The sequence below is a fragment of the Marinobacter sp. BSs20148 genome, from assembly GCF_000283275.1.
GTDB classification, from domain to species: domain Bacteria; phylum Pseudomonadota; class Gammaproteobacteria; order Pseudomonadales; family Oleiphilaceae; genus Marinobacter; species Marinobacter psychrophilus.
Map to the genome: position 1 here is coordinate 1 of NC_018268.1, position 57,671 is coordinate 57,671.

The following is a 57,671-nucleotide window of genomic DNA, read 5'->3' on the forward strand; positions in this document are numbered from 1 at the left end:
TATGAATTGCTTCGAGTACTTTTACTGATGGCCTCGGCAAGGTAGAATCGCGAGTTCTCTTCAAAGGCCAGTGGTGTAAGAATCGCAAGGCCTCAGAAAAATGCAGCGTTTTGTTATCAGGTGGTGCCGATACGGTATGTGGCAGCAATGTCTTGAAGTACTCCGGGACGAGTTTCCGGCACAGCAGTTCAATACCTGGTTGCGACCTCTGCAGCCAGATTTGCGTGATGGTCAGTTGGTTCTTTTTGCTCCGAACCGATTTGTAATGGACTGGGTAAATGAAAAATACCTTCGCCGTATCGAAGAAATACTGAAAGAGCTGAACGGCGGCCACGCCCCCAGAGTGGGTATGAAGGTGGGCTCTGCGCCTAAAGCTGGCGATTCAGAGCGCCGCGAACCAACGGCAATCAATACCAACCCGCTGGCAAAAGACGATCGTGGTGAATTGGCAAACCAGCAGAGCAGGCCGGCGGCGCCGGTAACGGCGCCAGCAGCTTCGCGTCCAAGAACATCCGGCACCCGGCCCGGCGCTCAAATTGAAGGGGATATAAAGCATCAGAGCTTTTTGAACGAGACATTTACATTTCAGACCTTCGTCGAGGGTAAGTCCAACCAATTGGCCCGCGCCGCGTCTATGCAAGTCGCAGAAAACCCTGGCGGTGCTTATAATCCGCTATTTTTATACGGCGGTGTTGGCTTGGGTAAAACCCACTTGATGCACGCGGTGGGCAATGAAATTGTGCGTCGCAATCCAAATGCTAAAGTCGCGTATCTTCGTTCAGAACGTTTTGTGGCGGACATGGTAAAAGCACTGCAGTTGAACGCCATCAATGAATTTAAACGCTATTATCGTTCGGTAGACGCTCTGCTGATTGACGATATTCAGTTTTTCGCCCGGAAAGAGCGTTCCCAGGAAGAATTTTTCCACACTTTTAACGCGTTGCTCGAGGGTGGTCAGCAGGTCATTGTGACCAGTGACCGATTCCCGAAAGAAATTGTGGATCTGGAAGAACGATTGAAGTCCCGCTTTGGCTGGGGTCTGACGGTAATGGTCGAGCCGCCGGAGTTGGAAACCCGGGTGGCTATCCTGATGAAAAAAGCTGAGCAGGTAAACGTTAAGCTCAGCAGTGAAGCGGCTTTTTTTATTGCCCAGAAAATTCGCTCAAACGTGCGAGAACTGGAAGGCGCCTTACGCCTGGTAATTGCCAACGCTCACTTTACGGGCTCGGAAATTACGCCGCCGTTTATTCGTGAGAGCTTGAAAGATTTGCTGGCACTGCATGAAAAACAGGTCAGTATTGATAACATTCAGCGCACGGTAGCGGAATATTACAAAATCAAAGTTGCGGACCTTCATTCCAAACGCCGTACACGTAATGTGACTCGTCCGCGTCAAGTGGCCATGTCACTGTCGAAAGAGCTGACGAACCACAGTTTGCCGGAAATTGGTGGTGCTTTTGGTGGCCGAGACCACACCACAGTGCTTCACGCTTGCAAAAAAATCGTAGAATTGCAGGAAAGTGATCCGAGTATACGAGAAGACTACCAGAATTTTATGCGACTATTGACCAGCTGACAGCTGCGCTACCGCGCTCTGTCTGCGGGTCTTGAACCCTGAGAAACTTCACCAAAAGAATATTGAGTGCCATGAAACTGACGATCAGCCGTGAATCCCTGCTAACCCCGCTGCAAAGCATTGCCGGCGTGGTTGAAAAGAAACAGACCATGCCCGTGCTCTCCAACGTTTTGCTGGTTGCCGAGGACAACACTCTGACACTTACCGGCACTAATATGGAAGTGGAGCTGGTAGCGCGCATCAGCCCGGTTCATATCGATCAGCCTGGGCGTATAACCGTGCCGGCACGCAAGCTTGCGGACATTTGCCGTGCGCTGGGAGAGGAATCGCCCATTGAATTGAATCAGCAGGGCGACCGCTTGCATCTTCGTTGTGGCAAAAGCCACTTTACCCTGGCGACCTTGCCGGCCGAGCATTTCCCCAATGTGGAAGACGAAGTTGAGAGCTTCCGTCTGGAGCTGCCGCAAAAAGAGCTACGGCGTATGTTCGACAGCACCGCGTTTGCCATGGCTCAGCAGGATGTTCGTTATTACTTGAACGGTTTGCTGTTGGAAGTTGCGGCAGATCACGTTCGTACTGTAGCCACCGATGGTCACCGTTTGGCGATGGCCCATCAAGATGTTGAAACTGGTTGTCTAGAGGCGCGTCAGGTTATTGTGCCCCGTAAAGGCGTGCTAGAGCTTTCGCGCTTGCTGGATGACGTGGATACACCGGTTACCCTGGTGATTGGTGATAATCACTTACGCGCTACCGTGGGCAGTTATACGTTCACGTCTAAACTGATTGAGGGAAAATTCCCCGATTACAATCGGGTTATTCCACGCGGTGGCGATAAAGTCGTGTTGGCGGATAGGATTACCCTGAAGAATACTCTGCAGCGGGCAGGTATTCTGTCTCACGAAAACATTCGTGGTGTGCGTTTGAATCTGGCGTCCAATGAACTCCAGGTGTTTGCTAACAACCCAGACCAGGAACAGGCGGAAGATGCGTTGTCGGTAGATTATCAGGGTGAAACCTTGCAAATCGGTTTCAACGTTGGCTATCTGATAGATGTCATGAACGCGTTGGATGATGATCAGGTAAAGGTGACTTTGTCGAACCCTAACAGTAGCGCGCTGATTGAATCGCAAACGGATGCTCGCTGCCTCTATGTGGTCATGCCAATGCGTTTGTAGGTTGCCACAGGTTCATCACAAACAGCGGGCGTGAGTACTCCGCGTATAGTCGGTGTATGCAATTCATGGATAAAGAGTTCTAAAAGGTTTTAATAACAGGAGTTCCGGGGCATGGTGACACGTTTAAAAGACGGTATAAAAGGTGCATTTCGTATTGGTCAGACTATGAGTGTGCTTGGGCGCACCGGGTTTAACTGGATGCGCGGTGACCGCCCTCCTGCTCCGCGTTTGTTGCGACAGACCTTCGAGTCCCTTGGTGCTACCTACATAAAGCTGGGGCAATTCATTGCCAGCTCACCGACTTTTTTTCCGAAAGAGTATGTCGAAGAGTTTCAGGGTTGCCTGGATAGCACCCCAAATCTGCCATATCGGGTGATTCGCAAAATCATTGAGGAAGAATTAGGCCGGCCGGTGGAAGAGGTGTTTACAGACATCGACCCAGTAGCCTTGGCCTCGGCATCCATCGCCCAAGTGCACGTAGCGCGGTTGATCAGCGGCGAAGAAGTGGTTATCAAGGTGCAAAAGCCCGGCGTACGCAATATTCTGCTCACGGACCTGAACTTTTTGTACGTATCTGCCCGAATTCTTGAAACTTTGGCGCCAAAGCTGTCGTGGACATCATTATCCGACATTGTTGATGAAATTCAGCGCACGATGATGGAAGAGTGTGATTTTATTAAGGAAGCCAATAACCTTGAGGTTTTCAGGCAGTTTCTTCACGACACTCATAACACCGACGCCACCGTGCCGAAGGTCTATGAGCAGTGTAGTTCCCGCCGTATTTTAGTAATGGAACGTTTTCACGGTGTTCCTTTGACCGATCTGGACAGTATTCGCGGATACACAAATAATCCGGAAGGAACCCTGATTACTGCGATGAACACCTGGTTTTCCAGCCTTACGCAATGCGAGTTTTTTCACGCCGATGTACACGCCGGTAACCTGATGGTGTTGCGCGACGGTCGGGTTGGGTTTATCGATTTTGGGATAGTTGGGCGGATTGCGCCTGACACCTGGCAGGCGGTGAACGATTTTATTCAGACTGTGATGGTGGGCAATTTCGACGGTATGGCTGATGCAATGATCCGCATTGGGGTGACTCGACACACGGTTGAAGCCAGCCTGCTCGCTAACGATTTACGCACGCTTTACTCCAAAATGGATCAAATGGTGCCAGATACCGTTGCTTATACTGCGGACCGGGCCGAAGACGACGTAAATCATCTGCTGATGGATATGGTCAAAGTAGGTGAAAGCCATGGTCTGCACTTTCCGCGGGAATTTGCATTGCTGTTGAAGCAATTTTTGTATTTTGATCGCTACGTACACATATTGGCGCCGGAAATGGATATGTTCATGGACGACCGCCTAAAGATGCTGCACTAGTAGGGGTCTAGGCCCCTGGTTTTTTTATGGCACTGATTACACTTCAAACCGAGCACTTCCGTAACTTGGCGGCAAAGCCCGTCACCTTCTCCCCCGCTTTTAATCTAATATACGGCGCTAACGGCAGTGGTAAAACCAGTCTGCTAGAGGCTATTGGCTACTTGGGCATAGGCCGATCGTTCCGCGTCAGTCGCCACCAAGCCGTGGTTCAACATCTACAGCAGAGATTTACGGTTTTCGGTGGTCTGGATGCGGGCACTCTTGATGGTGGTGGTTCTAATACTGGCGCGACCTGTTCTGGTGTTTCAAATCCTTATGCGGGTAACTCTGATACTCTCAACTTTGGTATTCCGAATTCCGAATCAAAGACAGCACCTGAAGCGAGCGCCTCAAGTTATGCGCATCGCTTGGGCATTTCTAGAGATGTCGGCCTTAAGGAGACAGTTCTAAGAGTAGATGGTGAACCGGTACGCAATCTGTCGGCATTAGCGCGACATCTCCCGGTATCGGTGATCGACCCGGGCGTGTTTGATATTGTGGCTGGCGGCCCGGGTAAGCGACGGCAGTTCCTGGATTGGTCAGTGTTCCACGTGGAACCTTCTTTTGGTGGCGCCTGGCAGCAATGTCAGCGAGTAATATCACAGCGGAACCAAACGCTGAGAAATGGTAGAATAGATGAAACGCTGATGCGGGCCTGGGATGCCCAGTACGACCTGTTAAGCAATCGAGTGACGGATGCCCGTCTTGCGGCGTTTGCCCTGTTTAAAGAGGCTTTCTGGTTGCTTCTCGGAGAAACCGATGCAGCCTGGGCGAATGAGCTAAAGCTGGAGTTTTACCCCGGCTGGGATCATGCCCAACCTTTATCGGAAGTTCTGGTGAGTCATCGGGATCAGGAACGTCGAATGGGGCACACTTTGTATGGACCCAACCGAGCCGACATTCGGTTAAAAATACAAGGCCGGCCGGTTGCGGAAATATTGTCGCGCGGTCAGCAAAAGACATTGGTCATTTTGATGAAGATTGCCCAAGGCATGGTTTTACGGCCGTTGGGTAAGCAGGTCACATTTTTGTTGGACGACATAAACGCCGAACTGGATAGACAACATCGGCAAATGTTGGCCGAAAAATTACGATTGCTGCAGTGTCAGGTGTTCATCACCTCTATCGAACAGCAGACGCCCGACACCTTATGGCCGGGTACAACAACGCCCGATTTCAAAATGTTCCACGTGGAACATGGTCAGGTAACGGAAGAACATTAGCTGGCCGCATTTTTTTAATCACGCTGCGGCCATCAGCCTTCAGGAGTTTTTTAATGAGTGAATCAGCCTACAATTCCTCCAGTATCAAAGTACTGAAAGGCCTGGACGCCGTGCGCAAGCGGCCTGGTATGTACATCGGCGATACGGACGACGGCACCGGCCTCCACCACATGGTGTTCGAACTGGTAGACAACTCCATTGACGAAGCGCTAGCCGGGCACTGTACAGAAATCGGAATCCGTATCCACCCCGACGAATCCGTCAGCGTGCACGACAATGGTCGCGGTATTCCAGTTGATCTGCACGAAGGCGAAGGCGTTTCTGCTGCCGAAGTTATCATGACCGTACTTCACGCCGGCGGTAAGTTTGACGACAACACCTATAAAGTGTCGGGCGGTCTTCACGGTGTGGGTGTGTCTGTTGTTAATGCGCTCTCGTCGGTGTTGACGTTAACCATTCGCCGCAGCGGCAAAGTCTACGAGCAGACTTATAACCACGGTGTTCCTGCGGCGCCTTTGCACGAGGTCGGCACTACTGACGCTAGCGGCACCAAGGTGCACTTCATTCCTTCAGAAGCTACGTTCACCAACATCAAGTTTCACTACGAGATTCTGGCAAAACGGGTACGGGAACTGGCGTTTTTGAACAGCGGTGTCCGCATTCGCCTGACTGATGAGCGCAGTGGAAAAGAAGAACTCTTTGAATATGAGGGTGGTTTGCGGGCGTTTGTCGAACACCTGAACACCAACAAAACCCCTATCAACAAGGTGTTTTATTTTACTCAACAGCGTGAAGACGGCATTGAAGTAGAAGTGGCTATGCAGTGGAATGATGCGTTCCAGGAAAATATCTACTGTTTTACCAATAATATTCCACAGCGAGACGGCGGTACGCACCTCGTTGGTTTTCGCACGGCACTAACTCGTTCCTTGAACAGTTACATTGAGCACGAAGGCTTGGGTAAGAAAGCCAAAGTGAGCACTTCCGGCGACGACGCTCGCGAAGGCCTGACTGCGATCATCAGTGTGAAAGTACCAGACCCAAAGTTTTCTTCCCAGACCAAAGACAAGTTGGTTTCCTCCGAGGTGAAAACGGCTGTAGAACAGGAGCTCTATCAGAGCTTTGCAGCATATCTTCAGGAGCAGCCCAGTGAGGCGCGGCTAATCGTCAATAAGATGATTGAAGCCGCCCGTGCCCGCGAAGCAGCGCGTAAAGCCCGTGATATGACTCGCCGCAAAGGCGCTTTAGATATTGCCGGTCTACCCGGAAAACTGGCCGACTGTCAGGAAAAAGATCCTGCTCTTTCCGAACTATTTATAGTGGAGGGTGACTCCGCGGGCGGTAGTGCAAAGCAAGGTCGGGAACGGCGAAACCAGGCAATTCTGCCGCTGAAAGGTAAAATCCTGAATGTCGAAAAAGCCCGCTTTGACAAGATGCTGTCATCCGCAGAAGTTGGTAACTTGATTACGGCTCTGGGCTGTGGCATTGGGCGCGAAGAGTTTAACGTTGAAAAACTGCGCTATCATTCTATTATCATCATGACTGACGCCGACGTAGATGGTTCGCACATCCGCACTCTGCTGCTGACCTTCCTGTTCCGTCAAATGCGTGAAGTAATCGAGCGTGGCCACGTGTTCATCGCCATGCCCCCGCTTTACAAAGTAAAGCGGGGCAAGCAAGAGCAGTATCTGAAGGATGAAAATGCCCGCGAGAGCTATTTAACCCAGACCGCATTGGAAGGCGCGCAGCTGTTCGTTAACGCCGATGCGCCTGCCATCAAGGATTCTGCTCTGGAAACCATGGTGAAGGACTATCAGGCCGTGATGGCCATGATTGACCGCCTGTCACGCGCTTACCCGTCTAAGGTGCTGGCGCAGATGCTGCACAACAACACCCTCACCCCAGAACAGCTGAAAGACGAAAACACGGTTGCCAGCTGGGTAGGTCGCTTGGGTGAACATCTGGAATTGGATACGCGCACTGGCACCAAATACGTGTTCTCGGTACATCACGACACCGAGCGCGATCTGTATTTGCCAATGGTCACGGTTCATTTGCACGGTATGGCCCACGAACACGTGTTCAGCCATACGTTCTTTGAAGCGCCATCTTACAAGGCCATCGCCCGTCTGGGTGAAACCCTGGACGCTCTGGTTGAAGAAGGAGCCTACGTTCAGCGTGGTGAGCGTAAGCAAGTTGTTTTGTCGTTTGAAGGCGCTCTTGCTTGGTTGATGAAAGAAGCTCAGCGCGGCCTGACCCTTCAGCGTTATAAGGGTCTGGGCGAGATGAATCCGGAACAGCTGTGGGACACCACCATGGACCCAGAATCCCGCCGTATGATGAAAGTGACCATTGCAGACGCTTTCGCCGCTGACCAGATGTTCACCACATTGATGGGTGATGATGTTGAGCCGCGCCGTAACTTCATTCAGACGCATGCCCTGGAAGTGACTAACCTGGATATCTGATCTTTCTAAAATTCGGAATCAAAAAAAACGGCGAAGATGCAAATCTTCGCCGTTTTTTTACTTAAATTAACTTTATTTATCAGCTAGATGCGGAGCCATTACCTGTTCTAATTTATAACCCGTCAAGCGGCTGATGGTGCGCCATAAGTACCAAAAAATAAGCATCATCATCACCATAGAAGGAATGGCAATCATTGGATAGCTGACAAGCGTCATTCGCCCCAGTTCCTCGTTGAACGCTTGGGTGCCAGCGTCACTGGTCACAATCCAGCGTGCAAGTACGTAGTTCATGATCGATGAGAATAGAAAAGTAGCGGCAAAAAAGTAGCTGGCGTTCAGCAACCGAGCTTCGAATTCGGCGACTTTGCCGTTCTCTACCAACGTTTTTTGAATCTTATCCACGTCTAGCACGTTGGGGTTGTACAGTAACGTGCGCACCAGTGGGTAACGGGTACGTGTAGATACCAGCACTGCCAGACCAATCACTGCAGGCACCGCGGCTTCTTTGATGGCGAGCCAGCCAGCGTCCAGTTCTAGCAAGCCAATGCCGCCAGTGAGGGTCACACTGATTATCCCCAACAGAGCGATGAAGTTCTTCTTTCCATAGCGAATTAATTCAAACAGACCCCATCCCAGGGGGAACGCAAGACCAACAATCAGCGCATTTACGCTGCCTAGGTACTCATCGCCGCTGAACTTCATCAGAATAACGGAAGGGATAATAATACTGACCAGTAGGTCTATCCAAGGCCTGGGTTTGTGATCGGATACAGATGAAGTATTCGGTGACGTCATGATTCTGCCTGATTGATGAAACGGCGACGAGGCTGGCAAAGTTACGCGAGCCTCACTGAGCACTGAGCGCAGTATACGAGAAATAAAGGCACCTGAGTAAATACGCCGAGCCTAGCATGGTCGATTCAATTTTTAGTAACGAGCAGACACAAAAAAGCCGGGCACTTGGCCCGACTTATCAGCGTAAGTAAGCGCGGATCAGGCGCCAGCTTCTGCCAAACATTGCTCTAAAATGGCTAAACCTTCTTCCAGTACCTCGTCTTCGATGGTAACCGGCATCAGAAAACGCAGCGTGTTGCCGTACAAACCACAACCCAGCACAATCAACCCTTTGGCTTTGGCGAGTTTGGTAATGGCTCCAGCCAGCTCTGGCATGGGTTTGTGAGTATCTTTACTGTCTACCAACTCAAACGCGGCCATGGCACCCAAGGTACGCACGTTGTCGACGTGGGCAAACTGCTCCTGCCACTGACTGAAACGTTGGTTCAGCTTCTCGCCCAGGCGCTGGCTTTTGCCCAGAATATCCTCGGTCTCGAATACTTCAAACACCGCTAGCGCAGCTGCACAGGCAGTGGGGCTACCGGCGTAAGTGCCACCCAAAGAATTGGGACCACACGAGTCCATGATTTTGTCAGTGCCCACAATGGCAGAAATCGGCATACCGTCGGCCATGCTCTTGGCCATAGTCATCATGTCTGGTTCAACGCCTGTGTGCTCGATTGCAAACATCTTACCGGTACGTCCAAACCCGCTTTGCACTTCATCAACAATCAATACAATACCGTTGTCATCGCAGATTTTGCGCAGGGCTTTCATAAAGCTGGTAGGTGCCGGGTAGAAGCCGCCCTCGCCCAATACGGGTTCGATAACAATGGCGGCGGTATTGCGAGCCGGTGAATCTGCTTTCATGGTCATGGCCAGGCCACGAAGAGCTTCGTCTTCGCTGACGCCGTGATAGGGCACTGGATAGGGAGCCCGGTAGACCATTCCAGGCATTGGGCCGAAGTCGGTCTGGTAAGGAGCCGCTTTGCCGTTCATTGCCATGGTCATGAAGGTACGGCCGTGATAACCGCCATCGAAACAAATCACGTTGGTACGACCGGTCGCTGCGCGGGCAATTTTCACGGCGTTTTCGAGGGCTTCGGCCCCGGAATTGGCCAGCATAACTTTGGCGTGGCCGCGGACAGGTGTCACGTCGCTGAGTTTCTGCGCCAGCCGCACATAACCCTCGTAAGGCATAACCGTTTGGCACGTGTGCATTAGTTTGTCTAGCTGAGCTTTTATCGCTTCCACAACTTTTGGATGGCGGTGGCCGATGTTCAGTACGCCAATACCGCCGGCGAAATCGATCATGCGTTTGCCGTCGGCATCCCACAGTTCAGCGTTAGTGGCATGATCTGCAAACTGCTCGTTGGGGCTTGCGGCTCCGGCTGCAACGTAGCGTTCTTTAAGTGCTTGAAGTTCTTTGTTACTCACGCGGTTGTACTCCCTGAGTGGGTATATTTGTTCGAACCTGAATTAAATTTGGTTCGATTCATTGCAAAATTATGAGAACTACGGTAGCACGAAACAACGCTATTCTCCAGTTTGGCTGCGGAACTGTAGCTGCGCCAGGCGCTGGTAGAGGCTATTTTCCTGCATTAATTGCTGATGGCTGCCCACCGCCAGCAAACGGCCTTGGTCAAACACCGCAATGCGATCTGCATCCCGCACCGTGGCAAGGCGGTGGGCAATGACCAGCGTGGTACGGCCGGTTGTGAGTGCTGGCATGGCCTGCTGAATCAGGTTCTCGCTATGGGCATCCAGCGCACTGGTGGCTTCGTCTAGCAGCAGAATGGGAGCGTCCGCCAATAGCGCACGGGCAATGGCCAGGCGTTGTTTCTGGCCACCGGACAGACCCAACCCGCCATCACCCAGTCGGGTTTGGTAGCCTTCGGGTAGAGCCACGATGAATTCATGGGCGTGGGCAATGCCGGCGGCCTCTTCGACCTCTGCCTGAGTCGCTTGCGGACGTGCGTAGCGAATGTTGTCGGCAACCGTACCGTAGAACAACGCGGGATTCTGTGGCACCAAGGCAAAGCAGCTGCGAAGGGCTTGCAGTGATACATCCCGAGTATCCGTGCCATCGATGCGCACGCAGCCGCCGCTGGGTTGATAAAAGTGTAGTAGCAGATCAAATAAGGTGGATTTGCCCGCCCCTGATGGCCCCACGATCGCTAACGTCTCCCCCGCCCGCACCTCAAGGCACACGTCTTGCAGGGCGGGCTGAGCACTGCGGCCAGGATAGCTGAATGTCAGGTGTTCAAGACGTATTTCACCTTTTACCGGCTGAGGAAACTGTTCGGGTAAATCGACTGGACGCTGAAACTCAGACTTGGTCTGCAACAGCTCGAATAGTCGCGCGGCTGACCCTGCCGCCCGTTGTAGTTCCCCAATGACTTCACTGATGGCGCCAGCGGCAATACCCACCAATAAGCTGTAAAACAAAAAGGCGGCCAGCTCGCCCGGCGTAATGCGGCCGTAAATCACATCCAGACCACCAATCCATATGACCACGCCCACAGCTCCCATCACCAGAGTAATGGCCATGGTGGTTAGCCAGGCGCGTTGGCGAATGCGGGCATGGGCGATATCAAAGGCATTTTCAGAAACTTCAGAAAAATGCTGGCGGTCGTGGGGCTGATGGTTGAACGCTTGCACGGTTTTTATCTGCGTTAAATTTTCACCCACGTAACTGCCCACATCGGCTATCCGGTCTTGGCTCAAGCGCGATAGCTGCCGCACGCGGCGGCCAAAAATAACGATGGGCACAATAACCAGCGGAAAACCCAGCACTATGACTGACGCCAGCTTGGCGTTGGTGATAAACAACAGCAGCAAACCGCCAACTAGCATCAGCGCGTTTCGCAGCGCAATCGACACTGTGGAGCCAATCACGGATTGCAGTACCGTGGTATCCGCCGTAAATCGCGACTGTATTTCCAGCGCCCGGTTGCTCTCGAAAAATCCTGGGTTCAGATCAATCAAGTGGTTGAATACCCGTTTACGGATATCGGCGACCACCCGCTCGCCAATCCACGACACCAGATAAAATCGAGCAAAAGAACCCGCCGCCAGGCCAAGAACCAAGACAAAAAACAGTCCCACAGCTCGCGCCAGATTGGCCGGTGACTCGGTGGCCAATCCTTGGTCTACTAGAATACGCAGTCCCTGACCTAATCCAAGGGTGATTCCCGCCGTAATAACTAGGGCAACTATCGCACCAGCAACGGCTTTGCGATAAGGATGAATAAACCCGACAACCAGTCTCAAAGCTTCGCGATGAACGGTGTTGATAGTGTGCCTCCTAATGAGTGGGTACTGTAAACTCTCGCAAACTTACGATCTGTATTGCCTAAGGGTTTATCATACGCCCCTCTGCTCTGTGACCATTAAGGAATCTCTGTGCGCCCCTACGCCGATAACGACTACCCCACCAACCACAAACCGGACTGGAAAATCATCGCTGGCCTGTGGCCCTACCTGGCGGAATACCGTGGCCGGGTGATACTGGCGGTCAGCATGCTGGTCATGGCGAAAGTGGCCATAGTCACCACGCCGATTGCATTGAAATACATCGTCGATTATCTGGACCAAAATCGTGGCGCTGACATGGTGCTGTGGATCCCTCTGATGTTAGTGCTGGCCTATGGCGCGCTGCGCTTTGGTAGCACTCTGTTCAGCGAGCTGCGTGACGCCATCTTCGCCCGTGTAGCTGAACGTGCAATGCGGCGAGTATCATTGCGGGTGTTTAACCACCTTCACGCTCGCGAATTAGCGTTTCATCTGGATCGCAAAACCGGCGGCTTGGCGCGGGACATAGAGCGTGGCACCAACGGCATCAGTTTTTTGCTGCGTTTTACCCTGTTCAATATTGTGCCCACCCTGCTGGAAATCGCGATGGTGGCGGGCATTCTGCTGGTGGCCTTCAACGTCAGTTACGTTATAGCGATACTGGTGTCGGTGGTGGTATTCGTGATTTTTTCTATCCGCGTTACCGAGTGGCGCACGGCTTTTGTACGCGAAGCCAACAACCGCGACAATCAGTCTAACTCCCGCGCCATCGACAGCCTGCTTAACTACGAAACCGTCAAATACTTTAATAACGAGCGCTTTGAAGCCGAGCAATACGACGAAGATCTGGATTTATGGGAGCAGGCGCGGCTTAAAAACCGCACGTCTATGGCGGTGCTGAACATTGGCCAGGCGTTTATTATTGGGGCCTCTATGGTGGCCATTATGGCCATGGCCGTGCGCGAAATGGCCAGTGGGCAGATGACGCTGGGCGACTTCACCATGGTGAATGCCTACCTGATCCAGTTGTTCATTCCGCTGAATGCTTTGGGGTTTGTGTACCGGGAAATTCGCCAGTCACTGGTGAATGTAGAGCGCCTGTTCGGTTTATTGGGCGACAAGCCGGCGATTGAAGACGCCGCCGATGCCAAAGCCCTGGCGATTGCAAAGGGTGAAGTGCAATTCCACGACGTGCGCTTCAGCTACCATCAGGAACGGGCCATTTTGAAAGGCATAAACATCACCATACCCGCAGGCCACACCATTGCGGTTGTTGGCGCCAGCGGTGCGGGTAAATCCACCTTGGCACGGCTGCTGTTCCGCTTTTTTGATGTAAACAGCGGCAGCATCACCATTGATGGGCAAGACATTCGCAACATTACCCAAGACAGTCTGCGCTCGGCCATTGGCGTGGTGCCGCAAGACACCGTGCTGTTCAACGACACCCTTTACAGCAACCTGGCCTACGGCCGCCCCGGCGCCAGTGAAGCCGAGATACACCACGCGGCCCGTCAGGCCAACCTGGACGTGTTCATCCGCAGCCTGCCGGATGGCTATAACACCAGAGTCGGTGAGCGTGGACTGAAGCTTTCCGGTGGCGAAAAACAACGCGTTGCCATTGCTCGTGTATTACTGAAAAACCCGCCGTTGCTGATTCTGGACGAAGCCACGTCGTCGTTGGACTCGATCTCTGAACAGGCCATTCTGGATGCCCTTAACGAGGTTACCCAACAGCGCACAACGTTGGTAATCGCGCACCGCCTATCCACCGTGCGCGACGCTGACACCATTCTGGTGATGGACCAGGGCCAAATTGTGGAGAGCGGTGGCCACAATGAGTTGTTGGCAAAAGATGGCTATTACGCCCGGCTGTGGTTGCAGCAACAGCACAGTGATAAAGAGAATCAAGAATAGGCCTCGTTATTTTGACGAAAATCAAGTTTCAGAACGCTTAAGTCCTGCGCCCGTGTTTTGTTTGTTACGTTGGGTTGTCTGAGATTTAACGTCTCAGACAGACCGCACAAACGACGCGATGGACTTAACGCTGCTGATTGAGCACGTTAAAACAGTCCGAGCTTTTCAGCGAAATTCTCCTCGCGTTGTTGGCGATATCATCGCAACAGTTACGGGAGCTCCCCATGCTAAGCAAACGCAAGAAAATTTCCATTGCAATCGCGGGGGCTGCAGTCCTTGGTGTTGCCGGCTTCCTGGTTCTAACGTCCCCATGGACTTGGTCAGCGGTTCACAGCCTACCGGCGGCGGCCAGCGCTGACAGTCCCGCCGATATCGACAATGGCAGGCTCATATTTATGGCATCGGACTGCGCCACCTGCCATGCCACGACCGGCCAAGACAGCGATGAACATTTAGGCGGCGGCAAGGTGCTTGACACTGCCTTCGGCAAGTTCCACATGCCTAATATTTCGCCGGATATGGAGCACGGCATTGGTAGCTGGACTCTGGCAGAGTTTGATCGCGCGGTGCGTGAAGGTGTGGGTCCGAGCAGCCTCTGGCCTGACGGCAATAATTTATATCCGGCTTTCCCCTACACGTCTTACCAGCGTTTGATACCGGAAGACGTGCGTGATCTTTACGCTTATATGATGGCGCTGCCAGAAAGCGACAAGGTAGTGCCCGACCATGAGCTTAACTTCCCATACAATCTACGCCGCGGCATTGGTGTGTGGCGTCTGGCCTTTCTGGACGGCAAAAGCACCGCTGAAATTGGTATTGATACCGCTGATTTACCCGCAGGAATTGATCACGCCAAATTCGAGCGCGGGCGTTATTTGGTAGAAAGCGCTGGCCACTGCGTTGAATGCCACTCGCCGCGAACCTTTATGGGTAACGTACCCAACGAAAAGCGTTACGCGGGCGGCCCGAATCCAGAAGGTAGCGGCCACTTTCCCAACATTACCCCCGATGAAACTGGGACAGGCTTCTGGTCCGCCGCCTCTCTCGCAAACTACCTGCATACCGGCGTCAGCCCTATCGGCCGCCAAGCGGGTGGCGATATGGCTGAAGTTATCGAAAACACCTCGCAGCTGCCATGGCAAGACTTACAGGCAATGGCCGTCTATTTGAAACACATTTCGCCGATAGACAAACCTGCGCCTGGAATGCCTGAGCCTAATTTCACCGAGGAAGTGGTAATGCTTGATACCGCTTTTGATCGTAGCGCTCCTCTACCGACCAGTGACCCGCAAGAAATCAGCAAGGGAGACGATGTCTTCGTAGCCGGCACCAAGTCGCTTTACACAACGTCCGAGATGGAACAGGCCAAGACCGAAGACGGCAAATTCCTCAGCGGGGCGAAGGCCAGGGTACTCGCCAGGCAGGGAGACAAGTTGCAACTCGAGATTTCAGGTTGGCAGCCCGAAAACGCACCCTCGGTTATTTACCAGGAGAAAGGTCAACGGGTCATTATGGCGGCGCTTGGTGACAAGGCTGTAGCGGCAGCTCAGCGCGGCGAGACCGAAATCGAGCCGAAAACCGATCAGGTCTGGCGCCCTGTCACATTGCAAGTCTGGTCTGATGCCAACCAACTCAATCTGAGTCAAGAAGAGCTTTGGAGCTTCAGTCAGAATGCCTATCAAACCGCCTGTTCGGCCTGTCACTCTCTGGCTGAAAAGGATCACTTCACTGCAAATCAATGGATTGGAACTCTCAAGTCAATGAAGCGATTCACCAGCTTTAACGACGATGAATACCGTTTAATACTGGCGTACTTGCAGAATCATTCCCATGATCTTAGCCCCGATATCCCGGCACTGGTCGTTAAGAAAGCCAGTGAAGGAGTGCCTCAATGAGCTGCGATCGTGCGTCTGTTGATCACAGCACCAACACAGATACCTACGGGCTTTTAGTGGCCGCTGAATGGCTGAGCGGGCTGTTTATTGCGCCGCTTTCTCAACAGCAGGTGATGGACATCAACGCAGTGCCTGGCAAAAACGCGCTGCAGTGGATAGGCGCACAACTGGGCGCGCCCGCTGTGGCACAACAGCTTTGTTACATTCTGGAGCAAGACACTCCAGAAAATCTGACGGTGCGATTGCAGCGCCGTTATACGGCTTTGTTCGAGGGCATTTTTAGAAACCGTGCGGTCATGCCCTATGAAGGTGCTTGGTGTGGTCAAAGTCCATCGCTTGGCGAGCAGTCTGTGGCAGAAATGAAGGCTATATTGCGCGACCTGGATTTACACGTCAGCAGCGATTGCTGCGAACCGGCTGACCATCTTGCTATTGAACTTGCGGCCTTGGTGGCAGCTCTTGGCAGCAACCGCTATTCGATCGCTGCAGATTTGGTGCGTCGACTTCAACGCTGGTCGCCTGCGTTCGCTGAAGCGCTAGAGCGTCAAGACCTTGAAGGATTTTACGCAGGTGCTGGCAAATTATTACTAGCTTTGCTTCGCACAGCTCAGCCTGTGCTGTTGATGACGAATCACGCCGCGACGTCTGTTAACGAACAATGTGAAGGAGAATTGGCATGAGTAATAAAACTGACGGATTGTACGTTGCTGCGACAGCAGACGTCGCTTCGCCCACGCGTCGCCGTTTTTTGCAGGGTTCCGCGGCAACAGCAGCGATAAGCGCCATGCCCTTTTCGCTATCGCTATTGAGCAGCGGTGCAATGGCTCAGAGCACCACAAAAGAAATCCTTTCTGGCTGTCATTGGGGCGTATTTAAAGGTGTGGTTGAAGACGGTCGCGCAGTTAAATTCATACCTTGGGAGGGCGATCCGCACGCCTCGCACATGCTTGATGGTGTGCGTGATTCTATCTACTCGCAATCGCGCATTCGCTATCCGATGGTTCGCCGTGCCTGGCTTGAGCAGGGGCCTGGTGCCGATCCCGATGGCCGCGGTGAAGGCGACTTTGTGCGTGTGTCCTGGGAAAAAGCCATTGAGCTGGTGGCGGGTGAAATCACCCGGGTTCGCGGGGAATACGGGCAACAGGCGATCTTCGGTGGATCATACGGCTGGAAAAGCCCGGGCAGACTGCACAACTGCCAAACCTTGCTAGCAAGAACGCTCAACCTGACCGGCAGCTACACCTCAAGTTCGGGCGATTATTCTACCGGTGCGGCGCAAGTTATATTGCCCTACGTATCAGGTTCTATCGAAGTGTACGAACAATGCACCACTTATCCAGTGCTTGCGGAGCACACTGATCTTATGGTGTTTTGGGGCTGCGACCCCCGCAACAACTCTCATATTTCCTGGCAAGTCGCTGATCACGGTGCTTTCCCGGGCGTCGAAATGCTCAAGGCAGCCGGCGTAAAAACAATCAGCATCGATCCAGTCAGAACAAAGACCGCCGATTACCTCGACTCTGAGTGGATTACTCCGAAACCGCAGACCGACGTGGCCATGATGATGGGCATCGCCCACACGCTGTTGAGCGAAGGCCTGCACGATCAAGAATTTCTTGATCGCTATGTAAGCGGCTTCGAAGAATTTAAGCCGTATCTAACCGGCGAATCCGACGGCCAGCCGAAGGATGCAGACTGGGCTGCGGAAATTTGTGGTGTAGAGGCAGACACCCTTCGTGATTTGGCGCGACGCTTTGCCAGCAACCGTACGATGCTGGCTCTGGGTTACGCCACGCAACGTCAGCACCATGGCGAGCAGTCCACCTGGATGCTGATAACCCTGGCGTGCATGCTCGGGCAGATTGGCCTGCCCGGTGGCGGTTATGGGTTGAGCTACCATTACTCTTCTGGCGGTGCACCGACCCATGAAAGTCCCATTCTGAAGAGTATCGATAATGGCTCAGGTGCTAAAGCCGCCGAAGGAGCCGCGTGGTTGGCTGGTGGTGGAGGCGTATCCATTCCGGTCGCGCGCTTTGTCGAAACGCTGTTGAACCCCGGTAAGACGATGCAGTATAACGGTAGGGAAATCGAACTGCCGCTGATCAAAATGGCTTATTGGGCCGGCGGTAACCCGTTCGCACACCATCAGGATCGCAACGAAATGCTCAAAGCCTGGCGCGAGCTGGATACTTTCATTGTGCACGACTTCCAATGGACGGCGACCGCTCGCCACGCTGACATCGTTCTTCCGAGCACCACGTCTTACGAACGCAACGATATCGAACAGGTTGGTGATTATGCTCTGAGCCATATTGTGGCCATGAAAAAGCTGGTTGAGCCGCAATTTGAAGCTCGTAACGACTTCGACATTTTTGCGGCGGTCGCGGACAAACTGGGCAAAGGTTATGAATTCACCCAAGGCCGTTCGGAAATGGACTGGATTCGCGGGTTTTACGAAGGAGCGAAAATCGAGGCACGGGCAAAGGGTATGGAAATGCCGGTATTTGACGTGTTCTGGGACTCCAACAAGCCTCTTGCGTTTCCGCTCAAGGATGAAAATAAGTACTTTGTGCGTCACGAGTCGTTCCGCAATGATCCGATTCTTAGCGCACTGGGTACCGCTACCGGCAAATTCGAGATTTATTCGAGGGCGATCGCCGGGTACGAATACGATGACTGTCCGCCTCACCCTACCTGGATGGAGCCAATTGAGCGATTGGATGGACCAACCACCCGGTACCCGCTCGGCATCTCCAGTAACCACCCGCGTAGTCGCCTGCACTCGCAGCTGTGTGGCACCTCGCTTCGCGAAACTTACGCGGTGCAGAATCGCGAACCTTGCTGGATAAACCCGAAGGATGCCGAGCCCCGGGGCATCAAGGATGGCGATGTGGTACGTGTGTTTAACGACCGTGGACAGATTCTTGCCGGTGCGATGGTGACAGATGACGTCATGCCGGGGGTTCTTATAGTTTCCGAGGGTGGGTGGTTTGATCCGATTAACCCCCGTGAGATTGGTAGCCTGTGTCGTTACGGCGATGTTAATAATCTTACCCCGGGTATAGCGACCTCGAAGCTGGCGCAAGGCAACTGTGGGCAAACTGGAGCCGGCGACGTTGAGAAGTTCACTGGTGACCTGCCTGAAGTGACCGTGTTCTCGCAGCCCAAATCCATGTCTGATTCAGAGACGTCCGCTTAAACACGTCTGAGCTTTACGCCGCAGGTTCTGCAACAGAGCCTGCGGCCCAACTTACTCTTCAAGCACCGCACCCAGTCCGGATGTCCGCACCACACGCTGCCCCACGCTGTCGCTGAAAACGCTGGCGTCGCCGGTTATCAAACTAAACCAGTTTTTTGCCCGGGTAATGCCGGTGTAAATCAGCTCTCGTGTCAAAACCGGGCTTAAACGGTCTGGTAGTATCAAACAGGTGTGATTGAACTCCGAACCCTGGGATTTGTGTACTGTCATGGCGTACACGGTTTCCAGCTGTTGCAGCCGGCTGGGTGAAATCCAGCGAATGTCGCCGCTGCCATCACTGGCGGGAAAGGCCACGCGTAACACTGTCTGTGTTTTCTCGTCATCGCTTTGCCGGTCCGTGACCGCGTCCATGCCCGAGGTAACGCTGAAGGTAATGCCGACGTCGCCGTTCATCAGCCCCAGATTGTAATCGTTACCGGTAACCAGCACCGGCCGCCCGGTGTACCAGCCCTCGGCGCGCGGAATCAGCCGTTGCGCCAGCAGGTGATGGGCGATCAGGTCGTTCAGCCCTTCCACGCCCCAGGGCCCGCGGCGTAGGGCGCAGAGTATTTGAAAATCACTGAAAGCTTGCAACACCGATTTGGCCAGTTGGTCCCACTGCCCGGTTGTGCTGTTGCTGTCCAGATTGTGATCCTGCATCAGCGTTAAGTAGTGGCGGTAACCCACCGGTGGCGGAAGGGGTTGGCCGTTAACATCCCTTCGCCCTTCCGCGTTATTGCTGAACGCTTGCCGGCTACCACTGGCCGAATGGCCACAGATCAGCGCCTGAGTGCTCTCCAGAGAGGGCTTCTTGCTGCGGCCATTGAGCCACACCACATCCTCAAAAGTTGCATTGCGGGCCTGCTGCAGGGTGTCGGCGTCCAGTGTGTTGGTGTTGACCGCTTCGGCCAGATGGCGAATGCCGCTGCCTTCGGCAAAGCGGTAACTCTTACGCAGCATGGCCACCGCCTGGTCCAGGGGCTGGCCGTTTGAATCCTGCAAGACCGCTGGAATGTCGGTGCCAGTGATGGCTTTCAGCCACTGCACTGTCGCTGGCAGATAATGCCCGTCTGGCGCGCGCTGGCACAGTTCGCCCAGCACCGCACCGGCGTCTACCGAGGCTAGCTGATCTTTGTCACCTAACAGAATCAGTTGAGCGTTAGCCGGCAGTGCATCGAATACCGACGCCATCATATCCAGATCCACCATGGAGGCTTCGTCAATCACCAGAATATCCACCAACAGGGGGTTATCGCGGTTGTGGCGGAATTTGCGAGTGTTTGGACGGCTGCCAAGCAGCCGGTGCAGGGTGGTTACTTTGGTGGGTATATCCGCCAATGCGACCTGCCCTGGCAATTGTGCCAAGGGCAGCCGGCTGACAGCGCCGCCGATGGATTGGTTCAGTCGCGCCGCGGCTTTGCCTGTCGGCGCGGCCAGGCGAATGCGGTACTTTCTACCTTTCTTCCCGCCCCCTCCTTCCCGCTCTGGTGACTCGCCTGCGACGGACTGCAAGGCCGCAAGCAGGTTGACCACCGTGGTAGTTTTGCCGGTGCCGGGGCCGCCGGTAATCACCGCAAAGCGGTTGCGAGCGGCCAAGGCACAGGCCAGCTTTTGGTAATCGACAGAGCTTTGGGGATTTTGCGAGTTTAAAGCGCTTTGAGAATTTAAAGAGCCCTGGGGTTTAAACAGCACGTCCAGCGCCTGGCTTAAAGTAACTGCTGCGGGCGATAGCGGGTCAGTCAGAGGGGATGGCTGCGCCAGTCGCTGCTGAATGCCGGCAGCAATGTACTGTTCGTAGCGCCAGAAGCGGCGCAGATACAGCCGGGTTCCACTCAGCACCAGCGGCGTGGTGTGCGAGCCATCACTGACCGCTAACGCATCGTTTAGTGCGCTTAAGCACTCCTGCACGGACACCTGTGCCAACAGATCACTTGGCCGGGTTTGGCCCAGGTTGGTATTTGTCGAATTTGCGATAGGCGCTTTAGCGGAGCTGGACGGGTTTGCCTTGTTCTGGCTGCTAACTGCCGTTGGCTCTTCCGGCGGCAGTGACAATGTTGTTGTGGCATCAGCCATCAGAGTTGCAAGGTCCACGCACACGTGGCCGCGGCCCACTTGATGGGATACCAGTGCGGCAAGCAGTAAAACCAGGGGTGCCGGTGTGTTCCCTTGTTCGTCTGATAAATCCCGGATCAGCTGCGCAAAGCGCACGTCCAGCGGGCGAATCCAGCCGGCTTGCTGCCATGCGTCCAGTTGTTCTAGCAGAGCATCGGTGTGCTGAAGGGCAAGCCTGTTGTCACGGGAGCTGGCGGTAACGGGTGCCGTCTCGTCCAAATCAAAGGCAAACTGGTTGTCGACGTTCCGAGTTTTGCTCATGCTGCCACCTCCGCGGCGGCGTTGCCATCAAACATGGCATCCAGTTGCTCCATCAGTGCTTTCGGTGGCTTGTCGCAAAACGCCCCCGCTCCTGGCGCATGGATGCCGCGCAAAAATAGATAGACCGCACCGCCCACGTGTTGATCGTAATCGTAATCTGGCAAACGTGCTTTCAGTAGCCGATGCAGGGCCAGCAAATAGAGTACATATTGCAGGTCATAGCGTTTGTCCAAAATCGCCTCGCCCATGGCTTGGTTGGTATAGGCGCTGTCGTTGTCGCCCAACACATTGGATTTGTAATCCAGCACGTAATACCTACCGTTGTGTTCAAACACCAGATCAATAAAGCCTTTGAGCATGCCGTTGAAGCGCCCGCCATCCACTCGAGGGCGATCAGCGCCATTAAGGGTGTTTTGGGTAACCAGCTTATCCAGTGCCCGGGTGCTGACGTTGCAGCTTTCAAACCAGAACTCCAGTTCCGGGCGCAGCGTTTTTAGGCTGGCAAGGCTGGTGCTGTCGCCGCTATTACTGCTGTCACTGCTATGGCTCAGCGGCAGCGGCAGGCGGATCAGCGCGAGTATCCAATGTTCGAGAGTGTCTACCCAATCGCTCCAGCCTCGGGTACTGCAGCGGCGGGTGAGCTGTTCTCGGAGCAGCGCTGGGTTGTCGACAAGGTGTTGCAGGCCCTGTTGTACACACCATTCCAGAATATCGTGCAGAAAGGTGCCGGGGCCTGCGCCTTTGGGGAAATAATGCAGACTGTGGCTGAGCAGAATGGCAGCGTCTTCTTCATCGTTGGTGTGCGCGCCTTCTTCGAGCAGGTTCTGGCTTTCAGCGTCTTCGAACTCACTTGCAAACACAATGCCGGTGCCGGACAGGCCGCTGTATTCCAGGGATGAGTAACTGGCAATCCACCAGTCTTCGCGGGCCTCGCGGGTAGACACCCGTGCGAGCCCCAGGGCTCCAGGTGCCGGTTCTGCGTAGTGCTGGCCGGTGGCTTCCGGTAACGATTCAACGAAGAGTTCGCTGTGGCCAACGGCCAGCTGCTGCAGGGCGCCACTCAGCGAGTGTTTGGCAGCAGGATTACCGCTTAGCAGATACCCTAGGCCGCTAAGCTGCCAGTTTTCAATTTCAGTTACGCCTACCCAGGTGGCAAATCGGGCGCGGGTCAGGGCGACGTAGAGTTTGCGGATGTCTTCGCCCAGGCGCTCTTTGTCCGCCTGTTCGACGTCGTTTGGTGTGGGGTCGAACACGGTGATCAGTTGGTCGTTATTGTCGTGATAACGAACAAACGCCTGTTTCTCGTTTTCTGCGCGGTAGGCGGTGCCAAAGGGTAAAAACACCAGCGGGTATTCCAGGCCCTTGGATTTGTGAACGGTGATCACTTTTACTAGCCCGGCATCGCTTTCCAGGCGCAGGGTGCGGTGTTCGTCTTCTTCGTCGGCGGCCCGCAGAATAGCGGTGAAGTGGTGCACCAGTGCGTGTTCGCCGTCTAGCTGCAGGCTGTCTTGCTGCAGCAGCTCGGCAATGTGCAGAATGTCGGTTAGCCGGCGTTCGCCGCCGCCGGCGCGCTGCAGCAGCCGGCCGGGTACGTTAAAATCCATCAGGAAACTGCGCAGCATGGGTAGCACGCCCTGGCTTTGCCACTGCTGTTGGTAGCCCATGAAGCGCTCTATTTCACGCTCCAGCGCCATCTCGTTGGTGAGTAGCTGATCAAGATAGACCCAGGGCAAGCCCAAGGTTGGTGTGGCCAGGGCCGCACGAGCATAGGCCAGCTGGCGGGGTTCGGCAAAGGCTTTTAGCCAACACAGCACTTCTTTTGACTCTGGAGACGCCAGTACCGAATCCCGGTCAGACAGGTACACGCTTTTTATTCCCCGTTGCCCTAGTGCCTCTCGCACCGCCGCAGCTTCTTTACGGTTGTTTACCAGAATGGCAATGTCTTTGGGTTCTACCGGCGCTATGTCATCCAGGTCGGTTTCCAGCGCAAAACCGGCCAAACTCTGCTGGCCTAACGTCAGCAGGCGCGCAATTTCACTGGCGCAGGTGCTGGCCACATCAAGGGTGGCGTTGCCTTTGGCCAGACCTTTGCGATTTCCGCTTTTGTCGGTGTTTTCGCTTTCACTGGCCCATAGCGTCAAGCTGGGTTGCAGCTTGCCGTTGACGGCCCAAAGGCGCTTGGTGCCGTTGGCCTCTACCGCCTGAAATGGCAGCGCTGAAGCCTCGCCTTTGCCGAACAGAAAAGCGCCTTCGGAGCTGTATTGGTCGCCATACTCGAACACCCGGTTCACTGCTGCCACCATAGGCCGTGACGAGCGAAAGTTGCGGCCTAGTGTCCAGGTGCGTTCGTGGGCGCCGGTGCGGGCGTCCAGATAGGTGTAAATGTCGGCGCCGCGGAAGCCGTAGATGGCCTGTTTTGGATCGCCGATCATGAGCAGGCAGGTATCCGGATGATTCTCTGCTACCCGGTAAATGCGGTCGAAGATGCGGTATTGAACCGGATCGGTGTCCTGAAACTCATCGATTAACGCTGCCGGAAACTGGCGACGGATGGTGGCCGCCAGTTGGTCACCACGGGGGCCGTGTAAAGCGTCGTCCAGCCGGGTGAGCAGGTCATCAAAACCCATTTCCGAGCGCTTCTGTTTTTCCGATTCCAACCGCGCTGCAATCCAATGGGTCGCGTGGCGAAGAATATCGGCCTCGGCACTGGGCAGGTTCTCGCGAAAGGCGATCAGTTCTGCAATAACGTCAAAAGCCTGGTGGTGTGGCACATCGCCATCACCTTTAAGTTTTGTTGCAAGCACTTTTGGTGTCTGGTTTTGAAAGCCGGCTTTTTCCAGCCCGGCCGGGTAGAGTTCATCTGAGTTCAACCACTCTAGTAACGTGTCCCAGGCCGTAATCATCGGTTTCATACTGCCGCCGTGCAGGCGTTTGCTTTTGTTCAGTGCCAGCAGCATGTCGGTCACTTTGGGCTTCCAATCTGCCCAGGGGTGGGCTTTCAGTGTTTGTGACTGCTTTTTGCGCTGCTCTGCGGTGGCCTCAATCAGCTGTTCTACATTGCTGCTTGTTGCGTCGAGAGAATCAACAGCCAAGAGCAGATTGCGCACCGCCTGTTGCAGTTGGTCCGGGGTTTTCCAGTGGTCGATAACCTCGTCCATCAGCTCTGGAGATAACGGATAAATAAACGTGCGCCAGTAATCCCGCACGACTTCGTCCATCAGGCTGCTTTGGTCGGTTTCCAGGGTGAGCCGGAACAAGCTGCCGCTGTCGAAGGCGTGTTCGCTGAGCATTCGGTTGCACCAGGCGTGAATGGTAGACACCGCGGCTTCGTCCATCCACTCCGCTGCCAATAGCAGTTTTTTGCGGCAGTCCGGCCAGGCGGCAGGGTCTGGATAGCTGTCATCCCGCAGCTGGTGAATCAGCGCGGTTTCTGCCGTAGGCGGTGTGCTGTTGGCGATATTGGAAAACACCTCGGCGGCTTGGGTCAGCCGAACGCGAATGCGGTCCCGCAGCTCTTTGGTGGCAGCGTCGGTAAAAGTGACCACCAGCAGGTTTGGCGGTACCAGGCCCGCGGCCAGGGCGCCGCCTTCAGGTTGACCGTGGCCCAGTACCAGGCGCACGTACAAAATGGCAATGGTGAAGGTTTTGCCGGTGCCGGCGCTCGCTTCAATCAGGGTGCTGCCGTTCAGGGGTAGCGCCAATGGGTCAAGATTGGGGTTTGGCTTTGCCATTAAGGGCGCAATAAAAGGTGTAGTAGCCTTCATACCTTGTCCTCAAACTGACCGGCGGCGGATTTGTTTTGTTCTGCTTCCCATAGGGGCACATAGAGTTGGTGCAGCAGGGCTTCAAATTCGCCGCTTTCCAGCAATAATTCAGCGCTTTCAAAGGCGCCGCGTAGGTAGCCGGTGTCGCGCTCTAGCGCCACTGTGTAAGCTTGCTCGGCGTCGCTGATGGCGCGCTCGTGTTCACCAAGAAATTTTTTGCTTTGATAAAAACTGTAAATCCAGGCGAAACCGGCTTCACAGTGCACCGGTAATGCGCGCGTATTGGCGTCCATCCAGCGTGCCAATATGGCGTCCAGATGCTTACGTGCCGTTTCCTTTGGCAGAGGTAAAAAGTGCACATTGCGCTTTTCTTCTTTGCCCAGAATCAGGGTTTCAAAGGGCTGCGCTGTGATTTGCCCGGCCAGGTGAATCACCCAGTCGCGCATCAGATTGGCGTAGCGGATTTTTTTGGTATTACCGCTGCCAGTAAGCAGGCTGGAGCCCGCGATGGCCAGTCGGCAGATATTGCCTTCGTGGTTGCGGCGCAGGTGATCAATCAGGTCCAGCACCTCCACCGAGCCGGTGCTGTTGGCCAGACGATATTCAAACGGCAGCGGTTCGCCGACTTCCTCGGGCCATTCGGCCAGCGCGCTTTGATAGCGTTCGAACAAATTTGGAAGGCGACCAGACAGCTCGTTACGCAGACGGCGCTCGGTGGTGCCCATTCCCAGGTCACCGCGCCGGGCCATGCAATCCAGAGTGGTTTTCAGGCGTTGTTCCAAGTCTTCCTCGCTACTGGCTTTTAGCAAACCCTGCTCAATCAGTTCGGTGTCCAGGCGCCATCGGTCAAGGCCGTTCAAATCAAAATTTTCGGTGTCGGTATCGTCGTCTTCCACGTCTTCAAAGCGCACCTGAAGGCGGCGCTGGTAAAACGTATCTATCGGTTTTTTCAAAAAACCGGACAGATCATTCAGGGTGATGGGTTCTTCTGGCTGCTGGTACGCCAGAGCCTGCTGCTGCGCGTCTGTCGAGACAGTGCCGTGGGCACTTCGCCATTCGTGTTCGTAAGTGAACAGGCTGCGGGCGTGTCGGCTTTGGGGAAAATAGTCGCGGCTGAACGGTTGTAGCGGATGGCAGGTCGTCAGTGCATCCGTTACCGCGACATCGGGTTGCCCTGGCAGTTGCCACAAGCCGTTCAAGTGATCCTGCAATTGGCCCACCAGCACCGATGGCGGCCTTGGTGAGTCGTCGCGGATGCTGCGCCCTACCCAGCTGATGTAAAGCTGTTCGCGGGCAGACAGCATGGCTTCCAGAAACAGATAGCGATCGTCTTCCCGGCGGGAACGGTCACCGGGCCGATAGTCCTGCGCCATCAGGTCGAAATCTACCGGCGGCCGCGAGCGTGGATAATCACCGTCGTTCATGCCCAGCAGGCACACAGTGCGGAACGGTATGGCGCGCATGGGCATCAGTGTGGCGAAGTTCACTTTGCCGGCCAGAAAACGCTGGTTCAGGCCGCCTTCATCCAGGCCGTCCAATAGCACGTCTTTGACAATGTTTAATGGCAGTAGCTGGTGCTCCAGCCCAGCGGCCAAGGTGTCTTCCAGCCATTGTTCCAGCTGGCGGCGAAAGCGGTTCAGCAGCAAAAGGTCATGACCTTCTACTTTGTGGAAAAACTGTTCAAGCATGGCTGCAAACAGAGCTTCCCATTGTTGCGGTGTGCGGCTTGCCTGTAGGTCTTGCCACACTTTTTCCAGGCGGTAAACAAAGTCGCCAAGGCGCCCGGCCAGGCTGGCCTGCAAACCGCCAATCTCCCCATAGGGCTGAACGCCGGCCCAGGGTTCGTCGTCGCCCATGCCGTAACCCAGCAGCATGGAACGCAGGCCAGATTGCCAGGTGTTGCGATCCAGATCGGCTGGCAGTTCCAGGCTTTCGCGGTGGGCACCGTGCAGGCCCCAGCGAATATTGGCACCTTCTACCCAACGCCGCGCCAAGGGGATTTCCTCTTCGGTAATCTCAAAACGATCGCGAATGCCGGGCACTTCTAACAGGCTGATGATTTCGCTCGCGCCAAAGCGGTGTCGCGGTAGCGACATCAGGGTTTCCAGGGCTATTAATACCGGTTCGTGGTTGCGCTGGCCCTGATCGGAAATGGTAAACGGAATATGACGTTTGCGGCCGGCCGTGTAGCGGCCAAACACCGCCTGAATGTGGGGTGCATAGACATTAATGTCAGGCACCATGACCATGATGTCGCGGGGGCGCAGGGTGTCGTCGGCGTTAAACGCGGCCAGCAGCTGGTCGTGCAGTATTTCCACTTCACGCTGCGGGCTGTGGGCATTGTGGAAGGCAACGGAGTCATCAGCCGATAAAGAGCCCTCAGCACCTAAAGGCTGCTCTTGGCTCAGATCAAGCTTGCGCTGCTCATCGCGAATTTCCTGTAGCGGCGTCAGGTTGTAAATATCGTTCTGCAATTGGTGAAGCAGGCAGGTTGTCTGACCTGCTCCGTGCTCGGAAAAGATGTCGATCTTCTGATCCGGCGTCTGGAAGCTGCTGCGGTACTCGTCAGGGTTGTCGAATTCGTCCAGCAGGCGAATGTAATCCCGACCCTGTTTACCCCAGGCCGCCAAAAGTGGGTTGGCGTGTTGGTGCAGCTGGTCGGCATCGTCAATCTGCGACAGCGTGGGGTGGCTGGCACCGCGCTTGCGCTCGGCTTTGAGCAGTTCGCGATCGCTGACAATGTCGGCCCAGTAGAACTGCGAAGGGTTATGAACGCAAAGCACTACCTGGCTAAAACGGCTAAGCACGTATAGAGCTTCAAGCGCCTGGCGTGGCAAAGACGATACACCAAACACCACAATGCGTTTGGGTAAACGGCTCGGATGGGAAGGCGCGGCAAGCTGTTGGCCCTGTTTCATAAAACGGGTGTGAATCTGCGAACGGCTGGTGTGTGCTTCGGCGCCGGTGTCTTCCACCAGCTTGCGCCACAGCATTGGCTGCCAGCGGGTATCTTGTTCAATCGGTTTTTCGCCGTTACGGGTGCTGATCACCACATCCCGGCCCTGCTCCCAGGCAGCTAGCCAATCGGCGCGGAACACCTGGTACTGGTCAAACAGATCCGCCACTTTTTCTGCCAGCTGGAAGGCCCGCAAATCGGTGTCGCTGCCGTCCAGAAAGCGTGCCAGCGGGTTGAACGCCTCATCTGTAACAACAAGTTCCGGTAGCAGCCGGTAAAGCCGCCACACCAGTCTGCGTTTATCAAAGGGGGATTGCTCTGGCACGTCGCCGTCCGGCAGCACGGCGCGGTAGGCCTGCCAGATGAATCGCGCCGGAAACAGAAAATCCATACCGGCGGCAATGCCCAAGCCACCTTCGCGGCCATTCTCTGAGCGCTTTTCCGCCAGCGCCAGCTTTAACCACTGGGCAATACCGTTGCTTTGCACCAGAAACGTCTCGCTTTGCAGCGGCGGCAGCGGGCTTTGTTGGCAGATAAACACCACCGCCCGGCGCAGATCTTCTAAATGATTTGCGTGAACGGCGTGAAAACCGGGGGTAATATCGGAGTTTTCACAGGTGGCACTTGTTAAGGGAGCGGCCATGGTCTTCCTTGTCTGGTATTGGGTTCAATCCCGATGCGTCAGCTTAGCGTATGTGACCACAGAAGCGGACAGTCTGAAGCCTAACGCGATGGAAAATTGTCGCAAGGTAGACACCTTACTGAACGGGTGATTATGAGCAGAATAGAATTGGTTAAAGGCGCCGTGAATGAACAGCTGAACGACAGTTACGATCTGCTGGCCATGCGACTGCTGTTCGCGCCAGAGTATGTTGTTGTAAACATACAAAAGGAAATCAAGGATTTGTACGTTTACCCGGAGAGGCTTGAAAGCAGTTATTGCGACGAGTGGCGCGCTATTGCGACACGCGCCCTGTTTCGTAACGCCTTTGGCGAGCACTGGCGGTCGGATGAAGAAAATCTGCAGCGTTACCTGAACTATCTACGCAGTCAGGCCATTCCGAAATGTGTGCACCAGAACGTTGAGTTGTTCCGCATGCTGGGTGAGGCGCTTGCCATTGCTTGCTCAGACAACACCATCGCCTTTCCCGATCGGCAGCGGCAGGCGCTGATCAACATCATTTGGCCAGAAAAGGCCGGCGGTAAGTAAAGCCGGGCTTACATTTGGGGAGTCCGCAGCGCCGTTTTAGCCGTATTGGTTAAAATATGGTCAACAAGAGGGTTTAGTCATGGGCCAGCAACTTACCCGCACCACAAAGAGCGTTATTCTATTTCTGATAATAAGTTTGGGTTTTGCACTTGTCTGGGCATCTCAGTCTTTTGCCAGCGATACGGATGAAGAAGCCGGAATTCAGGACACGATCCAGATTCAAGACACTCTTGAGATTCAGGACTCTATTCTGCGCCAGATCGAAGCGTTTGCTAACAACGACGGTGAGCAAGCTTGGTCCTATGCGTCCGAGGGTATCAAGCGCCGCTTCGGATCGTCACAGGTGTTTCTGGAAATGGTGCGCGAAGCCTATCCAGCCGTACACAATGCCACCCAGATCGAGTTCACTGAGAGCGTGCCCCACGGTACTTTTCACATTCAGGTCGTGAAGCTCAAAGGCCCCGAGGGCAAATCTTGGGACGCCTACTATCGAATGGTACAGGTAGAAGATGTCTGGAAAATCGCTGGCGTAAGTTTGCAACCGGCTGACATAGGCATTTAAAAGTTGGGCAGTTGAACTACAGGTGCTGGAAATATTGTAAAGTCTGTGCGTATGTCGACAAGCAATCATTACCTGAATGACAGGCCCACTGCGGCGAATCTTGAAAACCCTTTGTACTACCTGGAAAACATGGAAACCGTGGTGGCTTGGGTGGCTAACCACCACGCCGACCTGCTATCGGCGTCAGAGAATGCCCGGCTGAGTGCATTCTTTGAGTTGCCTCGTCCTGCTCGCGCTTTGTTAACTCGGATGGTGATGCGCAGCGGTGATCTATTTCGAGCTGATAAACTGAATTATCCGGAGCTTGGCAGCCCTGAATGCGATGCATTGAAAAAACTGGTTGTTGAGGTCTGGCTCGATGCGGCTCCGCTGTTGACGTTGGACGACCTGTTTCGTCTGTTTACTCTGGCCGAACTCCGCCCGGCATTTGCGCCGATTCTAGTGCAGGCCGGTTTTTCCAAAAATCTGGCAAAAGCCCAGATGCGTCAGGTGTTACAGGACACCTTTGCCGATGCGCGTTTGGTGATTGACTGGCTGGGTGGCTGTGGTGCGCCTGTGGTGCGGGTGAACTCTATGGCACTGTTTGACCGGCTTCGCTTGATGTTCTTCGGCAACCTGCGCCAGAGCTGGTCGGATTTTGTGCTGGTGGAGCTGGGCCACCACCGCTACGAGCAGGTGCAATTCACCTCTGAAGCCCGGGCTTTCTCAGAACGCAGCCAAGTGGACACCTATCTGGCCATGCACCACTGCCGCGAATGTCTGGACGCAGGAATGTTGGCCGCTGAGGTGTGGGCCCAGGTGCCGCAACCGTCCGACAATCCATGGCTGACCAGTCGCCGTGACCGCCTGTTACTGGAGCTGGGGCGGCATGCTGAACGTCAGGGAGAGAGGGAATTGGCTTTGGAAGCACTGGCCGCCAGCGGCCATCGGGAAGCCCGATTGAAACAATTACGGCTGTTGGAGCGGATGAAACGCTTTGATGAAGCCTGGGCTATTGCCGCCAATTGGGTGCACGCTGAACTCAGTGACGCCGAAAATCAGGGCCTGGCGCGAATTCTGAAGCGGCTGGCGACGAAGGTAAAACAGCCCGCTCCTTTGGCCCCACAACGGCCGCCGCTTCGCGAGTTCACGTTGACGCTGCCGCAAACGGGTCGCTCTGTCGAGCGGGTGGTACGTGACCACCTGTCGAGTCCCGATGCACCGGTGTTCTATATGGAAAACACCCTGATTAACAGCCTGTTTGGCCTGCTGTGCTGGAACACCATCTTCAAGCCAATACCCGGCGCTTTTTTTCATCCGTTTCACAGTGGCCCAGCGGACTTGCTGAGGGAAGATTTTGTCAGCCGGCGCCAGGCCTCGTTCGATCAGTGCTTTGCGACGCTACACGATGGCGGCTATCGCCGGCAGATACTGGATAGCTACGCCACCAAGCAGGGCATTACCAACCCCTTTGTAACCTGGCCGGCGTTGAACGAAGCGCTGCTAACGCTGGCGTTGAACTGCATTCCCGCGCTTGATTTACACATTCTGTTTAAGCGACTTTTATTGAATATTCGCGAACATCGTAGCGGTTTCCCCGATCTTGTTCGCTTTTACCCCGAAAAATCGCCTCCTGAGCTGTGCTACGAGATGATTGAAGTAAAAGGCCCCGGTGACCGCCTGCAGGATCACCAGGTTCGCTGGCTGCAGTTTTTTGCCAGCCAGGGCATCGCCGCCAGCGTGTGTTATCTGCGTTGGCAAACTTGCGAGGCCACGCCATGAAGGTAGCGGTGCGCACACTCTGCGAGTTTGCTGCCCGTACAGGTGATCTGGATTTTCGTTACACCCCGGCGCCCAGCGCCGAGGAGGGCATTGCCGGCCACCAGGCGATTCAGGCCAAGCGCGGATACGGCTACAAAAGCGAGTACCCGGTCAGCGGCGAATGCCTGGGCTTGGCGCTGTCTGGCCGCGCCGATGTGTATAACTCGCATTCCGGACTGCTGGAAGAAATCAAAACCCACCGTGGCGATCTGTCGCGCATCCGCGGCCATCAGCGCGCGCTGCACCGGGCTCAGCTGCGAGCCTATGGTGCTCTGCTTTGCCATCAGGAAAATCTCAAAACAGTAAAGCTGGCACTGGTGTACTTCGACATCGGTAACAACCGTGAAACGTCGATCAGCGAAACCGCGTGCGCCGATGAGCTTTGGCTCGAGCTGGAAGTGCTGTGTGACCGCTACCGGCTGTGGGCAGAACGCGAAGCCCATCACCGGGAGCAGAGGAATATTCGCCTGTCTGGACTGCGTTTCCCGTTTGCACAGTTTCGCCCACGCCAGCGTCAGCTTGCAGAAACCGTTTACAAAAACACTTTAAAAGGCGGCACCCTGCTATTGGAAGCGCCTACTGGCCTGGGCAAAACACTGGGCACTTTGTTCCCCGCACTCATGGCTATGCCGGCGGCGAATCAGGACGTGCTGTGTTATCTCACCTGCCGCAACACCGCCCGTCAGCTGGCAATAGATGCGGTAGACCGTCTAAGAGCTGCGCAGGAAGCACCGCAAATCTGGCCTTTAAGAACGTTGGAACTGGTGTCTAAAGCCGATGCTTGCGAGCACCCGGACAAAGCTTGCCACGGCGATGCTTGCCCGCTGGCCAAAGGTTTTTTTGACCGCCTGCCAGACGCCCGCGCTGAAGCCGCCCAAACCAATTCCACATTGACCCAGGAGGCGCTGGCAAAAATCGCCGCTGGTCATAATATTTGTCCCTACTTTCTGGCCCAGGAAATGGCGCGCTGGTGTGACCTGGTGATTGGTGACGTAAACCGGATGTTTGATCAGTCTGCCCTGCTCCACGGCTTGACCCGGCAGAATCAGTGGAAAACGGCCGTGCTGCTGGATGAAGCCCACAACCTGGTGGATCGGGGCCGCGGTATGTATTCGGTGCAGCTGGATCAACAGCGGCTTTTGAAGCTGCGTAAAACCGCGCCCAACGTCTTGAAATCCCACTTGGACCGCACCGCCCGGGCGTGGCAAGGAGTGATTCGTGATCAAGCCGAAGCGGGCACAGCCCCGGTGTTTCTAAATGCTTTGCCTGTGTCGCTGACTGGCAGCCTGCAGGGCTTGGTGTCTGGGCTTACGGATTATCTGGCGGATAACCCGCCGGACCTGGCATTGCAGGAAGTACTGTTCGAGTCCGTGGCTTTCATGAAGCTGGCGGATTCGTTCGCCGATCATTCCCTGTGTGAATTTCGCCGCGAAGGTCGCGGTCGCGCCAGCCTGACTATTCAGAATCTGGTGCCGGCGGATTTTCTGCGCGACCGGTTTCAGGCCGCAGCCTCGGTGTTGCTGTTTTCCGCGACGTTAAGCCCCGGCGTGTATTACCGAGATTTGCTGGGGTTGCCGGAAAACAGTTGTTTTACCTCCCTGCGCAGCCCGTTCGGCGCTGACCAGCTACAGCTGAATTTCACGCCCAAGATCAGCACCCGCCATGCTCACCGTGAAACGTCGGTAATGCCTATTGCCGAGCTGATCGCGCAGCAATATCGCCAGCGGCCGGGTCATTATCTGGCGTTTTTCAGCAGTTTTAAATATCTGAATGAGGTCAATGTGGCGTTGAGCCGCAGCGCCGCAGATGTGCCCCAACGTTCACAGCAGCCAGGCATGAGTCCACAGCAGCGCAAAGCTTTTCTGGCAGGGTTCCGCGAAGAATCCGGCAGTGTGGCCTTTGCGGTTCTGGGGGGCGTGTTCAGTGAAGGTATTGATTTACCGGGGGACCAGTTGATTGGCGCGTTTGTGGCCACCTTGGGCCTGCCGCCCTTTGATGCCTGGCACGAAATTTTGAAACAGCGCCTGCAACAGCGTTTTGGCGCAGGTTACGAATACACCTACCTGATTCCTGGCCTGCAGAAAGTGGCCCAAGCCGCTGGTCGGGTGATTCGAACGCCAGAAGACGAAGGGGTGATATGGCTGATTGACGACCGATTTTTACAGCCGCAAATTCAGAAGTTGTTGCCGCGATGGTGGTTTGGAACCGAGACCGCCGATTAAAGCGGCCTCAGTTTATGGCAGGGCTGAATCAGCCGAAGTGGTAAAAAGCCACCTTATTGCCGTCTGGGTCGCGTGCGTAGGCACCGTAGAACTGGTCGGGAATACGCTGACCGGGTTCGCCGCCACAAGTTGCACCCAATTCGATGGCTTTCTGATAATAGGTATCAACCGCTTCTTTTGAGCCTGGCTGAAACGCAAGCATATTCCCGTTACCGGGGTGGTTCGGTGAGCCGTCATGCGGGGTACAAACCGCCATCATGGGGGATTTCATGTCTTTACCAATAAAGGCAATGCGGCCCAAATCCAGCAGGACTTTTGCGCCCATGTCGCCCAGAAGATCCGTGTAGTATTTTTTGGCTTTTTCCATATCGCTGACACCAATCGTGACGTATCCGATCATGCGCTATTCTCCTATTCTGGCTTAGCCAGGTGTGTTTTTGGTTGTGATCTGAACAAGCAGTACGAACGAGCGGTCTTTTTTGATCTGTCAGACCGAGCGGCGCGCCGGCCTGGTCGTCCATTCGTGGACTTTTAGCATAGCATGCCAGTACAGACCCGGCAGCTGCTTGGCTTTCAGAAACCAGGCTGCTGTCATGGGCTGTTCCACTCACGTCTCCCAGGCCAAAGAGTTTGCTGTTTCGTTTGTGCAGACTGACAGCAACGGCAATGCCCGTGGTCCCGCCCCCAACAATGACTATGGCGTGCTGTTTGCCCTGCAGGATTTTTTACCGGGCTGATCAACCGTGTCGTAACCGGTAACTATCGGTTTTATATGGCTGAATAGAGTGTGATCCAGAGTTGTCATGTACACATGGCCGATGATGAACACCATCATGGCGAACGCGGTGATTGTGTGTACGTTGGCCACGGCCTGAAGCGATAGAACATTCGATAGCGCTTCGGGCCATTGGCTGTAAAACAGGTATAGCAGCCCAGACACCCAGATAACCGGTGAGATCATCAATTTGAAAAACAGATAGGCCAGCCGTTTCAGCGGGTTGTGCTTGGCTTTTCTGGTTTTGCGATAGGGGTGGCTGGAACCGGTAAAGGTACCAAATTGGGTATGTACTGGCGCCATTCACAGGTGGTTATGTGCCAGAAAATGGCGAACAGCCAAAGTACAATTAAGACCCAGGCGGCGGTGACCTCCGGCGCTGAATTAAACGGGGCCTTCAGCGCCTCGAATTTGGTGTGGTCGGCGGTAGCTGGCGCACGATCTGCGGACGCCAGCGTTTGAGTCTTCAGCCCCAGCAGAAGCCCGAATAGGAGGGTTGCCATTATTCGATATCTGGACAAACCTCGCATCGTCGACTTCCTTGCGGTTCTGACCGCTCATGACTCGTTGTTACTGACCGGAACGATAAATTTTTCCCGGATTGATCTTCATAGACCAAGGCAGACCGTCGTTTTGCCAGCCGTTAAAAATGCGCATACCGACTTTTTCGCCCTCTTTGGCGCTGCTTCCCTGAAAGCCGTGATCAATGTATTTCACATTGGTAAAGCCGATAAACATGATTTCGATGGGGTCGCGCACATCCACAAACAGCATTTGATCAGGCTGGGTTTGTACCAGATCAAAGGTTTGCTGGGGGGTAATGGCCAGAGCTTCATCATTTGCGAAGGCATGAACGCTGAGCCCGAAAATCATAAAAAATGCGATTAATAGTTGCTTCATTTCACGCTTACTCCGGTAATGAAACGAGTGTGTATCCACCTTTCACTAATAGCCCAGATCGCACTGATTTTCCTTTTAAGAATAACCTTATAACCATAATTTTGACCGAGATCAATCGCAACTGAAGCGTTTAATCCAGCATGTCCTGCGCTTTTGACGCGTGTCATTCGCGTCATTAAAAGCCCCGCTATACTGACGCCAGCATCACTATATTTGAACCAATTCAATTTTTACCGGGGACGATCTATGTCTGGCTCAAGCTCTAGAGTCCGCTCGAGACTGATAATAACTCTCGCCGTTATTGCTGTGCTCGCGCTTGTTGCCTGGTATTTTGTGCCAAAGGAAAACACCCTTGCTGAGCACATTGCGTCGGGAAATGGCCGCATAGAAGCCACTCAGGTTGATATTGCCACCCGCATTCCCGGCCGCCTGCTGACCTTCTTTGTGGCCGAAGGCGATTTGATTGATGCCGGTAGCCCGGTGGCAGAGATGGATACAGCGGAACTCCAGGCAACCTTGGCGGCCGGACAGGCCAATTTAAGCCAGGCGGTTCAAGCCGAGCGCCTGGCCGATGCCATTGTGGCCCAGCGGGAAAGTGAACGGCGCCTGGCCCGGGCCGAGTTGGGGCGTTTTGAATCTCTGGTTGCCAAGGGCCATGTGTCTCGCGAACAGCTGGACCGCGCCCGCACCGCCGCAGAAACCGCAGACGCCGCATTGCAGGCGTCAAAGGTTCAGGTGTTGTCAGCTCAAGCCGGCATCAACGCAGCTAAAGCTAACATCCACAAAATTGAAACCACCATTGATGACAGCCACCTGAATAGCCCCGTAGGCGGCCGTGTGCTTTACCGGCTAGCCGAGCCGGGTGAAGTGCTGCCGGCTGGCGGCAAAGTGGCCACGGTGCTGGACGTAACCGACGTTTACCTCACCATTTTTCTGCCCACTGCCCAGGCGGGTAAAGTGCGGGTGGGTTCCGAAGCCCGCATTGTTCTGGACGCCCTGCCCGACTTTGTGGTGCCGGCGGAGGTGAGTTTTGTGGCTGCAGAAGCCCAGTTCACGCCCAAGGCGGTGGAAACCCGCACAGAGCGCGAGAAATTGATGTTCCGCGTGCGCATTCGCATCGACCCCGAATTGCTAGAGGCCTATCGCGATCGGGTGAAAACCGGCGTGCCGGGCGTCGCCTATGTGCGTCTCGATGAAAGTCTGTCTTGGCCAGAACAGCTGCAAGTCATCCTTCCTAATGGATAACTTGGCCAATGGATAACCTGTTTAGCGACCGTTCTTCAGTTGCCAAAAACGTCGCCCAGATAGACGCCAACTTGGGCGAAAAAGCGGTTGTGGCCCGGCTGACATCGGTCAGCCACCAATACGGTGCCCGTTACGCCTTGCGGAATATGAGCCTGGACTTGCCTGCCGGCTGTATGGTCGGGCTGATTGGCCCAGACGGTGTTGGCAAGTCTACGCTACTGGGTTTGGTGGCGGGCGCTCGCCAGTTGCAGCAAGGCCAGCTTGAGGTGCTGGGCGGCGATATGGCCGATTCACACTTTCGCAGCCAGGTAGCCCCGTGCATTGCTTACATGCCCCAAGGGCTGGGCGGCAACCTCTACCACACCCTGACGGTCGACGAGAACATCGACTTTTTTGCCGACCTGTTTGGCCTGCGCGGCAAGGCCCGTGGTGAGCAGATCGACCGCTTGCTAGACGCCACTGGCCTGCTTGATTTCCGCAGCCGGCCCGCCGGCAAACTGTCTGGCGGCATGAAGCAGAAGCTGGGCCTGTGCTGCGCTTTGATCCACAACCCGGACCTGTTGATTCTGGACGAACCCACCACCGGCGTAGACCCGTTATCCCGCAAGCGGTTTTGGGATTTGATTGACACCATTCGCAGCCAGCAAGTGGGTATGAGCGTGTTGGTGGCCACCGCCTATATGGAAGAAGCCGAGCGCTACGACTGGCTGGTGGCCATGGATGATGGCGCCATACTAGCCACCGGTTCGCCCCAGGAATTAAAGCAACAAACCAAAACAGACAATCTGGACGACGCCTTTATCGCGCTGCTGCCAAAAGAGCGCCAGGAAACTGGTGGCGATGCTGCGACTACGGCTTCGGCGAGCGCGGCAACCGATAACGCCGACGTGCCTGCCATTGAAGCCCATAATCTCACCCTGCGCTTTGGCGACTTCACCGCGGTAAAAGACGTTAGCTTCACCATCCCGAAAGGCGAAATATTTGGTTTTTTAGGCTCTAACGGCTGTGGCAAAACCACCACCATGAAAATGCTCACCGGGCTGCTAACGCCGTCCGAAGGCGAGGTGTTGCTGTTTGGCGCCACTCTGGATTCCAGAGACCTGAAAACCCGCCAGCGTGTGGGCTACATGTCGCAGTCGTTCTCGCTGTACAACGAGCTGACCGTGCGCCAGAACCTGGAGCTGCACGCCAAGCTATTTCACCTGCCAGCCGAACGCATTCAGCCCAGAATGGATGAATTGACCCAAGAATTTAGTTTAGAAGACGCGATGGACCGGTTTGCTGGTGACTTGCCCCTGGGCGTGCGCCAGCGGCTGTCGCTGGCAGTAGCCGTGGTGCATTCGCCGGAACTGCTAATCTTAGACGAGCCCACCTCCGGGGTGGACCCCGGCGCCCGCAATCGCTTTTGGCAATTGCTGCTGCGCTTGTCCCGTGAAGACGGTGTGACTATTTTTATTTCCACCCACTTTATGAACGAGGGTGAGCGCTGCGACCGAATTTCACTGATGCATGCTGGCGAAGTGCTGGCCTGTGACACCCCGGCCGCCTTGGTAGAGCAAGCCGGGGTAGAAAATTTGGAAGCCGCGTTCATGCAAACTCTTGAAGCGGTGGACAAGGAACCCGTAACCAGCAACAGCGGAAACGTACTGGGCGAAGACGCCAGCGACCGGCCGCGCTATCGCCGTTTCAGCTTCCAGCGCCTGATGGCCTATGGCCGCCGCGAAACCCGTGAACTGCTGCGCGACCCTATCCGTATGTCGTTTGCGTTCATTGGTTCGGCCTTGCTGATGCTGATTTTGGGCTACGGCATCACCCTAGACGTGGAAGACCTGACCTTCGCGGTGCTGGACCAAGACCAGACTCCGCAAAGCCGCGATTACATCACCGCCGTATCTGGTTCCCGCTACTTTTTAGAGCAACCACCGGTGGCCACCATGGCCGAACTGGAACAGCGGATGAAATCCGGCGAATTGAGCCTGGTTCTGGCGATACCGCCGGGCTTTGGCAAAAACCTGAAACGCGGCAGGCCTACCGAAATCGCCGTGTGGGTAGACGGCGCCATGCCTTTTCGCGGTGAGACCATACTGGGGTATATTCAAGGCCTTCATTTCAGCTATCTGAAAGATCTGGCCCAGCGCACTTACGGCAGTGTGCCGGCTTTGAGTCTGGTGACCGTTGAAGCCCGCTACCGCTATAACCAGGACTTCCGCAGCCTGGACGCCATGGTGCCGGCAGTGATTCCTATACTGCTGATTTTCATCCCGGCTATTCTGATGGCGCTGGGCATAGTGCGGGAAAAAGAACTGGGTTCTATTACCAACCTGTATGTAACCCCGGTGAATCGGCTCGAATTTCTGCTCGGCAAACAACTGCCCTATATCGGCTTTAGCATGGTCAGCTACGCCAGCCTGGTGCTGCTGGCGATCTTTCTTTTTGACGTGCCCATCAAAGGCGGCGTGCTTACCCTGACCTTTGGCGCGCTGCTGTTCGTGACTGCCACCACGGGCCTGGGCCAAGTCATTTCGGCGTTTGCGTCTACCCAGATTGCCGCGCTTGCGGCCACTGCGATCATCACCATACTGCCCACGGTGCAGTTCTCTGGCATGACGGAACCGGTGTCTTCTCTAGACGGCGCCGCTGCAGTCATTGGCCAGTTCTGGCCTGCCACCTGGTTCCTGCAGATCAGCCGCGGCGTGTTTACTAAGGGCCTGACCATAGGTGATATGCAACACGCTTTCCTGGTGCTGGCGGCGTTTATACCGGTGCTTACCCTGATCTCAGTGCTGTTACTTCGTAAACAGGGGCGCTGATGATGGAAACTCTCGGCAATATCTGGAATCTGGGTGTAAAAGAGCTGCGCAGTATCTGGCACGACAAAGTGCTGCTGGCGTTTGTATTAATGGCGTTTACCTTGATGGTTTACACCGCGGGCTCTGCCGGTTCGATGGAACTGCATAACGCGCCGGTTGCGGTGGTAGATGAAGACCAGAGTGCATTGGCTGGCCACATGATCGATTCCCTGCAACCGCCCTGGTTTATGCCACCGGACCAGATTCAGTATGGCCAGATTGACGAGGTTCTGGACAAAGGTAGCCACACGTTTGTTCTGGTGATTCCCGACGGTTTCGAGCGCGACATCCGCCAGGGCCGGGTGACCAGCGTACAGTTGAATATCGACGCTACCCGCATGACCCAGGCGTTCATCGGTTCGCGCTACATCGAACAGTTGCTGACCACCGAAGTGGCGGAATTTATGCGAACCGGCAGCGCCGGTGGTGCCCTGCCCATCAATCTGGTAACCAGGGTGAGCTTTAACCCCAATCTGGATGGCACCTGGTTTGGCGGCGTGATGGAGCTGACCAACATGATCACCATGATCAGCATTATACTGACCGGCGCCGCGCTGATTCGCGAACGTGAACACGGTACCGTAGAACACCTAATGGTGATGCCGATAAAACCGTTCGAAATCATGGCTGCAAAAGTGTGGGCTAACGGCCTGGTTGTGATGCTGGCGGCCACTCTCTCGGTAACCCTGGTGATTCAGCAGATACTGGATGTGCCGGTGCAGGGTTCAATATTGCTGTTTATGTTCGGCACCCTGATTCATCTGTTTTCCACCACCGCCATCGGCATTTTGATTGGCACCGTCGCGCGCACCATGCCCCAGTTCGGCCTGCTGCTGATACTCACCATACTGCCTCTGCAAATGCTTTCTGGCGGCATAACTCCGCGGGAAAGCATGCCCGAACTGGTGCAGAACATCATGTTGGTGGCGCCCACCACCCACTTCGTCAGCCTGGCGCAAGCCATTCTCTACCGCGGTGCAGGTCTGGACGTGGTGTGGCCGCAAATGCTGGCGCTGGTGGCCATAGGTGTGGTGTTTTTCAGTGTGGCGCTGGCGCTGTTTCGGCGGCACTTGGCAGTTTAAAAGAGTCGGCGACGAAAGAAAGGCTGGACTGCCTTCTGCTTGGGTCAGGCCGTGAATCGAAATGTGTTATCGACGGGCGATCACATCTATCTCAACAAGTGCGTCCACCGCGAGTGCCGTAACACCGATACAGGTCCGGGAAGGTAATTTATCTTTTGGAAAATACGATGTGTAAACATCGTTCATCGGATAAAAATCGCGTTTAAATTCGGTCAGAAAAATCCGGACAGAAGCTACGTCCCCAAGGCCCAGACTCATGCCCTCAAGCACCAGTATGAGGTTATCCATGACGCGGCGTGTTTGCGCCTCGATACCTGCAGGAAGCGCAGCATCCGCATTATTAGGGTCTGTTGGCATCTGCCCGGTCAAAAATACCCATCCGTCTACTTCGGTGGCGTGAGAAAACGGTCCGACGGGCGTTGGCGCCGCTTCAATCATATGAAATACTGGTGCAGTCATCTTATTTTCAGCTCGCGATAGTAGGTCTTTGTTCCCAGCCAGAAACGGGAAAGAGTTCACCCGAAAATACGCTTTGACTCTTTGAATGTCGGCTGGTTTGGCAGAATTAAAACCTGCGCCATTTTTGGCCTTGATGCATTAGTGTTGCATTTTGGTTCGTTCAAGGTGGTTTCGTTTCCGCTTTAGCTTACTACACATATGTTTTTAATGGATATGTTACAGAAGATTTATGCGTTGATTGAGTTCAGTTTGTTGCAGTGGGCGTCATGGGTACCCAACATGTACCGGAATCATCATCTGTCCCCGGCTCAGTACTCCGTGTTACCCCTGAGGGACGGCACCGGCTGCACCAGAATAAAGGATATAATACCCATGTCTTTTGATACCACTGAACATAATCGTCAGCGCAACTGCTTTGATGGGGTAGAGTCGGTTTGGTTGTTTGGTTATGGCTCGCTCATCTACAAAGTTGATTTTCCCTTTCTGGATCAGCGCCCGGCGACTATTGAAGGTTGGGCTCGTCGATTCTGGCAGGGGTCCCATGATCACCGTGGCACACCTGATGCGCCTGGCCGCGTGGTCACCCTGATCGAAGCGCCTAATGTTTGCTGCAAAGGTATGGCTTACCGGGTCTCGCCTGACGTTTTTGCGCACCTGGATGTGCGGGAGAAGAATGGCTATCTGCGATTTGTCACTCCGATGATTTTTGCTGATGGCACTCGCGAGGATGGCCTCGTGTATATCGCCACTGAAGATAACGCCGCTTTCCTCGGTCCTGCTGACGATGCGGACATCGCCAGGCAGATCGCTGCGTCTGAAGGCCCCAGCGGTCGTAATCTCGACTATCTTCTAAGCCTAGCCACCGCATTGCGAGCACTGGGTGATGATGATCCACATGTGTTCGCGCTTGAGGGCTATCTGCGCTGAATCGCTCCCGTTTCCCAACAGCCATAGATTTTAAGGTGAATTCAGCGGTGTCAGTCATCGCCCCACAGGAGTCATGATGAATAGCACACCCATACCCCGTTTCGGTCTCATCCTGATTGGTGACGAGCTGTTGAACGGTCGCAAGCAGGACGCCCATCTGGCCGCCATGATTCCGCGGTTTGAGGCGCGCGGATTGGAGTTGTCGTGGGTGCGCACGATTGCGGATGAGGATGAGTTGATTACCCAGACGCTGACGCAAACCTTTGCCAGCCCGGACGTGGTGTTCAGCTTCGGCGGTATTGGTGCGACTCCGGACGATCTGACCCGCCAGTGCGCGGCCGCGGCCCTGGGGCTAGACCTTGCCCTGCATCGCGAAGCCGAGGCGGAAATACGGTCACGGCTGGGTTCACGACTGAATCCGCTGCACCTGCGTATGGGGGAGTTTCCGGTTGGTAGCCGAATCATTCCTAATCCGATCAATGGCATTCCCGGTTTCGCCATTCATCGCCATCATTTTGTGCCCGGTTTTCCCAAAATGGCTTGGCCGATGGTGGAGTGGGTGCTGGATCATGATTACGTCGACTACCAAGCGGCCAATCGCACCGTTAGCCAGACCCTGGTGCTGACCGGTACGTCGGAGGGGTCGTTGATTCCATTGATGGAGTTGCTGCTGGCGGAGCATCCGGATTTGCGCCTGGCCTGTTTGCCCAATGCGGACGGTCGACGCGAGGTGGAGTTGAGCCTGAAAGGCGATCCTGCACACGTGGTTGCCGGGATGAGCCGTCTGCGAGTGTTATTGCAGGAGCTGGCGGGCTGATACCGGTGCCGGAGGGGCGCTAGCTATTCCCCATTTGGGCGCTCTCAGGCCAGCGAACGTGGTGCTAGACAGCCAGAAACGAAAAAGGGCCCTCCCGAAGATGTGCCCTAAGTCGTTGAATTCTGGTCGGCGTGGCAGGATTCGAACCTGCGACCCCTTCGTCCCGAACGAAGTGCGCTACCAAGCTGCGCCACACGCCGATTCACGGCAAGTATTATACGGATACATGCTTACTTTACCAGTCTCTGCCGGATAAAAACGCGTCGGTAAAGCTGCGCAGGTTGTTATAGACGAGCACTTGGGCAGATTCCGCCAGTGGCCGGGTTTGCAACTCCTGTTCGGTGTCCAGGCCGTTGCCGGTGCGCACCAAAATCGGCTGGCAGCCTTTTTTGGCGGCAGCTTCTAGGTCTTTTCGGCTATCGCCGACCATCACGCTACCTGCCAGTGTTTTCAAATTGAAATGTCGTTGGATTTGCTGCAGCAGGCCAGGTTCCGGCTTGCGACACGCACAGTGTTCGTCCGGGTGGTGGGGGCAGTAGGCAATGAAGTCGATGTGGCCACCGGCAATCCTTAACAGGCGGCCGAGTTTGCGGTGCATGGCGTCTAACGTATCGCGGTCGTAGTAGCCGCGGGCAATACCGGACTGGTTGGTGGCTATGGCAATCTGATGCCCCGCGCTGCAAAGGCGGGCAATGGCTTTGATGCTGCCGGGAATGGGGTGCCAGTCGTCCGGCGAGCAGATATACCCGCCTGCGTACTGGTTGATCACCCCGTCCCGATCCAGAATGATGAGCACAGCGCTATTTCACCCCTATCCTGTTAGCTGGCGCTGGGTAGCAGGGAAATATCCGCTACCCGCAGGAACAGATTACGCAGTCGGTTCAGCAGGGCCAAACGATTATTGCGCACGGCTTCGTCGTCTGCCATCACCATCACTTCATCGAAGAAGCGGTCCACCGGTTGGTGCAGATCGGCTAGCGAATGCAGAGCGGCTGTATAGTCACCCTTTTCGAACAGCGGCAGCACGGTGTCGGTCTGATGGTTAACCTGTTCGGCCAGGGCGAGTTCGGCGGGGCCTTGCAGCAGGCTGGCATTGACTGTGTCGTGTACTGTGTTTTCGCTCTGCTTGGCCAGAATGTTGGACACTCGTTTGTTGGCGGCGGCCAACGCTCCGGCCTCAGGGCGTTGGCGGAAGGCTTCTACTGCTTTTACCCGGCGGTCGAAATCCAGAGGGCGAGTGGGCCGGCGAGAATGAACGGCGAGATACACTTCAGCGCTAATGCCCTGCTCGTCATAATAGGCGCGTAAGCGTTCCAGCATGTAATCCACCACGCTGGTGGCGGGGTTTTCGGCTGGCAGGTCAGTGAACTGTTGCGCCGCCCAGCCGCAGCAGGTTTGCAGATCCAGCGGAAGTTGACGCTCGATAATAATGCGCAGCACACCCAGGGCGGCACGGCGCAGAGCGAACGGGTCACGGGTGCCAGATGGTGGTTGGTTGATGCCAAACAGGCCGACTAGAGAGTCCAGCCGGTCGGCAATGGCCACTGCGCAGCCGGTCAAGGTGGTGGGCAGGTTGTCTTTGGCGAAGCGCGGCATGTACTGCTCGTTCAGAGCGCTAGCGACGTCGGCGTGTTCGCCGTCGTGGGTGGCGTAGTACTGGCCCATGATGCCTTGCAGATCGGTAAATTCCAGCACCATTTCGGTGACCAGATCGGTTTTCGCCAGCATGGCGGCGCGCTCGGCCAATGCCGGGTCGCTGCCAATGGCTTGAGCAATCTTGCCGGCCAAAGTGGCGACGCGCACAGATTTGTCGTAAACGCTGCCCAGTTTATCCTGAAATACGATGGGCTTGAGCCGGTCAATGCGCTGGTCCAGGCGCTTTTTGCGGTCGGTTTCGTAAAAGAATGCCGCGTCGGACAGGCGCGGGCGAATCACTTTTTCGTTACCGGCAATGACCTGTGACGGGTCTTTGCTTTCCAGGTTGGCGACGGTGATGAAAAATGGCTGCATCTGGCCGTTGTCATCCACCAGATGGAAGTACTTCTGGTGTTCTTTCATGGACGAAATAAGTGCTTCAGCAGGCACTTGCAGGAAACGCTCTTCAAAACGCCCCATCAGCGGCACCGGCCATTCGTTCAGGGCGGTCACTTCGTCCAGTAGGGCTTCGTCAATCACCGCAACGCAGTTCTGTTGCAGTGCCAGGGCGTTCACGCCCTGGCGAATCTGTTCCCGACGCTGGGCAAAATCAGCCAGCACGTAGCCTTCCTGACGAAGCACCACTTCGTAGTCGGCCGGGGTAGGAATGATCAGTGATTTCGGGCAGTGGAAGCGGTGGCCACGGGTTTTGTTGCCGGGCTTCAGGCCCATGATCGGGTGATCAATCACGGTGCTGCCATACAACATGACCAGCCAGTGTACCGGGCGCACAAATTCTGTGCGGTGAGCACCCCAGCGCATGCGCTTGGGAATCGGCAGTGCGGCCAGTGACTGCTCGATCAACTCTGGCATCAGCTCGGCGGTGGTCCTGCCCTGCTCTACGGTGCGGAACACCAGCCAGGCGCCTTTGTCGGTTTCCAGGGTGTCGAGTTCGTCGGGGGTAACGCCCAGCGACGTGGCAAAACCGGTCAGTGCTCGGGTTGGGTTACCGGCGTCGTCAAACGCGGCTTTTACGGCTGGGCCGCGCTTTTCCACCGGCTTGTCGGGTTGGGCGTGGGCCAAGTCGCGAATGCGCAGGGCCAGGCGCCGTGGTGCGGCGAAAGGTTCTACCGCACCAAATTCAACGCCGGCGGCTTGCAGGCCACTAACAATGCCTTGAGTAAACGCATCAGACAGCGGTTTCAGGGCTTTTGGCGGCAATTCTTCGGTGCCCAGTTCAACGAGAAAATCCTGTGTTGCCATCATCATGCCTTCCCTTTTTCCTGCTGTGCCTGCTTCGCGTTTTTTGCTTTCTTACCTTTGCCGTTGGCCTTGTTGTCTACTTTGCTTTCTATCTTGTTTGTGGCTTTCGCTTCGGCGGCTTCGGCCGCGGCCAATACTTCCGCGCGAATGCTGTCGATGGCCAGCGGGAAGCCAATCTTGCGGCGGCTGTCGAAGTACGACTGGGCCACGGCCCGCGCCAAGGTGCGTACCCGCAGAATGTAACGCTGACGCTCGGTTACGGAAATAGCGTGGCGGGCGTCCAACATATTAAAGGTGTGGGAGGCTTTTAGTACTTGCTCGTAAGCAGGCAGCGGCAGGCCGGCTTCAATGAGCTTGGCGCTTTCGCGCTCGTACACGTCAAAGCTGTAGAACAGGAATTCGGTGTCGGCGTATTCGAAGTTGTAGGTGGACATTTCCACCTCTTGCTGGAGGAACACGTCGCCGTAGGTCACAACGCCGTTGGGGCCTTCGGTCCACACCAGGTCGTACACGCTGTCTACGCCTTGCAGGTACATGGCAATACGTTCAAGGCCGTAGGTCAGCTCACCGGTGACCGGGTAGCATTCAAGACCGCCAACCTGTTGAAAGTAGGTAAATTGGGTGACTTCCATACCGTTGAGCCAGATTTCCCAGCCCAGACCCCAGGCGCCCAAGGTGGGCGATTCCCAGTTATCTTCCACAAAGCGGATGTCGTGAACCAGTGGGTCCAGCCCCAATGCTTTCAGAGAATCCAGGTAGAGTTCCTGAAGGTTGTCTGGTGACGGTTTCAACACCACTTGAAACTGATAATAGTGCTGCAGGCGGTTGGGGTTTTCGCCGTAGCGGCCATCGGTAGGTCGGCGGCTAGGTTGCACATAGGCGGCGTTCCAGCTTTCCGGGCCTATGGCTCGCAAGAAAGTGGCGGGGTGAAAGGTGCCAGCGCCCACTTCCATATCCAGGGGCTGCAGAATAACGCAGCCGTGCTTTGCCCAGAATGTCTGTAGCTCCAGGATCAGCCCTTGAAACGTCTTGATGTGTGGCTTAGGGGTGTTCGTTGCCTTGTCTGTCACGACGATTGCCTGCTGTTCAGTCTGTGTGTGGTACCCCGGCGCCTTGTTTTGCTGATGGGCACGCTAAAAACGGGGAAATTATACGCTGGTCACGCCAGCATTTCTAAAGGCAGATCAGAAAAAGGTCAGCCCTACCTGGAACAGTTTTTCCACTTCGTTAATTCGCGATTTGTCTACCAAGAACAGGATAACGTGATCGTCTGGCTGCACCCGCAGGTGGTCGTGTGCAATCAGCACCTCGTTGTGGCGCACAATCGCTCCGATAGTCGTGCCCTGGGGCAGGTTGATTTCGTCCAGTCGCCGGCCAACCACTTTTGATGAACGGTGGTCGCCGTGGGCAATGGCTTCAATGGCTTCGGCAGCACCGCGGCGCAGCGAATGCACGTTCACCACATCGCCGCGGCGAACGTGGGTGAGCAGGCTGCCGATGGTGGTTTGCTGGGGTGATATGGCAACGTCTATTTCGCCGCCCTGAATCAGATCCACATAATCCGGGTTATTGATCAGGGTGAGTACCTTGCGAGCACCTAGGCGTTTGGCCAGCAAGGAAGCCATGATGTTGGCTTCGTCGTCATTGGTCACGGCGCAGAACACGTCGGTGTTCTCGATGTTTTCTTCCAGCAGTATGTCTTTGTCGGCAGCGTTGCCTTCCAGCACCACGGTTTTGCGCAGGTTTTCCGACAGCATGATGCAGCGCTCGTGGTTGCGCTCCAACAGTTTTACTTGATAACGGCCTTCCAGGGTTTGCGCCAGGCGCTGGCCGATGTTGCCGCCACCGCAGATGAAAATACGCTTGTAGGGTTTTTCCAGCGGTTGCAACTCGCTCATCACCGAGCGGATGTGGTTGGCGTCGGCAATGAAGAACACTTCGTCGCCGTCTTCAATCACCGTATCGCCCCTGGGCATGATGGCGCGGTCTTTGCGAAAGATAGCGGCTACCCGGGTTTCAATGCGCGGCATGTGGGTGCGCAGGTAACCCAGTTCCTGGCCCACCAGCGGCCCACCTTTGATGGCGCGAATAGCGACCAGCCGGGTACGGCCTTTGGAGAACTCTAGCACCTGCAGTGCGCCAGGATTTTCAATAAGCCGAGTAATGTGGCGGGTAACCAGCTGTTCCGGGCTGATCAATACGTCAATCGGGAAACCGTTGAGGTTTTCATGGTCTTTGCCAGAAAACAGTTCCTGATAGGCAAGATAAGAGGCGGCCCGTACCCGACAGATTTTTGTCGGTGTCTTGAACATGATGCTGGCAATCTGGCAGGCCACCATGTTGGTTTCATCGCTGTTGGTGACCGCAATCAACATGTCGGCGTCTTCGGCGTTGGCTTGTTTTAGAACCGACGGATACGAAGCCTTTCCCTGCACTGTGCGTATGTCGAGCCGGTCCTGCAGTTCCCGCAGGCGCGCGCCGTTGCTGTCGATTACGGTAATGTCGTTGGCTTCGTTGGCGAGGTTCTCTGCCAGCGAACCACCAACTTGTCCGGCTCCGAGAATCAGAATGTTCATAGCTCAGGTTTCTCCAGAACGGCGTAGAAAAAGCCATCGTGCCCGTCGTTCAGCGGCAGTAGTTGGCGCCCGGCGGGCATGGTGCGGCCCCACAGAGCCTCAGTTGTCATCAGTTCAGCGTCGGTCTGCTGTTTGCAGAAGCGCTGCACAATGCGATGGTTTTCCTGTGGAAATACCGAGCAGGTGGCGTATACAAGGCGTCCGCCCGGTTGCAGTATGCGCCACATGGCAGCCAACAGATCCAGCTGGATTTGCGCCAACGGTACTACGTCGGATTCACGCCGCAGCAATTTTATGTCTGGGTGGCGGCGAATCACGCCGCTGGCGCTGCAGGGTACGTCCAGCAATATGCGGTCAAACGGCTGGCCGTCCCACCATTGATCAATAGCGGCGGCGTCGGCTTGCAGCAGGCTGGCGTGCAGATCCAGTCGGTCGAGGTTTTCCTGCACCCGCGGCAAGCGCTGGGGGGACTCGTCAATAGCGACGACTTCCGCTGCCTGGGGGCAACTTTCCAGTATGGCGCAGGTTTTGCCGCCGGGGGCAGCGCAGGCGTCCAGAATGCGCTGCCCCGGGGCCAGGTCCAGCACGGTAGTGCACAGTTGGGCGGCTTCGTCTTGTACGCTGACGGCGCCTTCGGCGAACCACGGCAGTGCGTCCACCGGTACCGGTCGTGCCAATTGAATGCCGTGTGGCGCAAAGCGCGTGGCGCTGGCGTCAATGCCGGCATCTAGCAGCAGTTGCAGATATTCGTCGCGGCTGAAACGCAGCGCATTTACCCGCAGTGTCATTGGCGCCTGGGTGTTGTTGGCATCAACAATGGCCTGCCAGTCATCGGGCCAGTTGTGGCGCAGTTTTTCGATCATCCAGCCGGGGTGGCTGTAGCGGCTTGTGTCGTTGGCCGCCGCCGGGGCACCTTCCCGTTCGGCGCTGCGCAGTACGCCGTTCACCAGGCCGGTCAGGTGGGGTTTGTCCATGGCGCGGCAGGCTTCTACGGTTTCGTTCAGCACTGCATACGTTGCTTGCTGGCTGAAGCGCAGTTGGAACAGCGCTACCAGCATCAGGTGATGCACCACCCTGTCGTGGCTTTTCAAGGGTTTTTTCATGCGCCCCTGAAGCTCATCATCAAGCCGGTGAAACCAGCGGCAGGTGCCATAACACAGAGCCTGCAGCTGTGGTCGCAGATTCAGCGGCAGGCGCAGCAGCGAAGGTGGCAAGCACTGCGACAGCGACTGGCCCTGTTCTACCGACAGCAAAACCTCGGCAGCAATGGCGCGTAATGGGGCGTGCGGTTGCATGTTATTGCAGCTCCTGGCCGGGTAGCAGAATCTGTTTGCCACCGTTTATCAGGTCGTTCACGCTTTGTGCCCGTGCGCCGGGCAGCTGCATCTGGCTGACTCGCAAAACACCTTCGCCGCAGGCGATATCGATGCCCTCACGCTGGCGTGCTAAAACGGTACCGGGGCTGGCTTTTTGGCCATTCTGCTCCTGATTATGTTTCTGGACCTGAGCCAGGTGTAAGCGAATACGCTGGTCGCCCAGGTCGGTAAAGGTGCCAGGCCAAGGATTAAATGCGCGAATGAGCCGTTCGATGCTCTGGGCATCGCCGTGCCAGTCAATCTGGCCTTCCTGCTTCGCCAGCTTGTGGGCGTAACAGGCCTGTTCATTTTGCTGTGCTTGCGGTTTTAGCGTGTTCTGCTCCAGCAATTGCAGCGCGCTTACAATGGCCTCGCCGCCCAGTTCGGCCAGACGATCGTGCAGGCTGCCGCCGGTGTCTTCAGGGTGAATGGGTGTAGGCACTTTCAGCAGCATGGCGCCGGTGTCCAGGCCTTCATCCATCTGCATAATGGTGATGCCACTTTCAGGGTCGCCTGCAGCGATAGCACGCTGAATGGGCGCCGCGCCGCGCCAGCGGGGTAACAGGGAGGCGTGAATGTTCAGGCAGCCATGGACCGGAATGGACAGTACCGAGGCTGGCAGAATCAAGCCATAAGCGGCAACAATCATCACGTCTGGTTGTAAGTCGGCCAACTGCTGGCGGGCGTCTTCCATTTTGAAGTTGTCGGGCTGAAAAACCGCGATGCCGGCATCCAGCGCCGCCTGTTTTACCGGCCCCGGGAGCAGTTTGCGGCCACGGCCCGCTGGCCGGTCTGGCTGGCTATACACGCCCACCACGTTGTATTTGGCGGCAAGTAGGGCTTTCAAGGCAATGGCGGCAAAATCAGGGGTTCCGGCAAAAACAATACGCACAGTGTTTGGCTCTCTGTTGGACTTTTCGTCGAATTCTCAGTCGGATTCGCTGATCCATTCAATACAAAAAACCGGGCGCAAAGGCCCGGTCATCAGTTTTATGGCTGTTATGGCACCCAGACCACCTTAATAAATGCTGGCTTAGGCACTCGTTTTAAGCGCTTTCCAAACACTCTTTAAGCACTCTTCTTTTGCAACTTTTCCAACTTTTTGCGGATACGTGTACGCTTTAGCGAACTCAAGTAATCCACAAACAGTTTGCCGTTCAGGTGATCCATCTCGTGCTGGATGCACACCGCCAACAGCCCGCGGGCTTCAATTTCAAAAGCTTCGCCATTGCGATCAAGAGCTTTGATGAGGCAATGCTCGATGCGCTCAACATCTTCATAAAATCCCGGTACCGACAGGCAGCCTTCCTGCATGGCTTCCAGGTCGCCATCGAGCACCTCAATCTTAGGGTTGATGAATACCCTGGGTTCGCTGTTGTCATCTGACAGATCCATCACGACGATCTGCTGGTGCACGTTAACCTGGCTCGCCGCGAGGCCAATACCCACCGCATCGTACATGGTCTCGAACATGTCGTCGATCAGGGTGCGGATCTCGTCAGTTACGGTGATAACCGGCTTGGCGAGAGTTCGCAGACGTGGGTCGGGGTATTCAAGAATGTCTAGAATCATAGTACGTTACTTTTTTAAATGCGTGCTTTGGACAGTGAATGCCAACGTTCGTTCGCGTACAAAGGATGTCTGAAATGCGACCTTGTACTGCGCTTTTCAACCCCGGGGTGTTTATGATGCGGGACATACTTACCCGACCGGGGCATTTTCGTGTTGGCTCTATGTCCACATTATCTAACAATTTGGCGATTGAGTACAAACTGATCAGTCAATTGAGAAAAACTATGGGAGACACCTGTACGGGTGGGCAAACGTTAAAAGTCCCCGGTGGTGAGTAGATAACACTACAATTAACCGTGCATCCTCTATAGTAACGGGAATAACAACAGATTAAGCTAAAAATAGCAGGCGAAAGCCAACTGGACTTCGGGCGCCAGCCGACCGAATTTAAGCATCAAAGCACGGGATCAAGGACTTAAACCATGAGGAAACTGCTGTACGCTCTGGCAGCTACAACGCTGTTGTTTACCGCTTGGGCCCAAGCAGCACCGGAGCTGCGGTCGGATCATCCCGAACGTTATACCGTTGTTAAAGGCGATACCCTGTGGGATATCTCCGCCCGCTTTTTGAACAACCCCTGGTACTGGCCGGAAATTTGGCAGGTAAACCCCCAGGTGGCAAACCCTCATTTAATTTACCCCGGTGACCGCTTGGCGTTGGTGTACATTGATGGTCAGCCAAAAATCATGAAAATGGCCAACGGTGACGGTGTGATCAAGCTGTCGCCGCAAGTGCGCTCCGAAGCCATTGATACGCCGATCCCGGCCATACCGCTGGACGCCATCGCCAGCTTTTTAACCGATACCCGCATTGTTACCCCGGAACAGATAGCGGCTGCGCCCTACGTGCTGGAAGGTGAAGACGGCCGAATTGTTACCGGCGCTGGCGATCGCGTTTACGCTCGCGGCCAGAAGCCGGCGAACACGGTTGGCGTTTTCCGCCGTGGTAATGAATTTGTCGATCCGAAAACCGGTGAATTTCTGGGCCTGGAAGCCCGTAGTATTGGCACAGCCAAGGTTACTGCCACCAACGGCGATGTGTTGACGCTACTGCTGAGCCAGTCCAACGAAGAAATTCGCATTGGTGACCGCTTGCTGGTGAATGCCAGTCGACCCCTTTCTACCAGCTTTGTGCCCACCGCGCCGACGAAATCCGTAAGCGGGCAGATGATAGCGGTAGATGGCGGCGTTAATCAGATTGGCCAGTACGATGTTGTTGCTATCAATCTGGGCCTGCGCGAAGGCATAGAACCGGGCAACGTAATGGCCGTGCTGCAAAGCGGCAATCTGGTGCGCGACCCGGTCACTGGCGAAACCATTGAGCTGCCGTCTGAACGCGCCGGTCTGCTGATGGTGTTCCAGGCTTACGAAAAAATGAGCTACGGCCTTATGCTGCAAGCCAGCCGGCCGCTGGCGGTGGGTGATCAGGTAACCAACCCCTGATCACCCGATAAAAACCCGAGCCGGGCACGGAATGCCCGGCTTTTTTCTGTGCGCAAGGAAGATGCCCGTGCCCCAGGTACCCCTGTTTTCATTTGATACGCCGCCCGGCGCCGACCTCACTGACCCCGCCGTTGACCAGATATGTGATGACAGCCCGGAGCGGGCCCGGCAATGGCTGTTTTTGAGCCAGCTGCCGGGTTTTGGCCTAAGAGTGCGGCGCCGGTTAGCGGCGCACGTTCTGCAACTGCCCGACCTGCTGAACCTGGACAGCGCCAGCCATAAAGCCATGGGCCTGCCCGCAGATGTTTGTCGAGCCCTTGTTGCCTGGCGCCGTGATGACGCTGCACATCCGGCGTTGGTGGCTTTGCATGCTATAGAAAGCGACTGTGAGCGGCATGGTATTGGCATTGTGCACTGGCAGTCGTCGGCTTACCCGCTGCCGCTGCGCCACATTCATAACCCGCCTTTATTATTGTACATTCGTGGCGATACCAGCCTGCTCGGCCGTGACCAACTGGCGGTTATTGGCAGCCGCCACGCCACTCGTGCCGGGCTGGACCACGCCCGGGGCTTTGCTGCAGCGCTTGGCGAATGCAATCTGTTAGTCAGCAGCGGCCTGGCGTTGGGTATCGACGGTGCTGCCCACGCCGGTGCGCTGGACGCCGGCCATCCTACTTTGGCGGTGATTGGCAGTGGGCTTGATAAAATCTATCCGCGCCAACATCAGCGGCTGGGGGAGCGGGTGATTGCCAATGGTCTGCTGGTGTCCGAGTACCCGCCGGGCACCCAGGCTCGCCCCGCACACTTCCCCCAGCGTAATCGCATCATCAGCGGCTTGAGCCGGGGTGTTCTGGTGGTAGAGGCCGGTTTCAAGAGCGGCTCGCTGATTACCGCTCGGCTGGCTTCAGAGCAAGGCCGCGACGTTTTCGCCATACCGGGGTCGGTACACAGCCCGGTAGCCCGTGGTTGTCACCAACTGATTCGGCAGGGTGCTACGCTGGTAGAAAGCGTGGCCGACATCCTGCAGGAACTGGGGGGCTGGTGGAGTGAACCGGCAACACCGGGCGCAAGCTTGCAAATCGCTGCCACCGAGGGTCTGGACGCCCGTGAAATCGCCGTGCTTGAGGCTTTAGGGTATGATTCACAATCAACCGATGTACTGGGTTCGAGCACCGGGCTGAGCGCCGATCAACTGATGCAGTCCCTGCTTTTGCTAGAGCTTCAGGGCCTGGCCACAGCGGCGCCCGGCGGATATGTCCGCATTGCCTGAACCCGGTGCCAACAGTGATTTTACTCAGGCTCAACTCCCCTATGGCAACAGACCACCCGCTGACCGACTGGCAATTACACTGCGCTCGCCGCACTCTGCAACAAGGCGGCGTGCTCGCGTATCCAACGGAAGCCGTTTGGGGTCTCGGCTGTGACCCCTGGAACGAGGTTGCGGTGCAACGTATTCTGGATCTGAAACAGCGCCCCGTGCACAAAGGCATGATTCTGGTGGCGGCTTCGGTCGAACAGATTGCTTTTTTGCTGAACCCCCTGCCGCAAGACCTTCAGCAGCGAGCCCGACAGCATTGGCCTGGTCCGGTTACCTGCCTGCTGCCAGATGTGCACCAGCAGGTGCCCGAATGGGTACGGGGCGAGCACAGCTCGATTGCGGTAAGAGTGAGTGCGCATCCGGTGGTCAAAGCCCTGTGCAACGTTGTAGGCAGTCCGCTGGTTTCCACCTCGTGCAACCCCGCGGGCCGCGCCCCAGCTCGTTCGCCCTGGCAAGTTCAGGGCTATTTTCATGGCCAGTTGGACTGGGTGGTGCCCGGTGCGTTGGGCGGAAATCGCCAACCCAGCCGCATAATTGATATCGTTACCGGCCAGCAGCTACGTTAGGAGAAAATATGCCACAGCAACCAGACCCGCAGGCGGTCAAACACTATTTGTTACAGCTGCAAGACACCATTTGCCAGCGCCTTGCCGTGACCGACGGTGGCGGAGAATTTATTCACGACGCCTGGGATCGCATGGAAGGTGGCGGCGGTATTAGCCGGGTGATCGGCAGTGGCAAGGTGTTTGAAAAAGGCGGTGTGAACTTTTCCCACGTGATGGGCAATACCATGCCGCCTTCAGCGACGGCCCACCGCCCTCATTTGGCAGGCGCACCCTGGCAAGCTATGGGTTTGTCGCTGGTGATGCACCCCCACAACCCCCATGTGCCGACCTCTCACGCCAACGTGCGATTTTTTATCGCTACGCCGGAAAATGCTGAACCGGTGTACTGGTTTGGCGGCGGCTATGATCTAACCCCTTATTACGGTGTTGACAAAGACTGCGAGCATTGGCACCGCACCGCTGCGAACGCCTGTGCGCCCTTTGGTGACGACGTGTACCCGCGGTACAAGCATTGGTGCGACGAGTACTTTTTTCTGAAACACCGCAACGAGCCCCGCGGTGTGGGCGGTCTGTTTTTTGACGATTACAATACCGGTGACTTTGCCCGCGATTTCGAATTTATGCGCGCCATCGGTGACAGTTACCTTGACGCTTACGAACCCATTGTCCAGGCTCGCAAAAATCAGCCCTACAGCGACGCTCAGCGTCAATTTCAGCTCTATCGCCGTGGTCGCTACGTGGAGTTCAATCTGGTGTACGACCGCGGCACCCTGTTCGGGCTTCAGTCCGGCGGCCGCACCGAATCCATTCTGATGTCGCTACCGCCTCTGGTACGCTGGGATTATAATCAAACGTCGGCACCTGGTAGTGAAGAAGCGCGCCTGCTGGAGCATTTTCTGACCGGCCGCGATTGGCTCACAGCTTCCTGAAGGGGCAACGATGAAAAATGATCTATATGCGGTGATTGGCCACCCCATTAGCCATAGTAAGTCACCGCAGATTCACAGTCTGTTTGCCCGCCAGACTGGCGAAGCGCTTGAGTACACGGCGATTCAGGCGCCCCTGGATGGTTTTGAAAACACCGTAACCGAGTTTTTTGCGCGCGGCGGCAAAGGCCTGAACGTGACTGTACCGTTTAAGGAAGCGGCCTGGCAGATGGCTGGCCGACACAGCGCCCGCGCGCTTAAGGCTGGCGCGGCCAACACTCTGTATCAGGACAACGGCGTGTTGGTGGCAGACAACACCGACGGCGCAGGTTTGGTAAAAGACTTGCTGCACAATCACCAAGTGGCATTAAAGGGCGCTCGTGTTTTGATATTGGGTGCTGGTGGCGCGGTACGCGGTGTTCTAGCGCCGCTGTTGCTTGAACAGCCGCACACTCTGGTGATTGCTAACCGCACGCCGGCTAAAGCGCAGAACTTGGCAGCGCTCTTTGCTGACGTTGCCGGTGTTACCTGGCTTGGCAGCCAGGCGTACGACAGCGTAACCGGCGATTTCGATGTTATTATCAACGGCACTAGCGCTAGCCTGCAGGGCGATTTACCGCCGTTGTCTGTAGAGCTGATCGGTGCTGGCACGGTTATTTACGACATGATGTATGCTGCCACAAATACCACGTTTAACCAGTGGGCTCTGGATAACGGGGCAAAGCGCGTGTATGACGGCTTGGGCATGCTGGTAGAACAAGCAGCTGAGGCATTTGAAGTATGGCGTGAGGTGCGGCCGCAAACTGCTCCGGTTATTGCTAGTTTACGAACCCTTACACCAAACTAAATCAGGCACAAATCAAGCGAAGAAAATGGTCAACATGAAGGTTAACGCATGGACATACTAACGCTGGTAGGACTGGTTGCCGGGGTGCTGGTGGTGATACTGGCCATGCTGGCTAACGCCACCTTGCTGACCTTTCTTAACCTGCCCGGGTTGGCCATTGTGCTGGGCGGAACCTTTGCGGTAACGCTGATCAAGTTCCGCCTGAGTTCGTTGATGAGCGCTATTCGCCTGGCGTCGCGCGCGGCCTTTATGGACCGCGTAGAGCGTCCTGACGAGCTGATTCGCGAGGTGGGCGCGTTGGCCATGGTGGTGCGTAAAGAGGGTATTTTGGGCCTTGAAAACCACACCACCGACAATGTGTTTCTGCAAAAAGCAATTAATCTGTGTGTTGATGGCCATTCGCCAGAACTTGTGGAAGAAGCCTTGCACCATGAAATCCAGCAATGCTCCGAACGTTACGAGGTAGCAGAAAGAGTGTTCCGTGGCATCGGCGAATCGGCTCCGGCCATAGGAATGCTTGGCACTCTGGTAGGCTTGGTGCAAATGCTCAATACCCTTGATGACCCCTCCTCTATTGGCCCGGCTATGGCGATCGCCCTGCTGACCACGCTTTACGGTGCTTTTATTGCCCAGCTGATCGCCTTGCCCTTGGCGGACAAACTGCAGCTAAAAGCCGAAGACGAAATGCGCAACCAACTTTTGATTGCCACTTCCATTCAAAAAATCCTGCAAGGTGAAAATCCGCGGGTAATGACCGAACTGCTGTCATCGTTCCTGAACCCCGAGCAGCGCGACAGTCTGAAACGCGAACAGGGGACCTAAGCCTTGGCCCGCCTGGCTCTTGCAACCCTGCCCAAGCGCAAAAAAGCAGGCGCCGCTGGTGCGCCAGCGTGGATTGTGACCTTTGCCGACCTGGCCACTTTGCTGCTGACGTTTTTCATACTGCTGTTGTCGTTCGCCGAAATGGATATTGAAAAATACAAAGCGATGGCCGGCTCGATGTCCGTTGCGTTCGGTTCAGGTAAGTTGATCGCGGATGGCGGTGGCAGCTTGCCGATCAAGATTTCTGACGGGAACAGCAGCTTGGATCCAGACACACAGTTGCAGGCTGAGCCTGAATTGATCGACGAGCGCTCGACCAGCGGTAGCGTTACTCTGGTGTCTGAAGGCGAGGCTCTGATGTCTGAA

General features: G+C 55.5%; 42 protein-coding genes and 1 tRNA gene (1 of these 43 running past the window's edge). 25 read left to right on the plus strand and 18 right to left on the minus strand.

Features of this window, described 5'->3' with window-relative positions:
* Positions 1-136 precede the first annotated feature (136 nt).
* From dnaA to gyrB, 5 genes are all read left to right on the plus strand, one after another.
* Complete coding sequence (gene dnaA / locus MRBBS_RS00005; protein ID WP_041634991.1) at positions 137-1,576, plus strand: chromosomal replication initiator protein DnaA; 1,440 nt, start codon at positions 137-139, stop codon at positions 1,574-1,576.
* A 71-nt stretch (positions 1,577-1,647) separates the two neighbouring features.
* Positions 1,648-2,751: a DNA polymerase III subunit beta gene (dnaN, locus tag MRBBS_RS00010; RefSeq protein WP_014869321.1), complete on the plus strand. Its 1,104-nt coding sequence runs from the start codon at positions 1,648-1,650 to the stop codon at positions 2,749-2,751.
* 111 nt (positions 2,752-2,862) lie between these two features.
* Entirely contained in the window at positions 2,863-4,137 is a 1,275-nt protein-coding gene (locus tag MRBBS_RS00015) for an ABC1 kinase family protein (RefSeq protein WP_014869322.1), read from the plus strand.
* Between the two features lie 26 nt (positions 4,138-4,163).
* Positions 4,164-5,399 (plus strand): DNA replication/repair protein RecF, encoded by a 1,236-nt coding sequence (gene recF, locus MRBBS_RS00020; protein ID WP_014869323.1) that lies wholly within the window; start codon positions 4,164-4,166, stop codon positions 5,397-5,399.
* 53 nt (positions 5,400-5,452) lie between these two features.
* On the plus strand, positions 5,453-7,867 hold the full coding sequence (gene gyrB, locus MRBBS_RS00025) for a DNA topoisomerase (ATP-hydrolyzing) subunit B (RefSeq protein ID WP_014869324.1): 2,415 nt from the start codon (positions 5,453-5,455) through the stop codon (positions 7,865-7,867).
* Positions 7,868-7,939: 72 nt separating this feature from the next.
* Here gyrB and MRBBS_RS00030 read toward each other — a convergent pair whose 3' ends face one another.
* From MRBBS_RS00030 to MRBBS_RS00040, 3 genes are all read right to left on the minus strand, one after another.
* The gene (locus MRBBS_RS00030; protein ID WP_014869325.1) at positions 7,940-8,662 is read right to left on the minus strand and encodes a VC0807 family protein; all 723 of its coding nucleotides are present in this window, start codon (positions 8,660-8,662) and stop codon (positions 7,940-7,942) included.
* 198 nt (positions 8,663-8,860) lie between these two features.
* A complete protein-coding gene (gene gabT, locus MRBBS_RS00035) occupies positions 8,861-10,138 on the minus strand; it encodes a 4-aminobutyrate--2-oxoglutarate transaminase (protein ID WP_014869326.1) in 1,278 nt (425 codons plus the stop codon).
* 99 nt (positions 10,139-10,237) lie between these two features.
* The gene (locus MRBBS_RS00040) at positions 10,238-11,974 is read right to left on the minus strand and encodes an ABC transporter transmembrane domain-containing protein (RefSeq protein WP_014869327.1); all 1,737 of its coding nucleotides are present in this window, start codon (positions 11,972-11,974) and stop codon (positions 10,238-10,240) included.
* A 132-nt stretch (positions 11,975-12,106) separates the two neighbouring features.
* Here MRBBS_RS00040 and MRBBS_RS00045 point away from each other — a divergent pair, with 132 nt between their 5' ends.
* The 4 genes from MRBBS_RS00045 (at position 12,107) to torA (ending at position 19,003) form a co-directional block, all read left to right on the plus strand.
* A complete protein-coding gene (locus tag MRBBS_RS00045; RefSeq protein WP_014869328.1) occupies positions 12,107-13,909 on the plus strand; it encodes an ABCB family ABC transporter ATP-binding protein/permease in 1,803 nt (600 codons plus the stop codon).
* A gap of 224 nt (positions 13,910-14,133) precedes the next feature.
* Positions 14,134-15,804, plus strand: coding sequence for a c-type cytochrome (locus tag MRBBS_RS00050; protein WP_014869329.1), 1,671 nt, complete (start codon positions 14,134-14,136; stop codon positions 15,802-15,804).
* Positions 15,801-16,484 carry a molecular chaperone gene (locus MRBBS_RS18565; protein WP_014869330.1) on the plus strand — a complete coding sequence of 228 codons (684 nt, stop codon included), beginning with the start codon at positions 15,801-15,803 and terminating at the stop codon, positions 16,482-16,484. Before MRBBS_RS00050 ends, MRBBS_RS18565 begins: the two co-directional genes overlap by 4 nt.
* Positions 16,481-19,003 (plus strand): trimethylamine-N-oxide reductase TorA, encoded by a 2,523-nt coding sequence (gene torA / locus MRBBS_RS00060; protein WP_014869331.1) that lies wholly within the window; start codon positions 16,481-16,483, stop codon positions 19,001-19,003. Before MRBBS_RS18565 ends, torA begins: the two co-directional genes overlap by 4 nt.
* Before the next feature lie 51 nt (positions 19,004-19,054).
* Here the strand turns inward: torA and recD are convergent, their stop codons facing one another.
* Genes recD through recC form a run of 3 tightly spaced genes read right to left on the minus strand, consistent with a single transcriptional unit; the run spans position 19,055 to position 28,778 of the window.
* The gene (recD, locus tag MRBBS_RS00065; protein ID WP_014869332.1) at positions 19,055-21,415 is read right to left on the minus strand and encodes an exodeoxyribonuclease V subunit alpha; all 2,361 of its coding nucleotides are present in this window, start codon (positions 21,413-21,415) and stop codon (positions 19,055-19,057) included.
* The gene (gene recB / locus MRBBS_RS00070) at positions 21,412-25,179 is read right to left on the minus strand and encodes an exodeoxyribonuclease V subunit beta (protein ID WP_014869333.1); all 3,768 of its coding nucleotides are present in this window, start codon (positions 25,177-25,179) and stop codon (positions 21,412-21,414) included. Before recB ends, recD begins: the two co-directional genes overlap by 4 nt.
* Entirely contained in the window at positions 25,176-28,778 is a 3,603-nt protein-coding gene (recC, locus tag MRBBS_RS00075; protein WP_014869334.1) for an exodeoxyribonuclease V subunit gamma, read from the minus strand. The genes recB and recC overlap by 4 nt, the downstream gene beginning before the upstream one ends.
* Positions 28,779-28,910: 132 nt before the next feature.
* Here recC and MRBBS_RS00080 point away from each other — a divergent pair, with 132 nt between their 5' ends.
* The 4 genes from MRBBS_RS00080 to MRBBS_RS00095 all read left to right on the plus strand — a co-directional run bounded on the left by MRBBS_RS00080 (position 28,911) and on the right by MRBBS_RS00095 (position 33,929).
* Positions 28,911-29,345, plus strand: a complete 435-nt coding sequence (locus MRBBS_RS00080; RefSeq protein ID WP_014869335.1) for a hypothetical protein — start codon at positions 28,911-28,913, stop codon at positions 29,343-29,345.
* Positions 29,346-29,424: 79 nt separating this feature from the next.
* The gene (locus tag MRBBS_RS00085) at positions 29,425-29,907 is read left to right on the plus strand and encodes a DUF4864 domain-containing protein (protein ID WP_014869336.1); all 483 of its coding nucleotides are present in this window, start codon (positions 29,425-29,427) and stop codon (positions 29,905-29,907) included.
* Between the two features lie 51 nt (positions 29,908-29,958).
* On the plus strand, positions 29,959-31,668 hold the full coding sequence (locus MRBBS_RS00090; protein WP_014869337.1) for a VRR-NUC domain-containing protein: 1,710 nt from the start codon (positions 29,959-29,961) through the stop codon (positions 31,666-31,668).
* Positions 31,665-33,929 carry an ATP-dependent DNA helicase gene (locus MRBBS_RS00095; protein ID WP_014869338.1) on the plus strand — a complete coding sequence of 755 codons (2,265 nt, stop codon included), beginning with the start codon at positions 31,665-31,667 and terminating at the stop codon, positions 33,927-33,929. The genes MRBBS_RS00090 and MRBBS_RS00095 overlap by 4 nt, the downstream gene beginning before the upstream one ends.
* A 28-nt stretch (positions 33,930-33,957) precedes the next feature.
* Here MRBBS_RS00095 and MRBBS_RS00100 read toward each other — a convergent pair whose 3' ends face one another.
* The 3 genes from MRBBS_RS00100 to MRBBS_RS00110 all read right to left on the minus strand — a co-directional run bounded on the left by MRBBS_RS00100 (position 33,958) and on the right by MRBBS_RS00110 (position 35,604).
* Positions 33,958-34,329: a VOC family protein gene (locus tag MRBBS_RS00100; protein ID WP_014869339.1), complete on the minus strand. Its 372-nt coding sequence runs from the start codon at positions 34,327-34,329 to the stop codon at positions 33,958-33,960.
* 294 nt (positions 34,330-34,623) lie between these two features.
* Positions 34,624-35,007 (minus strand): cytochrome b/b6 domain-containing protein, encoded by a 384-nt coding sequence (locus MRBBS_RS00105; protein WP_014869341.1) that lies wholly within the window; start codon positions 35,005-35,007, stop codon positions 34,624-34,626.
* Between the two features lie 267 nt (positions 35,008-35,274).
* Complete coding sequence (locus MRBBS_RS00110) at positions 35,275-35,604, minus strand: hypothetical protein (protein ID WP_014869343.1); 330 nt, start codon at positions 35,602-35,604, stop codon at positions 35,275-35,277.
* A 246-nt stretch (positions 35,605-35,850) separates the two neighbouring features.
* Between MRBBS_RS00110 and MRBBS_RS00115 the strand changes: the two genes are divergently transcribed.
* Genes MRBBS_RS00115 through MRBBS_RS00125 form a run of 3 tightly spaced genes read left to right on the plus strand, consistent with a single transcriptional unit; the run spans position 35,851 to position 40,780 of the window.
* On the plus strand, positions 35,851-36,849 hold the full coding sequence (locus tag MRBBS_RS00115; protein WP_041634992.1) for an HlyD family secretion protein: 999 nt from the start codon (positions 35,851-35,853) through the stop codon (positions 36,847-36,849).
* Positions 36,850-36,857: 8 nt separating this feature from the next.
* The gene (gene rbbA, locus MRBBS_RS00120) at positions 36,858-39,659 is read left to right on the plus strand and encodes a ribosome-associated ATPase/putative transporter RbbA (RefSeq protein ID WP_014869345.1); all 2,802 of its coding nucleotides are present in this window, start codon (positions 36,858-36,860) and stop codon (positions 39,657-39,659) included.
* A gap of 2 nt (positions 39,660-39,661) precedes the next feature.
* Entirely contained in the window at positions 39,662-40,780 is a 1,119-nt protein-coding gene (locus MRBBS_RS00125; RefSeq protein WP_041635402.1) for an ABC transporter permease, read from the plus strand.
* Between the two features lie 66 nt (positions 40,781-40,846).
* On the opposite strand, the gene MRBBS_RS00130 is transcribed toward MRBBS_RS00125, so the two are convergent.
* The gene (locus tag MRBBS_RS00130; protein WP_041635403.1) at positions 40,847-41,239 is read right to left on the minus strand and encodes a RidA family protein; all 393 of its coding nucleotides are present in this window, start codon (positions 41,237-41,239) and stop codon (positions 40,847-40,849) included.
* 372 nt (positions 41,240-41,611) lie between these two features.
* On the opposite strand from MRBBS_RS00130, the gene MRBBS_RS00135 reads away from it, so the two are divergent.
* Together MRBBS_RS00135 and MRBBS_RS00140 are read left to right on the plus strand one after the other, a co-directional pair.
* Positions 41,612-42,166: a gamma-glutamylcyclotransferase gene (locus MRBBS_RS00135; protein ID WP_014869348.1), complete on the plus strand. Its 555-nt coding sequence runs from the start codon at positions 41,612-41,614 to the stop codon at positions 42,164-42,166.
* 76 nt (positions 42,167-42,242) lie between these two features.
* Complete coding sequence (locus MRBBS_RS00140) at positions 42,243-42,983, plus strand: competence/damage-inducible protein A (RefSeq protein ID WP_014869349.1); 741 nt, start codon at positions 42,243-42,245, stop codon at positions 42,981-42,983.
* 123 nt (positions 42,984-43,106) lie between these two features.
* Here the strand turns inward: MRBBS_RS00140 and MRBBS_RS00145 are convergent.
* The 8 genes from MRBBS_RS00145 to def all read right to left on the minus strand — a co-directional run bounded on the left by MRBBS_RS00145 (position 43,107) and on the right by def (position 51,384).
* Positions 43,107-43,183: transfer RNA gene (locus tag MRBBS_RS00145), tRNA-Pro, on the minus strand.
* Between the two features lie 35 nt (positions 43,184-43,218).
* Positions 43,219-43,779, minus strand: a complete 561-nt coding sequence (gene gmhB, locus MRBBS_RS00150; RefSeq protein ID WP_014869350.1) for a D-glycero-beta-D-manno-heptose 1,7-bisphosphate 7-phosphatase — start codon at positions 43,777-43,779, stop codon at positions 43,219-43,221.
* A gap of 23 nt (positions 43,780-43,802) precedes the next feature.
* Entirely contained in the window at positions 43,803-45,881 is a 2,079-nt protein-coding gene (glyS, locus tag MRBBS_RS00155; protein ID WP_041635404.1) for a glycine--tRNA ligase subunit beta, read from the minus strand.
* Between the two features lie 2 nt (positions 45,882-45,883).
* Positions 45,884-46,951: a glycine--tRNA ligase subunit alpha gene (glyQ, locus tag MRBBS_RS00160; RefSeq protein ID WP_014869352.1), complete on the minus strand. Its 1,068-nt coding sequence runs from the start codon at positions 46,949-46,951 to the stop codon at positions 45,884-45,886.
* A 114-nt stretch (positions 46,952-47,065) separates the two neighbouring features.
* The gene (gene trkA / locus MRBBS_RS00165; protein ID WP_014869353.1) at positions 47,066-48,457 is read right to left on the minus strand and encodes a Trk system potassium transporter TrkA; all 1,392 of its coding nucleotides are present in this window, start codon (positions 48,455-48,457) and stop codon (positions 47,066-47,068) included.
* Positions 48,454-49,752 (minus strand): 16S rRNA (cytosine(967)-C(5))-methyltransferase RsmB, encoded by a 1,299-nt coding sequence (rsmB, locus tag MRBBS_RS00170; RefSeq protein WP_014869354.1) that lies wholly within the window; start codon positions 49,750-49,752, stop codon positions 48,454-48,456. Before rsmB ends, trkA begins: the two co-directional genes overlap by 4 nt.
* A gap of 1 nt (position 49,753) precedes the next feature.
* Positions 49,754-50,704 carry a methionyl-tRNA formyltransferase gene (gene fmt / locus MRBBS_RS00175; RefSeq protein ID WP_014869355.1) on the minus strand — a complete coding sequence of 317 codons (951 nt, stop codon included), beginning with the start codon at positions 50,702-50,704 and terminating at the stop codon, positions 49,754-49,756.
* Between the two features lie 176 nt (positions 50,705-50,880).
* Positions 50,881-51,384 carry a peptide deformylase gene (def, locus tag MRBBS_RS00180; RefSeq protein WP_014869357.1) on the minus strand — a complete coding sequence of 168 codons (504 nt, stop codon included), beginning with the start codon at positions 51,382-51,384 and terminating at the stop codon, positions 50,881-50,883.
* 422 nt (positions 51,385-51,806) lie between these two features.
* On the opposite strand from def, the gene MRBBS_RS00185 reads away from it, so the two are divergent.
* The 7 genes from MRBBS_RS00185 to MRBBS_RS00215 all read left to right on the plus strand — a co-directional run.
* Positions 51,807-52,826 carry a LysM peptidoglycan-binding domain-containing protein gene (locus MRBBS_RS00185; RefSeq protein ID WP_014869359.1) on the plus strand — a complete coding sequence of 340 codons (1,020 nt, stop codon included), beginning with the start codon at positions 51,807-51,809 and terminating at the stop codon, positions 52,824-52,826.
* Between the two features lie 67 nt (positions 52,827-52,893).
* Positions 52,894-54,096, plus strand: a complete 1,203-nt coding sequence (gene dprA, locus MRBBS_RS00190) for a DNA-processing protein DprA (protein WP_014869360.1) — start codon at positions 52,894-52,896, stop codon at positions 54,094-54,096.
* A 41-nt stretch (positions 54,097-54,137) separates the two neighbouring features.
* Positions 54,138-54,710 (plus strand): L-threonylcarbamoyladenylate synthase, encoded by a 573-nt coding sequence (locus MRBBS_RS00195; RefSeq protein WP_014869361.1) that lies wholly within the window; start codon positions 54,138-54,140, stop codon positions 54,708-54,710.
* Positions 54,711-54,718: 8 nt separating this feature from the next.
* Positions 54,719-55,639, plus strand: a complete 921-nt coding sequence (gene hemF / locus MRBBS_RS00200; protein ID WP_014869362.1) for an oxygen-dependent coproporphyrinogen oxidase — start codon at positions 54,719-54,721, stop codon at positions 55,637-55,639.
* Between the two features lie 10 nt (positions 55,640-55,649).
* The gene (gene aroE, locus MRBBS_RS00205) at positions 55,650-56,483 is read left to right on the plus strand and encodes a shikimate dehydrogenase (RefSeq protein ID WP_014869363.1); all 834 of its coding nucleotides are present in this window, start codon (positions 55,650-55,652) and stop codon (positions 56,481-56,483) included.
* A 48-nt stretch (positions 56,484-56,531) separates the two neighbouring features.
* Entirely contained in the window at positions 56,532-57,305 is a 774-nt protein-coding gene (locus MRBBS_RS00210) for a MotA/TolQ/ExbB proton channel family protein (protein WP_014869364.1), read from the plus strand.
* Between the two features lie 3 nt (positions 57,306-57,308).
* Positions 57,309-57,671, plus strand: the 5' end (the start) of a protein-coding gene (locus MRBBS_RS00215; protein WP_014869365.1) for a flagellar motor protein MotB. It continues 498 nt past the right edge of the window; 363 of the gene's 861 nt are visible here — the first part of the coding sequence; the start codon lies at positions 57,309-57,311; the stop codon falls past the right edge of the window.

Bases quoted from the DNA above. Each gene is read 5' to 3' on its own strand.
- dnaA (WP_041634991.1), top strand. From the start codon at position 137: ATGTGGCAGCAATGTCTTGAAGTACTCCGGGACGAGTTTCCGGCACAG.
- dnaN (WP_014869321.1), top strand. From the start codon at position 1,648: ATGAAACTGACGATCAGCCGTGAATCCCTGCTAACCCCGCTGCAAAGC.
- MRBBS_RS00015 (WP_014869322.1), top strand. From the start codon at position 2,863: ATGGTGACACGTTTAAAAGACGGTATAAAAGGTGCATTTCGTATTGGT.
- recF (WP_014869323.1), top strand. From the start codon at position 4,164: ATGGCACTGATTACACTTCAAACCGAGCACTTCCGTAACTTGGCGGCA.
- gyrB (WP_014869324.1), top strand. From the start codon at position 5,453: ATGAGTGAATCAGCCTACAATTCCTCCAGTATCAAAGTACTGAAAGGC.
- MRBBS_RS00030 (WP_014869325.1), bottom strand. From the start codon at position 8,662: ATGACGTCACCGAATACTTCATCTGTATCCGATCACAAACCCAGGCCT.
- MRBBS_RS00050 (WP_014869329.1), top strand. From the start codon at position 14,134: ATGCTAAGCAAACGCAAGAAAATTTCCATTGCAATCGCGGGGGCTGCA.
- MRBBS_RS18565 (WP_014869330.1), top strand. From the start codon at position 15,801: ATGAGCTGCGATCGTGCGTCTGTTGATCACAGCACCAACACAGATACC.
- torA (WP_014869331.1), top strand. From the start codon at position 16,481: ATGAGTAATAAAACTGACGGATTGTACGTTGCTGCGACAGCAGACGTC.
- recD (WP_014869332.1), bottom strand. From the start codon at position 21,415: ATGAGCAAAACTCGGAACGTCGACAACCAGTTTGCCTTTGATTTGGAC.
- recB (WP_014869333.1), bottom strand. From the start codon at position 25,179: ATGAAGGCTACTACACCTTTTATTGCGCCCTTAATGGCAAAGCCAAAC.
- recC (WP_014869334.1), bottom strand. From the start codon at position 28,778: ATGGCCGCTCCCTTAACAAGTGCCACCTGTGAAAACTCCGATATTACC.
- MRBBS_RS00080 (WP_014869335.1), top strand. From the start codon at position 28,911: ATGAGCAGAATAGAATTGGTTAAAGGCGCCGTGAATGAACAGCTGAAC.
- MRBBS_RS00085 (WP_014869336.1), top strand. From the start codon at position 29,425: ATGGGCCAGCAACTTACCCGCACCACAAAGAGCGTTATTCTATTTCTG.
- MRBBS_RS00090 (WP_014869337.1), top strand. From the start codon at position 29,959: ATGTCGACAAGCAATCATTACCTGAATGACAGGCCCACTGCGGCGAAT.
- MRBBS_RS00095 (WP_014869338.1), top strand. From the start codon at position 31,665: ATGAAGGTAGCGGTGCGCACACTCTGCGAGTTTGCTGCCCGTACAGGT.
- MRBBS_RS00100 (WP_014869339.1), bottom strand. From the start codon at position 34,329: ATGATCGGATACGTCACGATTGGTGTCAGCGATATGGAAAAAGCCAAA.
- MRBBS_RS00105 (WP_014869341.1), bottom strand. From the start codon at position 35,007: ATGGCGCCAGTACATACCCAATTTGGTACCTTTACCGGTTCCAGCCAC.
- MRBBS_RS00110 (WP_014869343.1), bottom strand. From the start codon at position 35,604: ATGAAGCAACTATTAATCGCATTTTTTATGATTTTCGGGCTCAGCGTT.
- MRBBS_RS00115 (WP_041634992.1), top strand. From the start codon at position 35,851: ATGTCTGGCTCAAGCTCTAGAGTCCGCTCGAGACTGATAATAACTCTC.
- rbbA (WP_014869345.1), top strand. From the start codon at position 36,858: ATGGATAACCTGTTTAGCGACCGTTCTTCAGTTGCCAAAAACGTCGCC.
- MRBBS_RS00125 (WP_041635402.1), top strand. From the start codon at position 39,662: ATGGAAACTCTCGGCAATATCTGGAATCTGGGTGTAAAAGAGCTGCGC.
- MRBBS_RS00130 (WP_041635403.1), bottom strand. From the start codon at position 41,239: ATGACTGCACCAGTATTTCATATGATTGAAGCGGCGCCAACGCCCGTC.
- MRBBS_RS00135 (WP_014869348.1), top strand. From the start codon at position 41,612: ATGTCTTTTGATACCACTGAACATAATCGTCAGCGCAACTGCTTTGAT.
- MRBBS_RS00140 (WP_014869349.1), top strand. From the start codon at position 42,243: ATGAATAGCACACCCATACCCCGTTTCGGTCTCATCCTGATTGGTGAC.
- glyS (WP_041635404.1), bottom strand. From the start codon at position 45,881: ATGGCAACACAGGATTTTCTCGTTGAACTGGGCACCGAAGAATTGCCG.
- trkA (WP_014869353.1), bottom strand. From the start codon at position 48,457: ATGAACATTCTGATTCTCGGAGCCGGACAAGTTGGTGGTTCGCTGGCA.
- rsmB (WP_014869354.1), bottom strand. From the start codon at position 49,752: ATGCAACCGCACGCCCCATTACGCGCCATTGCTGCCGAGGTTTTGCTG.
- def (WP_014869357.1), bottom strand. From the start codon at position 51,384: ATGATTCTAGACATTCTTGAATACCCCGACCCACGTCTGCGAACTCTC.
- MRBBS_RS00185 (WP_014869359.1), top strand. From the start codon at position 51,807: ATGAGGAAACTGCTGTACGCTCTGGCAGCTACAACGCTGTTGTTTACC.
- MRBBS_RS00195 (WP_014869361.1), top strand. From the start codon at position 54,138: ATGGCAACAGACCACCCGCTGACCGACTGGCAATTACACTGCGCTCGC.
- hemF (WP_014869362.1), top strand. From the start codon at position 54,719: ATGCCACAGCAACCAGACCCGCAGGCGGTCAAACACTATTTGTTACAG.
- aroE (WP_014869363.1), top strand. From the start codon at position 55,650: ATGAAAAATGATCTATATGCGGTGATTGGCCACCCCATTAGCCATAGT.
- MRBBS_RS00210 (WP_014869364.1), top strand. From the start codon at position 56,532: ATGGACATACTAACGCTGGTAGGACTGGTTGCCGGGGTGCTGGTGGTG.